This is a genomic window from Mesorhizobium sp. M1307, from assembly GCF_040318155.1.
GTDB lineage: Bacteria > Pseudomonadota > Alphaproteobacteria > Rhizobiales > Rhizobiaceae > Mesorhizobium.
Window position 1 is genome coordinate 1 of the sequence record NZ_JAMYLR010000014.1, and the last position, 57,671, is coordinate 57,671.

50 protein-coding genes and 1 pseudogene (1 of these 51 running past the window's edge) are annotated in these 57,671 nt (G+C 63.3%); 19 read left to right on the forward strand and 32 right to left on the reverse strand.

The window, feature by feature from the left end; all coding sequences use genetic code 11:
• Positions 1–142: 142 nt before the first annotated feature.
• The 8 genes from NKH16_RS17525 to hutI form a co-directional block, all read right to left on the reverse strand.
• On the reverse strand, positions 143–895 hold the full coding sequence (locus NKH16_RS17525; protein WP_352749463.1) for a heme ABC transporter permease: 753 nt from the start codon (positions 893–895) through the stop codon (positions 143–145).
• A 260-nt stretch (positions 896–1,155) separates the two neighbouring features.
• Positions 1,156–2,925: a glucan ABC transporter ATP-binding protein/ permease gene (locus NKH16_RS17530; protein WP_352749466.1), complete on the reverse strand. Its 1,770-nt coding sequence runs from the start codon at positions 2,923–2,925 to the stop codon at positions 1,156–1,158.
• 363 nt (positions 2,926–3,288) lie between these two features.
• Complete coding sequence (locus tag NKH16_RS17535; protein ID WP_352900762.1) at positions 3,289–11,862, reverse strand: glycoside hydrolase family 94 protein; 8,574 nt, start codon at positions 11,860–11,862, stop codon at positions 3,289–3,291.
• A gap of 267 nt (positions 11,863–12,129) precedes the next feature.
• Positions 12,130–12,717 carry a HutD/Ves family protein gene (locus NKH16_RS17540; protein WP_352449237.1) on the reverse strand — a complete coding sequence of 196 codons (588 nt, stop codon included), beginning with the start codon at positions 12,715–12,717 and terminating at the stop codon, positions 12,130–12,132.
• Positions 12,718–12,725: 8 nt separating this feature from the next.
• Entirely contained in the window at positions 12,726–14,396 is a 1,671-nt protein-coding gene (hutU, locus tag NKH16_RS17545; protein ID WP_352837030.1) for a urocanate hydratase, read from the reverse strand.
• A 32-nt stretch (positions 14,397–14,428) separates the two neighbouring features.
• Positions 14,429–15,247: an N-formylglutamate deformylase gene (gene hutG / locus NKH16_RS17550; RefSeq protein WP_352683436.1), complete on the reverse strand. Its 819-nt coding sequence runs from the start codon at positions 15,245–15,247 to the stop codon at positions 14,429–14,431.
• Between the two features lie 598 nt (positions 15,248–15,845).
• Positions 15,846–17,381 (reverse strand): histidine ammonia-lyase, encoded by a 1,536-nt coding sequence (hutH, locus tag NKH16_RS17555; protein ID WP_352900767.1) that lies wholly within the window; start codon positions 17,379–17,381, stop codon positions 15,846–15,848.
• Complete coding sequence (gene hutI, locus NKH16_RS17560; RefSeq protein WP_352900770.1) at positions 17,378–18,613, reverse strand: imidazolonepropionase; 1,236 nt, start codon at positions 18,611–18,613, stop codon at positions 17,378–17,380. The genes hutH and hutI overlap by 4 nt, the downstream gene beginning before the upstream one ends.
• Before the next feature lie 98 nt (positions 18,614–18,711).
• Here hutI and NKH16_RS17565 point away from each other — a divergent pair, with 98 nt between their 5' ends.
• Both NKH16_RS17565 and hutC read left to right on the forward strand, forming a co-directional pair.
• Complete coding sequence (locus NKH16_RS17565; protein WP_352900772.1) at positions 18,712–20,064, forward strand: formimidoylglutamate deiminase; 1,353 nt, start codon at positions 18,712–18,714, stop codon at positions 20,062–20,064.
• Positions 20,061–20,822: a histidine utilization transcriptional repressor HutC gene (gene hutC, locus NKH16_RS17570; protein ID WP_352900774.1), complete on the forward strand. Its 762-nt coding sequence runs from the start codon at positions 20,061–20,063 to the stop codon at positions 20,820–20,822. Before NKH16_RS17565 ends, hutC begins: the two co-directional genes overlap by 4 nt.
• 170 nt (positions 20,823–20,992) lie before the next feature.
• On the opposite strand, the gene NKH16_RS17575 is transcribed toward hutC, so the two are convergent.
• Positions 20,993–21,337: a RidA family protein gene (locus NKH16_RS17575; RefSeq protein WP_023674415.1), complete on the reverse strand. Its 345-nt coding sequence runs from the start codon at positions 21,335–21,337 to the stop codon at positions 20,993–20,995.
• Positions 21,338–21,549: 212 nt separating this feature from the next.
• On the opposite strand from NKH16_RS17575, the gene aztA reads away from it, so the two are divergent.
• From aztA to NKH16_RS17595, 4 genes are all read left to right on the forward strand, one after another.
• Positions 21,550–22,362 carry a zinc ABC transporter ATP-binding protein AztA gene (gene aztA, locus NKH16_RS17580; protein ID WP_352900776.1) on the forward strand — a complete coding sequence of 271 codons (813 nt, stop codon included), beginning with the start codon at positions 21,550–21,552 and terminating at the stop codon, positions 22,360–22,362.
• A complete protein-coding gene (gene aztB / locus NKH16_RS17585) occupies positions 22,362–23,237 on the forward strand; it encodes a zinc ABC transporter permease AztB (protein WP_352457155.1) in 876 nt (291 codons plus the stop codon). The genes aztA and aztB overlap by 1 nt, the downstream gene beginning before the upstream one ends.
• Before the next feature lie 24 nt (positions 23,238–23,261).
• On the forward strand, positions 23,262–24,203 hold the full coding sequence (aztC, locus tag NKH16_RS17590; RefSeq protein WP_352501460.1) for a zinc ABC transporter substrate-binding protein AztC: 942 nt from the start codon (positions 23,262–23,264) through the stop codon (positions 24,201–24,203).
• 122 nt (positions 24,204–24,325) lie between these two features.
• Positions 24,326–24,664: a protein tyrosine phosphatase family protein gene (locus NKH16_RS17595; protein WP_352452259.1), complete on the forward strand. Its 339-nt coding sequence runs from the start codon at positions 24,326–24,328 to the stop codon at positions 24,662–24,664.
• A 15-nt stretch (positions 24,665–24,679) separates the two neighbouring features.
• Here NKH16_RS17595 and NKH16_RS17600 read toward each other — a convergent pair whose 3' ends face one another.
• Both NKH16_RS17600 and NKH16_RS17605 read right to left on the reverse strand, forming a co-directional pair.
• The gene (locus NKH16_RS17600; RefSeq protein WP_352452260.1) at positions 24,680–25,006 is read right to left on the reverse strand and encodes a hypothetical protein; all 327 of its coding nucleotides are present in this window, start codon (positions 25,004–25,006) and stop codon (positions 24,680–24,682) included.
• A gap of 9 nt (positions 25,007–25,015) precedes the next feature.
• A complete protein-coding gene (locus NKH16_RS17605) occupies positions 25,016–25,483 on the reverse strand; it encodes an Lrp/AsnC family transcriptional regulator (protein ID WP_023674409.1) in 468 nt (155 codons plus the stop codon).
• A 139-nt stretch (positions 25,484–25,622) separates the two neighbouring features.
• On the opposite strand from NKH16_RS17605, the gene hppD reads away from it, so the two are divergent.
• The 3 genes from hppD to NKH16_RS17620 all read left to right on the forward strand — a co-directional run bounded on the left by hppD (position 25,623) and on the right by NKH16_RS17620 (position 27,406).
• Complete coding sequence (gene hppD, locus NKH16_RS17610; protein ID WP_352452261.1) at positions 25,623–26,738, forward strand: 4-hydroxyphenylpyruvate dioxygenase; 1,116 nt, start codon at positions 25,623–25,625, stop codon at positions 26,736–26,738.
• A gap of 69 nt (positions 26,739–26,807) precedes the next feature.
• Positions 26,808–27,035: a type II toxin-antitoxin system Phd/YefM family antitoxin gene (locus tag NKH16_RS17615; protein WP_023674407.1), complete on the forward strand. Its 228-nt coding sequence runs from the start codon at positions 26,808–26,810 to the stop codon at positions 27,033–27,035.
• Complete coding sequence (locus NKH16_RS17620; protein ID WP_023674406.1) at positions 27,032–27,406, forward strand: type II toxin-antitoxin system VapC family toxin; 375 nt, start codon at positions 27,032–27,034, stop codon at positions 27,404–27,406. The genes NKH16_RS17615 and NKH16_RS17620 overlap by 4 nt, the downstream gene beginning before the upstream one ends.
• Here NKH16_RS17620 and NKH16_RS17625 read toward each other — a convergent pair.
• From NKH16_RS17625 to hmgA, 6 genes are read right to left on the reverse strand one after another with little or no spacing between them, the layout of a single operon-like run.
• Entirely contained in the window at positions 27,385–27,945 is a 561-nt protein-coding gene (locus tag NKH16_RS17625; RefSeq protein ID WP_352747060.1) for a DinB family protein, read from the reverse strand. The two genes, NKH16_RS17620 and NKH16_RS17625, sit on opposite strands and share 22 nt — an antisense overlap.
• 4 nt (positions 27,946–27,949) lie before the next feature.
• Positions 27,950–28,243, reverse strand: coding sequence for a hypothetical protein (locus NKH16_RS17630; protein WP_352542354.1), 294 nt, complete (start codon positions 28,241–28,243; stop codon positions 27,950–27,952).
• Positions 28,240–29,262 carry a fumarylacetoacetate hydrolase family protein gene (locus tag NKH16_RS17635; RefSeq protein ID WP_352452264.1) on the reverse strand — a complete coding sequence of 341 codons (1,023 nt, stop codon included), beginning with the start codon at positions 29,260–29,262 and terminating at the stop codon, positions 28,240–28,242. Before NKH16_RS17635 ends, NKH16_RS17630 begins: the two co-directional genes overlap by 4 nt.
• Positions 29,263–29,279: 17 nt before the next feature.
• Complete coding sequence (locus NKH16_RS17640; RefSeq protein ID WP_352452265.1) at positions 29,280–29,621, reverse strand: DUF7660 family protein; 342 nt, start codon at positions 29,619–29,621, stop codon at positions 29,280–29,282.
• Positions 29,618–30,481, reverse strand: a complete 864-nt coding sequence (locus NKH16_RS17645; protein ID WP_352747056.1) for an MBL fold metallo-hydrolase — start codon at positions 30,479–30,481, stop codon at positions 29,618–29,620. The genes NKH16_RS17640 and NKH16_RS17645 overlap by 4 nt, the downstream gene beginning before the upstream one ends.
• Positions 30,482–30,491: 10 nt before the next feature.
• Positions 30,492–31,805 (reverse strand): homogentisate 1,2-dioxygenase, encoded by a 1,314-nt coding sequence (gene hmgA, locus NKH16_RS17650; protein WP_352747053.1) that lies wholly within the window; start codon positions 31,803–31,805, stop codon positions 30,492–30,494.
• 153 nt (positions 31,806–31,958) lie between these two features.
• Between hmgA and NKH16_RS17655 the strand changes: the two genes are divergently transcribed.
• On the forward strand, positions 31,959–32,396 hold the full coding sequence (locus NKH16_RS17655) for a MarR family winged helix-turn-helix transcriptional regulator (protein WP_352747050.1): 438 nt from the start codon (positions 31,959–31,961) through the stop codon (positions 32,394–32,396).
• Positions 32,397–32,428: 32 nt separating this feature from the next.
• On the opposite strand, the gene NKH16_RS17660 is transcribed toward NKH16_RS17655, so the two are convergent.
• The 3 genes from NKH16_RS17660 to NKH16_RS17670 form a co-directional block, all read right to left on the reverse strand.
• Positions 32,429–33,052 (reverse strand): DUF4304 domain-containing protein, encoded by a 624-nt coding sequence (locus NKH16_RS17660; RefSeq protein WP_352747047.1) that lies wholly within the window; start codon positions 33,050–33,052, stop codon positions 32,429–32,431.
• A 33-nt stretch (positions 33,053–33,085) separates the two neighbouring features.
• Complete coding sequence (gene tdh, locus NKH16_RS17665) at positions 33,086–34,120, reverse strand: L-threonine 3-dehydrogenase (RefSeq protein ID WP_352747044.1); 1,035 nt, start codon at positions 34,118–34,120, stop codon at positions 33,086–33,088.
• 67 nt (positions 34,121–34,187) lie between these two features.
• Positions 34,188–35,375: a glycine C-acetyltransferase gene (locus NKH16_RS17670; RefSeq protein ID WP_352747041.1), complete on the reverse strand. Its 1,188-nt coding sequence runs from the start codon at positions 35,373–35,375 to the stop codon at positions 34,188–34,190.
• Positions 35,376–36,372: 997 nt separating this feature from the next.
• On the opposite strand from NKH16_RS17670, the pseudogene NKH16_RS17675 reads away from it, so the two are divergent.
• Together NKH16_RS17675 and NKH16_RS17680 are read left to right on the forward strand one after the other, a co-directional pair.
• Positions 36,373–36,999: pseudogene (locus NKH16_RS17675) on the forward strand (diguanylate cyclase domain-containing protein); the annotation flags it as partial.
• 91 nt (positions 37,000–37,090) lie between these two features.
• A complete protein-coding gene (locus NKH16_RS17680; protein ID WP_352747038.1) occupies positions 37,091–37,714 on the forward strand; it encodes an EAL domain-containing protein in 624 nt (207 codons plus the stop codon).
• A 21-nt stretch (positions 37,715–37,735) separates the two neighbouring features.
• On the opposite strand, the gene NKH16_RS17685 is transcribed toward NKH16_RS17680, so the two are convergent.
• Positions 37,736–38,164 (reverse strand): MarR family winged helix-turn-helix transcriptional regulator, encoded by a 429-nt coding sequence (locus NKH16_RS17685; protein WP_023674397.1) that lies wholly within the window; start codon positions 38,162–38,164, stop codon positions 37,736–37,738.
• A gap of 117 nt (positions 38,165–38,281) precedes the next feature.
• Between NKH16_RS17685 and NKH16_RS17690 the strand changes: the two genes are divergently transcribed.
• Positions 38,282–38,689, forward strand: a complete 408-nt coding sequence (locus NKH16_RS17690; RefSeq protein ID WP_352747035.1) for a hypothetical protein — start codon at positions 38,282–38,284, stop codon at positions 38,687–38,689.
• 140 nt (positions 38,690–38,829) lie between these two features.
• On the opposite strand, the gene NKH16_RS17695 is transcribed toward NKH16_RS17690, so the two are convergent.
• Positions 38,830–40,875 carry an oxidoreductase gene (locus NKH16_RS17695; protein WP_352747034.1) on the reverse strand — a complete coding sequence of 682 codons (2,046 nt, stop codon included), beginning with the start codon at positions 40,873–40,875 and terminating at the stop codon, positions 38,830–38,832.
• A 114-nt stretch (positions 40,876–40,989) separates the two neighbouring features.
• Between NKH16_RS17695 and queF the strand changes: the two genes are divergently transcribed.
• Positions 40,990–41,451 (forward strand): preQ(1) synthase, encoded by a 462-nt coding sequence (queF, locus tag NKH16_RS17700; protein WP_352452275.1) that lies wholly within the window; start codon positions 40,990–40,992, stop codon positions 41,449–41,451.
• A 14-nt stretch (positions 41,452–41,465) separates the two neighbouring features.
• Here the strand turns inward: queF and NKH16_RS17705 are convergent, their stop codons facing one another.
• The 6 genes from NKH16_RS17705 to NKH16_RS17730 form a co-directional block, all read right to left on the reverse strand.
• Positions 41,466–42,251 carry an alpha/beta hydrolase gene (locus NKH16_RS17705; RefSeq protein ID WP_352747032.1) on the reverse strand — a complete coding sequence of 262 codons (786 nt, stop codon included), beginning with the start codon at positions 42,249–42,251 and terminating at the stop codon, positions 41,466–41,468.
• A 110-nt stretch (positions 42,252–42,361) separates the two neighbouring features.
• Positions 42,362–43,546, reverse strand: a complete 1,185-nt coding sequence (locus tag NKH16_RS17710) for a mandelate racemase/muconate lactonizing enzyme family protein (protein ID WP_352747030.1) — start codon at positions 43,544–43,546, stop codon at positions 42,362–42,364.
• Positions 43,547–43,557: 11 nt separating this feature from the next.
• Entirely contained in the window at positions 43,558–44,115 is a 558-nt protein-coding gene (locus NKH16_RS17715; protein ID WP_352747027.1) for a hypothetical protein, read from the reverse strand.
• A 4-nt stretch (positions 44,116–44,119) separates the two neighbouring features.
• Positions 44,120–44,599, reverse strand: a complete 480-nt coding sequence (locus NKH16_RS17720) for a DUF3828 domain-containing protein (RefSeq protein WP_352747026.1) — start codon at positions 44,597–44,599, stop codon at positions 44,120–44,122.
• A gap of 105 nt (positions 44,600–44,704) precedes the next feature.
• Positions 44,705–46,354 carry an ABC transporter substrate-binding protein gene (locus NKH16_RS17725; RefSeq protein ID WP_352747024.1) on the reverse strand — a complete coding sequence of 550 codons (1,650 nt, stop codon included), beginning with the start codon at positions 46,352–46,354 and terminating at the stop codon, positions 44,705–44,707.
• Positions 46,355–46,395: 41 nt separating this feature from the next.
• A complete protein-coding gene (locus NKH16_RS17730) occupies positions 46,396–47,946 on the reverse strand; it encodes a trimethylamine methyltransferase family protein (protein ID WP_352747021.1) in 1,551 nt (516 codons plus the stop codon).
• A 92-nt stretch (positions 47,947–48,038) separates the two neighbouring features.
• Here NKH16_RS17730 and NKH16_RS17735 point away from each other — a divergent pair, with 92 nt between their 5' ends.
• Positions 48,039–48,941, forward strand: coding sequence for a LysR substrate-binding domain-containing protein (locus NKH16_RS17735; RefSeq protein WP_023674388.1), 903 nt, complete (start codon positions 48,039–48,041; stop codon positions 48,939–48,941).
• A 17-nt stretch (positions 48,942–48,958) separates the two neighbouring features.
• Here NKH16_RS17735 and NKH16_RS17740 read toward each other — a convergent pair whose 3' ends face one another.
• Positions 48,959–49,948, reverse strand: a complete 990-nt coding sequence (locus NKH16_RS17740) for a zinc-dependent alcohol dehydrogenase family protein (protein WP_352747018.1) — start codon at positions 49,946–49,948, stop codon at positions 48,959–48,961.
• A gap of 103 nt (positions 49,949–50,051) precedes the next feature.
• Between NKH16_RS17740 and NKH16_RS17745 the strand changes: the two genes are divergently transcribed.
• Entirely contained in the window at positions 50,052–50,954 is a 903-nt protein-coding gene (locus NKH16_RS17745) for a LysR family transcriptional regulator (protein WP_352747016.1), read from the forward strand.
• A gap of 615 nt (positions 50,955–51,569) precedes the next feature.
• Positions 51,570–53,420, forward strand: coding sequence for a DNA mismatch repair endonuclease MutL (gene mutL, locus NKH16_RS17750; RefSeq protein ID WP_352747014.1), 1,851 nt, complete (start codon positions 51,570–51,572; stop codon positions 53,418–53,420).
• A gap of 205 nt (positions 53,421–53,625) precedes the next feature.
• Here the strand turns inward: mutL and NKH16_RS17755 are convergent, their stop codons facing one another.
• Positions 53,626–54,519 carry a DMT family transporter gene (locus NKH16_RS17755; protein ID WP_352452286.1) on the reverse strand — a complete coding sequence of 298 codons (894 nt, stop codon included), beginning with the start codon at positions 54,517–54,519 and terminating at the stop codon, positions 53,626–53,628.
• Between the two features lie 90 nt (positions 54,520–54,609).
• Between NKH16_RS17755 and NKH16_RS17760 the strand changes: the two genes are divergently transcribed.
• A complete protein-coding gene (locus NKH16_RS17760; RefSeq protein ID WP_352452287.1) occupies positions 54,610–55,536 on the forward strand; it encodes a LysR family transcriptional regulator in 927 nt (308 codons plus the stop codon).
• 79 nt (positions 55,537–55,615) lie between these two features.
• Positions 55,616–55,849, forward strand: a complete 234-nt coding sequence (locus tag NKH16_RS17765; protein WP_031211156.1) for a DUF2093 domain-containing protein — start codon at positions 55,616–55,618, stop codon at positions 55,847–55,849.
• 252 nt (positions 55,850–56,101) lie between these two features.
• Here NKH16_RS17765 and lpxK read toward each other — a convergent pair whose 3' ends face one another.
• Positions 56,102–57,130 (reverse strand): tetraacyldisaccharide 4'-kinase, encoded by a 1,029-nt coding sequence (gene lpxK / locus NKH16_RS17770; RefSeq protein WP_352747008.1) that lies wholly within the window; start codon positions 57,128–57,130, stop codon positions 56,102–56,104.
• Position 57,131: 1 nt separating this feature from the next.
• Positions 57,132–57,671, reverse strand: partial view of a lipid IV(A) 3-deoxy-D-manno-octulosonic acid transferase gene (gene waaA / locus NKH16_RS17775; protein ID WP_352747005.1) — the 3' portion only. It continues 777 nt past the right edge of the window; only the last 540 of its 1,317 coding nucleotides appear in the window; the start codon falls outside the window, past its right edge — the gene reads right to left on this strand; its stop codon occupies positions 57,132–57,134.

Sequence of the window (57,671 nt, forward strand, 5' to 3'; positions counted from 1 at the left end):
TTCCCATCAGCCATCGCATCAAGAAATGCGCCTGGAACGACGACTATCTCATCAATGCCATCACTCATATGCGATAGCCCTGCCCCTTGAGGGGGGAGATGTCCGGCAGGACAGAGGGGGGCGCGAAGGAACTCGACGAAGATCAGCTAGCCTGTCTCGCGGCAACCCGGCGCATCGAAATGACGCGGCGGCGGAGGATTTCCGTGCGCATCGCCGTTAGGTGCAGCGCGAAGAAAAGCACGGTGAAGCCGAGTGCCATCACCAGCAATGGCCACAACAGGCTTGGGTCGATGGTCGGGCCGCCGAGCCGGAACACCGACGCCGGCTGATGCAGCGTGTTCCACCAGTCGACCGAAAATTTGATGATCGGAATGTTGATGAAGCCGACCAGGGTGATGATGGCGGCGGCCCACGCGGCGCGCCCGGCATCGTCGAGCGCGCGGGTCAGCGCGATGATGCCGAGATACATCAGGAACAGGATGAAGACCGAGGTCAGCCGCGCGTCCCACACCCACCAGGTGCCCCACATCGGCTTGCCCCAGATCGAACCGGTGATCAGCGCAAGGGCGGTGAAGACGGCGCCGATGGGTGCCGCCGATTTCAGCGCCACGTCAGCCAGCGGATGGCGCCAGACCAGCGTGCCCAGTGCCGAGACCGCCATCAGCGTGTAGCACATCATGGCAAGCCAAGCGAAAGGCACGTGGATATACATGATGCGAACGGTGATGCCCTGCTGGAAGTCCTCAGGCGCCGTGAAGCTCATATAGAGACCCACGCCGAGGACGATGGCGGCGACGCTCGCCAACCACGGCACGACCTTGTCGGCCAGCCCGACGAACCGCGTCGGGTTGGCAAGGTCCATCCAGCCGGAGAGTCGTGAAGTCGTATCGCTCATGCGGCTTTACATAGACCGCCGGCGGAGTTGCGGCAACCGCAGCGGCGGTACGTCTTCCCTTCTCCCCTTGCGGGAGAAGGTGGATCGGCGCCTAGCGTCGAGCCGGATGAGGGGTGCTGGACGGAGTGAGGCGCCAATGATCGCCGTGCGCCGAAGTCTGGATTTTGGATGAAGATTTGCGCCAAGCCGGAGCACCCCTCATCCGACCTCGCTTCGCGAGGCCACCTCCTCCCGCAAGGGGAGAAGGCAAGCCGCGCTGCTCAGGCGGCTTCGTTCACCGGACGGCTGAGGCGGCGGACCTCCTCGTCGTTGAGCAGGCCGCCGGCGCGCAGCAGGCTGGCGAAGCGACCGTTGCGCAGCGACAGTTCGGTGAACCCGCCCATCTCGACCACCCGGCCCTTGTCCATGAACACGACCAGATCGGCGTCGCGAACGGTGGTCAGGCGGTGGGCGATGATGAAGGTGGTGCGGCCGCGCCGCAGTTCGTCGATGGCGTCCTTGACGCGGTCTTCCGTCTCGACGTCGAGCGCGCTGGTCGCCTCGTCGAGAACCAGGATGGGCGCGTCCTTCAGCACGGCGCGGGCGATCGCGATGCGCTGGCGCTCGCCACCGGACAGCTGTCCGCCGCGTTCGCCGACGACCGTGTCGTAGCCCTCGCACTTTGACAGGATGAAATCCTGCGCGGCGGCGGCATTGGCCGCGGCATGGACCTCGTCATAGGTCGCCTCCGCACGGCCGACGCGGATGTTGTCCTCGATCGAGCGGTTGAGCAGGCCAGCATCCTGGAACACGGTGGCGATCGAATGGCGCAGCGACTTGCGGGTCACCGTGCGGGTATCGATGCCGTCGATCAGGATGCGTCCGCCGGACGGCGTGAAGACGCGCTGCAGAAGGTTGATGAGCGTGGTCTTGCCGGCGCCCGTCGGGCCGACGATGGCGACGGTCTGGCCGGCCTGGACCTCGAACGACGCGTCGTCGACGCCCTGCCCGGAATTGCCGAACTCGAAGCAGACATTCTCGAAACGCACATGACCCGTGACGTTGACGAGATCGCGCAGCCCATCGGGCTCGGCGGCGTCGGATGCAGAGTCCTCGAGATGATAGAATTCCTCGAGCTTGGCGCGCGCCTCGGAAATCTGGTTGGCGAAGGCCGACATCTGGTCGAGCCGGGCAATCAGCAGCGTGGCAAAGCCGGTAAAGGCGATAACGTCGCCGATGCGCAACTGGCCGTGCGTCACCAGATAGGCGCCAATCAAGAGCACCACCATCATCGAAATCGTCGACGACAGGCGGTGCAGCGCGTTGGCCATTGCCCACCAGTCGAGCACGGGGTTCTGCACATCGAGCAGATTCTTGACGTAGCGCTTCAGCGCCTCGGTCTCGTGGCCGATGCGGTTGTAGCTTTGCAGGACGGCGACGTTGCTGACCGAGTCGGTCACATGCGCAAACACCTTGTGGTAGTGACGCTCCACGGCCGCCTGGCCTTCCTTGGTGCGCCGCATCACCAGCCGTCCGATGCCGACATAGAGCGCGCCAAGCGCCAGCAGCACCATCGACATGCGGATATCCATGCTGAGCGCCGTGGGCACCAGCAGAACCAACGCGACCGCTGTCGACAGGTGCTGCCGCATGAATTCGAGCCAGAGGCTGAACAGGGTCTCGACCGCGCGCAGAAGCGTGTGCAGGGAATTGGAGGTGCCGCGCTGATGATGCCAGGCAAGCGGCATGGTGATGACGCGCTCGAACGACTGGCAAAGAACCTCGCTGCGCCGCTGGTGGGCAAAGCGGTCGGCGCCGCGCGCCACCAGCACGAAGGCGATGATGTTGAACGCGCCGAGGCCGGCCCACATTGCGAGCGTCGCGAATACCGAGCCGCGGTCCGAAATGGCATCGATCACCCGGCCGAACATGATCGGCTCGAGAATGGCGATAATGGCAAGCGCGACATTCGCCCCGCAGATAAACGCAACGCGTTTCCTGTCGGCAGCGAGATAACCAAGGGCTCGCCAGTAGATTTGCAGAAGTGACACTTCAGCTACTCCGCCAATTATTTATGGTGCAGTGCGTCATTTTTTGACTCGTATCGGTTGACGCGTCGCAAAACAATGCTCGTCTAGCTCTTCCGTTCCCATTCCGCGAACAAAAGATGACGACGCTTCGAAATTTGCCGTGATCGTCTAACAGTTTGAGATAAAAGGTGAAATGTCAGCGTTGCGGCAAAATCATGGCAGCTGGAAAGCACTGCCACAATTTTAATCAGCAAGGCCCTGGGCACGACGTCTAAAGTCGTGTGCAGGCATTCAGCAAGGTCAAACGCAAATATAACCGATAGAGGCACTTGGAGCGCCCGTGCGTGCCCTGGGAACGCTAAGCGACGCTCCAAGCCCTTGAATCTAGGCCGGTATTCTGACGACCACCTCGGCACTATCTCCGGCTTTTGGCTCGAAGGACGAAGATTTGGTCTTCGTGCCATTCACTTCAAGTGAGATGGCCCGGGCCTTTTTGTCGCGGACGACGCGTACTTTGATCTCGGCGCCCAGCATCTTCAGAGTTGCCGAATAGCCGTCCCAATGGCTAGGAAGTCTCGGCGTGAACTGGAGGCGCTGTCCGCGGCGCTCTATGCCGAGAATGCTCTCGACCGCGGCGCGATAAAGCCAGCCCGCCGACCCGGTATACCAGGTCCAGCCGCCGCGGCCGCCCTTGTCTTGCCCGGAATAAACGTCGGCCGCGACGACATAAGGTTCCACCCGGTAGCGCTCTGCCGCGGCTTCGTCGAGCGCATGGTTGACCGGATTGAGCATTGAAAGGCAACGGTAGGCATCGTCGGTGCGACCCATCTCGGCGAGCGCAATGACGAACCATGTTGCGGCGTGCGTGTATTGGCCGCCGTTTTCACGGACCCCCGGCGGATAGCTCTTGATGTAGCCCGGGTCCTTTTCCGTCTTCGAGAAGGGCGGGGTGAACAGTTTGACGATCTTGAGGTCGTCGTCGACGAGCGCTTTCATCGCCTGCGCCATTGCCGTGGTCGACCGCGCCGGGTCGCCCTCGCCCGAAAGCACGCTCCAGGACTGGGCGATCGAGTCGATCTTGCACTCGTCCGACTTGCGCGAGCCGAGCGGCGTGCCGTCGTCGAAGCTGCCGCGCCGATACCACTCGCCATCCCAGGCGGTGCTTTCCAGCGCCCGCTTCAGCACCTCGGCGTGCTTCGTCCAGGCCTGCACGCGCTTGGCATCGCGCTCCGCCTTGGCGACAGCGGCAAAGTCGCCCAGCGTCTTCAGCAGGAACCAGCCCAGCCACACGCTCTCGCCCTTGCCGTGCTCGCCGACGCGGTTCATGCCGTCGTTCCAGTCGCCGCCGAGGATCAGCGGCAGCCCGGCTGGGCTGCTGCGCTTGACGGCAAGATCGAGCGCCCGCGCGCAATGGTCATAGAGCGAGGCTGTCTTCTTCGAGATTTCCGGGATGAAGAAAGCATCGTGCTCGCCTTCGCCCAGCGCCTGCCCTTCGATGAACGGCAGTTGCTCCTTCAGGATCGCGGTGTCGCCGGTCACCAGCAGGTAGCGGGCCGTGGCGTGAGCCAGCCAGACCACGTCGTCCGAGATCATGGTGCGGACGCCGGCCTCGGTGCGCGGCAGCCACCAATGCTGCACGTCGCCTTCGGGGAATTGCCGCCGCGCCGCATTGAGGATCTGATCACGCGCCAGCTTGGGGTCATGCGCCAGCAAGGCCAAGGTATCCTGCAGCTGATCGCGGAAACCGAAGGCACCGCTCGCCTGATAGAACGCAGAGCGGGCACGGATGCGGCAGGCCAGGCTCTGATAGGGCAGCCAGTGATTGACCATGGCGTCGAGTGCCTTGTCCGGCGTCTCGACCTGGATGGTGTCGAGAAAGCCGCGCCATGTGCGCTCGTTGTCGGCCAGCCGCTGATCGAAATCCCTGGAGCGATGGGTCTGCACCAGCGCGCTGGCCGCCTCGGGCGTGGCCGCGTCGCCGAGCAGCCAGAGCAGCGTGACGTCGCCGCCGGCAGCGATGTCGATGTCGCGTGCGATGGCCGCGCAGGGATCGTCGCCGGCCTCGACACGGCCGGACAGGCCGGCGCCGCTCAGCACGGCATGCGGAAACTCGCTCGTGCCTTGCCTGCCGATGAACTCGCCGCGATCGGCGGTGACCGAATGCACAGCACCGTCGGCGGCCAGAAAGGCGATCCGCTCGCCGAAATCGAGCCCATAGGGATTTTGCGCCAGCAATGCACCGGTTGCGGCATCCCTCGACGGAACGATGCTTGCAGCGGTGCGCGAGCGATGGCCGCCAAGAACCCATTCCGCATAGGCGTAGACGCGCAGCCGCATCGGCACCGAACCCGAATTCTGGATGCGCAGCCGCGATATCTTCACCGGATCGACGGGATCGACGACATGGGTCAGGTCCATCGACAGCGGCCCGCGTTTTGAGCGGAGCGTCGAAAAACCCTGCCCGTGCCAGGTTTCGTAGGTCATTGTCGGATCACGCACCACGGCAGCCATTGGCGAGAACGCCCTGCCACTGGCGTGATCGTAGATGTAGATGCCCTCGCCCGGCCGGTTGGTGACCGGATCGTTCGACCATGGCGTCAACTGATAGTCGCGGCTGTTGCGGCTCCAGGTGAAGGCAGCGCCTTCAGCCGAAATATGGAACCCGAACGATGGGTTGGAGATGACGTTGATCCACGGCTGCGGCGTCGTGCGCCGGCCGGCAAGACGCACGACGTAGTGGCGTCCGTCGCCGTCGAAGCCGCCGAAACCGTTCCATTGCTCGAGCCCGCTGCCGTCGACGCGGCCCTCGATCAGTGCCTGGGCGGCCGATGCTTGCGACGTCGGCACAGGCAAGGACGGCTCGCGAAGCGCTGCAAGGTCTGCCGGCTGGAGGGCGGCGTCCCGCGCCTGCAGTGCCGCGGCCTCGGCGCGCTCGATCTGGTCGAAGATGGTGCCGTTGCGCGTATGCAGCACCACCCGAGCGACGGCGAGCAAGGTCCGGTAGGTCGTTTCCTCCATCAGATCGCGGCGCACTGCGAAGATGTGCTGGCGGGGTCCGAGCTCCTTGCCGCGCAACCGGCTGTTTTCGCACAGCGTCTCCACCGCGCGCTGCAGGTCCTGCACGTAGGATGACGCCTGCTCGTTGACGACGACAAAATCAATCATCATGCCGCGGGCGCGCATGTATTCCTGGAAGCGAAGCGCCTGGGCGACGATCTCCAGATCGGCGACATCGGCGATCCTGACCAGGAAAATCGGAAAATCGCCGGATATGCTGGTCGGCCACAGGCTGGACTGCCTGCCGAGCCCGGAGACGATGGATTCGCCCGGAAGGCGCAGGAACGGATCGGGATAGATCAGATAGCGCGCCAGCTTCTGCACATTGGCGGCGTCGGACAGGCTGAGGCCAAGGTGCCGGGTCTGCACCTGCGAGCGCGTCCAGGCGAGCATCGCCTGGCGGGCAAAGCTTTCGGGATGGTCGAGCCGTGCGATGGCGGCATCCAATTCGGCGCGATGAGTACCGACGACGGTCCAGAACGTCAGCGAAATCTTCTTGTTGGCCGGCACGCGCACCTGCCGGCGAAGCGATGCGATCGGATCCAGGGTGAAGCCGGAATGGCCGCCAAGCTTGGCGCCGGGATCAAGGGCAGCCGCTTCGGTGATGGTGCGGCCGCGGCCGATGAAGGCGCGCCTGTCGGTTTCCGCCTCGGCGTCTCGCGCCGATCCAGACGGGTCGGTGACGAAATGCACCATGGTGACGTCGGGCTCGTCCTTTTCGCGCTTGCGCCTGGTGGCGAAGATCGCGCCGTTGTTCGGCGCGATCTCGGTTTCCACGAACATCTTCGAAAAAGCCGGATGGGCATTATCCGAGGGCTCGGAGCCCAGCACCAGTTCGGCAAACGAGGTCACTTCGATATGCCGGTCGGCGGGGCCATCATTGTGGAGCGTCACCCGTCGGCCCTCACCATTGCCTTCCGAGATGACTATGCACTCGACTTCCGAACGCAGCGATCCAATCGATTTGACGAAGCTCGCCTTGTCGTCGGAGAACAGCGTCTGCGCACGCTCGCCGGCGGCGCGCTTCGGCTCGGCGGTGGCCGACCACCAGTCGCCGCTGCTGGCGTCGCGCAGGAAAATATAGGAACCAAGGCGGTCCTCGGTCGGATCCGGCTGCCAGCGCGTGACGGCAAGTTCGCCCCAGCGGCTGTAGCCGGAGCCGGTGGCGGTGACCATGACCGAATAGCGGCCATTGGACATGACACTGGTCGAGCGGAGCGCCCTGAGCGGATCGAGCACGATGCGGGTATCCGGGCTTTCCAGCTCGGTCTCGTCCTTCGAGCGCTCGTCGGCCTCGGTCCTGACGGTCGCAGTCGGGATGTCGCGCGGCGCCCGTTCCTGCAGCAGCAATTCGGCCGACTCGATCACCGGATCGCTGTGGAAGCGGTCGCGCAGGCGCCCTTCGAAGATCGCATCGGCAACTGCGGCAATCGACATGCCGGAGTGGTGGGCCATGTAGTTGAGCACAACGGCGTGGTCGGTGCCCTCGGGGACGCGTTGCGGCGTGAAATCCACCGCATCGTAGAAACCATGCCGGCCCAGTGCGCCCAGCCGCCTCAGCCTGGCCAGGTTCTGGACGGATTCATGCGGCGTGAACTGCGCTGCCAGCACGGTCGCGTAAGGCGCGATCACCGTGTTTTGGCCAAGGCCGCGCTTCAGGCCGAGCCCGGGCACGCCGAAATTGGTGTACTGATAGGTCAGCTCGCGGTCGCGGGCATTGTAGGCCGCTTCCGAAATTCCCCAGGGAACGTTCTTCGAACGGCCATACTGGATCTGGCGCTTGATGATGAGCTTGCTGGTCTGGTTGAGAATGCTGCCTTGCGGCTCCTTCATCACCAGTGGCGGCATCAGATATTCGAACATCGAGCCGGACCAGGACATCAGTGCGCCCTGGAAGCCGATCTCGACGATCGGGCGGCCGAGCCGGAACCAGTGCTCGGTCGGCAAATCGCCCTTGGCGATGGCGAACAGGCTGGTCAGCCGCGCCTCGGAGGCCAAAAGGTCGTAGCAGCTTTCGTCGAGCTGATGCTCCTCGACCCGGTAACCGATCGACAAGAGCTTGCGCTCGGGCCGCATCAGGAACGAGAAATCCATCTCGAAGGCGAAGCGGCGCGTGCGCTCGCGCAAGGTCAGAAGCTTGGCCCGCAATGCCGCGACCGCGTTTTCGTCGCTGTGCGCGTCGTGCACATGCGCCTCGCAGGTGGCTTCGAGCCTGGCCGCCCAATCGGCGATGGTGTCGCTCTGGGTCGACGCGGCCTCGGTGTGGATGGCTGTCGCGAGCTTGCGTATCTCGCCGGCCAGGACGGCCAGGTTGATGGTACGGATCGACGCCATCTCCGGCTGCGCCTTGATCAATTCGACCGCCCGCCGCATGCCGTCGAGACGGTCGGCGAGCCGCTGGCGCAAGGGCCGCAATTGACGCCGGTCGTCGGGCAGTTCCTCAAGGCTTTCATCGAGGATGGTGACAGTATCGAGGATGCCTTCGAAGTCGCCCTGCACATGCACCGACGGCGCTTCCGCCCATTCGGCGCAGGCAGCGGCCACGGCCACCAGATGGCCGGCGAGATTGCCGCTGTCGACCGCCGAAATGTACAGCGGGTAGAGCGGCTTCAGGGTCGTCGTGTCATACCAGTTGAAGAGATGGCCGCGATCGCGCGGCATGCTCTCGATGGTCGACATGGTCGCGTCGATGCGGTTGACGGCGTCGGAGAGGCTGATCCAGCCGAAATCGCGTGCCGAAATCACCGACAGCAGGTAGACGCCGATATTGGTCGGCGAGGTACGGGGCGCCACCACGGGGGCCGGGCTTTCCTGGAAATTATCCGGCGGCAGATTGTGATGCTCGGCCGTCACGAAGGTCTCGAAATAGTGCCATGTACGCCGCGCCACGGTGCGCAGCGCGTGGATGTCGGCGGCCGATATGCGCAGGCGGTCCTCGGTTTCGGCCGAACGGCTGATCCAGCAGGCGATGGCGGGCGAGCCGATCCAGAACAAGGCAAAGAAGAAGGCGACGAAGGCGCCGGTGGAATCGGCCAGCACCGGGACAGCGAGGCCGACGACGCCGATGATCACCGCGCCGTACATGATGCTGTAGTAGGAGCCGAGATCGTTGTCGCCGCCTCCCTTGTGTGCCTGCGAGGCGGTGCGCCATTCGAGCAGGTTCTGGCGGCTGACGAACAGGCGGTAGAGCGTGCGGATGATCGCGTCGCCCATCATCCAGGCAAGATGCGCCATCAGCACGATCTTCAGCGCCACCAGGGCAGTGCCGAAGGCAACGTCGCGTGCCAGTGCCGAGAAATGGCCGCGCGGCGTCTGGTCGCCGCTCTTCGGCAGGATGGCGTCGACGATGTCGAAAGTGGGCGCCATGAACAGCGTGAGGATCAGCAGCGCCTGCCATTGGGCGGCCTGCGTGAAGGGCAGCAGCGTCCAGCCGGCGATCGCGGCCATCACCCAGAAGATCGGCGTCACCGAGCGGCGCAGATTGTCCACCATCTTCCAGCGCGACAGCGCCGGCACGTTTGAGCGCGGGCCAAGAATGAAGCCCAGAAGCTGCCAGTCGCCGCGTGCCCAGCGATGGTGGCGCGACGCGTCGACCGAATAGCGGGTCGGATAGTCCTCGACCAGTTCGACGTCGGTGACCAAGGCCGAGCGCGCCAGGGCGCCTTCGAGCAGATCATGGCTGAGGATGGTGTTTTCCTCGATGCGGCCCTTCAACGCCGCCTCGAAGGCGTCGACATGGTAAAGACCCTTGCCGGTGAAGGAACCGTCGCCGAAGATGTCCTGGTAGAGGTCCGACACGGCAAAGACGTACGGATCGAGCCCGCGATTGGCGGAAAAGACACGCTGAAAGAACGATGCCTCGTCGCCACTGGTCAGCGACGCGGTGATACGCGGCTGCAGGATGGAATAACCTGCCGTAACCTGGCGCCGTGCGACATCGAAATGCGGACGGTTGAGCGGGTGGCAAAGCTTGCCGGCCAGCGCAGCGACGGCGTCGCGGGTGGTGCGGGTGTCGGCGTCCAGCGTCATCACGTGGACGACGCTCTCCGGCAATGGCACTTCCAGCGGCAGGAAGGTAGTGTCGCTGTCGCCGCGCAGCAGAAGGTTCAATTCGTGCAGCTTGCCGCGCTTGCGCTCCCAGCCCATCCAGACGCCTTGCGATGCGTTGTAGAGCCGGCGCCGATGCAGCAGATAAAAGCGCGGCGCCCCTTCCGAGGGATAGCGGGCGTTCAGCCTGGCGATTTCGGCGCGGGCGAATTCGAGGATTTCGACATCCGCCGTATCGATCTCGGTCTTCGAGTCCGGCCAGTCGGAAAGCAGCGCGAAATAGACTTCGCCCGCCGTGTTGGCGAGGTGATGCACCTCGATGTTGCGGATGTTCTCCTCGACATCGTCGCGCGAGCCGATCAGCGACGGCACCACCACCAGCGTGCGCGCCTCGGGCGGCACACCGTGCCTGAAATCATAGCCGATGAGACGCGTCGGCTTCAAAAACAGCGAGACGACGGTGTTGAAGAATGCGAGCGCGCCTTCGCTGGCCGGCACCGCGAACAGGGCCAGCATCAGGACGATCGACGGCACCGACAGGCCGAGATTGGCAAGCGCATTGCCGGAAACGACCAGAAGCAGGACCGTCAGCGCAAACACCGGCACGACGATGCCCAGCCATCCGGTCTTGCGGAAGGTCCGGTTGAGCGTCTTGCCGATGGTCGGCCGGTAGCCGATCGACCGCTCGAGCTCCTGCCGGCGCGGGCCGACCAGAAAGAAGCCGACGTCGGTGTGAGCGATCGGACCGCTTTCGGAGCCCGGCGCATCGGCAGCATGGCCGGCGAGCTCGATCGCCCTTTCGGCAACGCGAAATTCGGAGAGATCGGAACGGCGCGCCAGCTCCTCGATCGCAGTCCGGTATTGGTCGCGCGAAAAGAAATCGAGCGCGGCGAAATCGGTGCGTTCGCGCAGCAAGGTGTCGATGCGGCTGACGCCCTCGAACCACACCGTCCAGTCGATGTCGTTGATCAGGCGCAGGCCGCGGATGATGTTGCCGGTGGTCACGTTGCCGCTGGACAGCGTGTGGTGCTCGCTGAGGATGATCTCCTCGGCGTCGGAGCCGGTCCTTTCCAGCTCGCCCTCCAACCATTCCAGCGCCCTGCCGGCATTTTGCGAGCCGTCACGCAGCCGGTAGAGCAACTGGGTGGCGAAGGTGGTGTCCTGCGCATGGGCGCTGTAGTGGGAAAGTATCGCCTGCCGGTCGGCGCTGTCGTCCGTCGCCAGCACACGGTCGGCGACCTCGTTGGCGATCTGGCGCAGTTCCCGCGTGCGATTGACGCGGACCGCGATCCGGCGAAGGTTCTCGATCAGGACGAAGCGCAGCAGCGACGGCAGCGCCCATAATTCGCCAATCTTCAGCGGCTCGACGGACTGGAAGCCTTCGACGATCGCCTTGAACATGGCCGACGAGACGGAACTGTCGGAATGCGCGACATAGGTCCACGCGACCGCCAGTGCGCGCGGCACGCTGGATCCATCCGACAGTTTCAGCGTCGGCAACTGGCGGTAGAAGCGGCGCGGCAGGTCGCGCTTGACCTGAAAAATGGTCTCCTCGACCAGGTAGTTGTTGTCGAGCAGCCACTGCGCCGCGGGCGTGATCGTTTCGCCCCTCGCCTGGGCAGCGTTGGTGGAACGGTAGACATCGAGAATTTTCCTGGCGCTGTCGCGGATGCGCGCCTGAAAATCGAAAGGCGTCAGACCGAACAAATCCTTGGCATCGCCATTGGCAAGGGCTGCGCCCAAAGCGCGCAGCCGATCTTCCGGCAGGAAATTGGAGCGTATCGGCACGTCGGTGACAGCCGGGAAGCTGGCGCTCGTCTTTTCGATCTGTGCGAGATTGGTCTGGATATTCATCTAAGGTTCCGTGTTGGGGACGCAGTGCGGCGTCACCGCCACGGCAATGTCCCTAAAACCGGTCCAAATGCAATTGGTTGCATCGCAACACTTGGCCGAAAGTTTGTTTCCGCACCACGACAAGATGCCGTCTTTCGACAACTTCCAGGCGGGCACTATAAGCATCGTTTCGGCTTCTGATCGGCGGAAGATTCAGGCTTTTTCGTGATGCAGCGACCAGCTTACGCGATATTTGGCCGGCGTCACGATCATGTTTGGAAACAGACGTTAATCGTTGCCGGCAATGCGGTCGATGCGGATCACGAACAGCATGGCCGGCCGGACCGGATCCAGGCGCAGTTCCGGCGCTTGCGCCCCGAGCAACAGCGCGTCGAGCGGCCCAAGTTGCATGGGCGCCGCGCCGGCCACGCTGAGTTCGCCGTCGACGCACAGGATGAGTGTTTCATCGGCTTCGGCCTGGATCTCCGTCGGAGCCGAAATCAGCAGGCGCTCGACCGTGTGGATCGCCCGGGCGCGGCGGGTCATGACGTTGAGGTCGGTGATCGGACCGGCTATCAGCGTGGCTTGCGTCGGCACGTCGGCCGGAAAGGCAAGCGGTGCGGAAGCCTTGATGATTTCGACCGGTAGCCGGCCGGCGATGTCGAGGATCATGCCCTCGCCTTCCAGCAACGCCAAGGTTCGGTCGACGCCGGCAAATCCGGAAAATGGGCCGCCGCCCTCGACCAGCGCCATCGAGACGCGCCAGTCGAAATCGTCGAGCCCGGCACCTGGCGGCGAGACGGCAATCTCCGTCGTCACCCCGCCGCCGTTCTTCCACGGCATCGACCGGTATTCGGCTGCCCGAAGGATGCGCAAGGCGCTGCTCAGCCCAAAATGCCGGGCAGGTTGAGCTGGTTCTCCCGGGCGCACTCGATCGCGATGTCATAGCCGGCATCGGCGTGCCGCATGACGCCGGTCGCCGGATCGTTCCACAGAACCCGCTCCAGGCGCTTGGCCGCCTCGGGCGTGCCGTCGGCGACGATGACCATGCCGGCATGCTGCGAAAAGCCCATGCCGACGCCGCCGCCATGGTGCAGCGACACCCAGGTGGCGCCGGACGCCGTGTTGAGCAAGGCATTGAGCAACGGCCAGTCGGAGACGGCATCGGAGCCGTCCTTCATCGCCTCCGTCTCGCGGTTCGGCGAGGCGACCGAGCCGGAATCGAGGTGATCGCGGCCGATGACCACCGGCGCCTTCAGTTCGCCCCTGGCGACCATCTCGTTGAAGGCGAGGCCGAGCCGGTGGCGATCGCCAAGCCCAACCCAGCAGATGCGCGCCGGCAGGCCCTGGAAGGCGATGCGCTCACGCGCCATGTCGAGCCAGTTGTGCAGATGGGTGTTGCCGGGGGTCAGCTCGCGCACCTTGGCGTCGGTCTTGTAGATATCCTCGGGATCGCCGGAAAGCGCTGCCCAGCGGAACGGGCCGATGCCGCGGCAAAACAGCGGACGGATATAGGCCGGCACGAAACCCGGGAAGGCAAAAGCATTCTCGAACCCCTCCTCCTTCGCCACCTGGCGGATGTTGTTGCCGTAGTCGAGCGTCGGCACGCCGGCGTTCCAGAACGCCACCATCGCCTCGACATGCTCGCGCATCGACGCGCGGGCAGCTTTTTCGACGGCCTTCGGATCGGAGGTGCGCTTCTCGCGCCACTCGGCCAGCGACCAGCCCTTGGGCAGATAGCCATTGAGCGGGTCATGCGCCGAGGTCTGGTCGGTGACGATGTCGGGGCGCACGCCGCGCCGCACCAGTTCCGGCAGGATGTCGGCGGCGTTGCCGACAAGACCGACCGATTTCGCCTCACCGGCTTTGGTCCAGCGCTCGATCTTTTCCAGAGCCTCGTCGAGCGTGTCGGCGCGCTCATCGACATAGCGGGTGCGCAGCCGGAAATCGATGCGGTCGGGATCGCATTCGACGGCCAGGCAGCAGGCGCCGGCCATGACCGCGGCGAGCGGCTGGGCACCGCCCATGCCGCCGAGGCCGCCGGTCAGGATCCACTTGCCCCTGAGATTGCCGCCATAATGCTGGCGGCCGGCCTCGACGAAGGTCTCGTAGGTGCCCTGCACGATGCCTTGCGTGCCGATGTAGATCCACGAGCCGGCCGTCATCTGGCCGTACATCATCAGGCCCTTTCTATCGAGCTCGTTGAATTTCTCCCATGTCGCCCAGTGCGGCACCAGGTTGGAATTGGCGATCAGCACGCGCGGGGCGTCAGGATGAGTGCGGAACACGCCGACCGGCTTGCCCGATTGCACCAATAAGGTCTCGTCGTCGCCAAGCGTCTTCAGCGAGGCAACGATGCGGTCGAAATCGTTCCAGGTGCGCGCCGCCCGGCCGATGCCGCCATAGACGACCAACTCGTTGGGGTTTTCGGCGACGTCTGGGTCGAGATTGTTCATCAGCATGCGCAACGGCGCTTCCGTCAGCCAGGTGCGGGCGTTGAGCTCGCTGCCGCGCGGGCTGCGCACTTCACGGATGTTGTGGCGAGGATCGGTCATGATTGTCCCTTTCGAGTGAGGTCCACCGCGCGTCAGCGTTCGGCCCAGGCGATCGCGGTTTCCAGGATCTTCTTCAGCGTGACGCGGATCGGCGCCGCGAATTCGGCCTCGTAAGGCACCGGCCAGTTAGCCGGTTCGCCCTTGCCTTCGGGCTCGCGCATATAGCCGCGGTTGGAGAGTTCCATCTGCAGCGCGTGGACGCCGGCTTGCGGCTGGCCGAAATGGCGCGTGATCCAGCCGCCCTTGAAGCGGCCGTTGACGACGTAGCTCTCGCCGGTTTCGGCGAGGATCTGGCCAACCGTCGCTTGCAGCGTCGGATCGGCGCTCTTGCCGTCATTGGTGCCGAGATTGAAGACCGGCAATTTGCCTTCGAAAAGGCGCGGCAGCACCGAGCGGATCGAATGGCAGTCATAGACGACGACCTTCCCATGCAAAGCGCGCAGCCTGTCGATCTCGGCCTGCAGGGCGGCATGATAGGGTACGAAGAACTTCTCGCGGCGTTCGTCGATCTCCGACGGTCCCGGCTCTTCACCCTTGCGGTAGAGCTGATCGCCGTCAAAGGTCTCTGTCGGGCAAAGACCGGTCGTCGTCTGGCCGGGATAGAGCGAAACGCCGGACGGATCGCGGTTGACGTCGATAACGGTGCGCGAAATCGCCGTATGCACGACCGTCGCGCCGAGGCTCTCGGCGAAGTCATAAAGCTTGTCGATCCACCAGTCGGCGTCACGGCGGCCGAGCCAGGGCGAGACCAGCCGGCTGTCGAGGCCGGCGAGATCGATGCCGGTATGCGGGATCGAAACCAGCAGGGGTGCTGTGCCTTGGGTGACGGTGAGCCAGGAGGGTGAGGTCATAGAAGATTCTCCCGCGTTGGAGCTCTACGGCGCCCCCCTCTGTCCTGCCCTCTTTTCCACCACTTGGCATCTCCCCCTCTAGTGGGGAGATTGGCGGCCACGACTGCTTTCGCCAATGTCCAACGTTGCGGGATTGAGCAAGGCGCCGCAGCTGCCAATCTCCCCCCAAGTGGGGGAGATGTCCGGCAGGACAGAGGGGGGCGCGAAGGAACGCGACTTTGCAATCGTCCGGGAACACCGACCTCGCTTTTTGCCGGTCGGAATGCATTTTGTTCTTGCTTTGTGCCGGCAGCTATGCTACTAATTTTGGTATGGTGTTGATTCGGCCCGACGACCCGCCTTTGAGGCGGGTTTTTTGTTTCTGGATTTGAAAGTTTCGGTGTTGCCGGGCTGAGGTTGGCGGGACAGCGCCCCCCTCTCTCCTGCCGGACATCTCCCCCTCTAGTGGGGAGATTGGCAGCTTCGGCGCCTCGCTCAGTCCTGCAACGCTGGAGATTGGCGAAAGCCGAGACGACAGCCAATCTCCCCCCTGGAGGGGGAGATGTCCGGCAGGACAGAGGGGGGCGCGACAGAACGCGACCTGTCACGGTACACCGCCTCATGACGCAACGCCCGGCAGTTTCACCGCACCCGCGGCCTTCACCGCCGCGCCGCTGCGTATCATGGCGATGGCCTTCTCAATGTCGGGGTGGAAGTGCCGGTCGTTGTCGAGATGCGGCACCTCTGCCCTGACCAGCCGGCGCACCGCCTCCAGTGCCGCGCTCGAGGCCAGCGGTGCGTGGAAATCGCAGCCTTGCGCGGCGGCCAGCAATTCGATGCCGATGACGGCCGTCGCATTCTCGACCATGCCGATGAGGCGGCGCGCGCCATGCGCCGCCATCGAGACGTGGTCTTCCTGGTTGGCCGAGGTCGGGATCGAATCGACGCTGGCCGGATAGGCCTTTTGCTTGTTTTCAGAAACCAGTGCTGCCGCCGTGACCTGAGGGATCATGAAACCGGAATTCAGACCCGGCTTGGGCGTGAGAAAGGCCGGCATGCCGGACAGCGCCGGATCGACCAGCATGGCGATGCGCCGCTCCGACAGCGAGCCGATCTCGCAGACGGCGAGTGCGATCATGTCGGCAGCGAAGGCGACTGGCTCGGCATGGAAATTGCCGCCCGAAAGTGCGGAGTCGTCCTCGGCAAAGATCAGCGGATTGTCGGTGACGCCGTTGGCCTCGGTGCCGAGCGTCTCGGCGGCCTTGCGGAGCACGTCGAGTGCTGCGCCCATCACCTGCGGCTGGCAGCGCAGGCAATACGGATCCTGCACGCGCTCGTCGCCGACGCGGTGCGATTCACGGATGGCGCTGCCGGCCATCAAATTGCGCAACGCCTCGGCCGTCTCGATCTGGCCGCGATGTTTCCTGAGCAGATGGATGCGTGGATCGAACGGAGCGTCGGAGCCCTTGGCGGCATCGGTCGACAGCGCGCCGGCGACCAGTGCCGACTGGTAGAGCACTTCCGCCTCGAACAAAGCGGCAAGCGCATAGGCGGTCGAAAACTGGGTACCGTTGAGCAGCGCCAGGCCTTCCTTGGCGCCCAGTGTCACCGGCTCCAGGCCGTGCGAAACGAAGGCGACCTTGGCGGGAAAGCGGCCATGCGGGGTAAAGCACTCGCCGACGCCGATCATCACGGCGGTCATGTGCGACAGCGGCGCAAGGTCGCCGGAAGCGCCGACCGAGCCTTGCGCCGGCACCACGGGGATAACGTCGTTGGCCAGCATCGCCTCGATCAGCTCGATCGTCCGCGGCCGCACACCGGAGGCGCCCTGTGCCAGGCTGGCCAGCTTCAGCGCCATCATCAGCCGGCAGATTGCGACGGGCATCGGCTCGCCGACGCCGGCGGCATGAGACAGCACGATGTTTCGCTGCAACGTTTCCAGATCGGCGGCGGGGATGCGGACGCTGGCCAGCTTGCCGAAGCCGGTATTGATGCCATAGACCGGCTCGCCCTTGGCAACGATCCTGGCGACGGCCTCGGCGCTGGCCTTGATCTTCGGCCGGCAGGCATCGTCGAGCCTCAGTGCGGCGCCGCGATAGATGGCACGCCAATCGGCCAGCGTGGCATTGCCCGGCCTTAGCTTGAGTTCGGTCATTGTCCCCTCCAGATGCGGGCATGCAGCGGGTTGAAGCCCATGCGGTAGACGAGTTCGGCCGGGCGCTCGACGTTCCAGATCGCCAGATCGGCGGATTTTCCGGCCTCCAGCGTGCCGGTCTGTCCAAGCAGCCCGAGCGCGCGGGCAGCCTCGCGGGTAACGCCGGCAAGGCATTCATCGACGGTCAGGCCGAACAACGTCGCGGCCATGTTCATGGTCAGCAGCAGCGAGGTCAGCGGCGACGTGCCGGGATTGTTGTCGGTGGCAACGGCCATCCTGACGCCATGCTGGCGAAACAAGGCGATCGGCGGCTTCTTGGTCTCGCGGATGAAGTAGTAGGCGCCGGGCAGGATGGTCGCCACGGTTCCGGCCTTCGCCATCGCCGCCGCACCGGCCTCGTCGGTGTATTCGAGGTGGTCGGCCGATAGCGCACCATAGCGCGCCGCAAGTTCGGCGCCGTGCAGATTGGACAGCTGGTCCGCATGGAGCTTGACCGGCAGGCCCGCCGCCTTTGCGGCATCGAACACGCGGGCGATCTGCTCCGGCCAAAAGGCAATGCCTTCGCAAAAACCGTCGACGGCATCGGCCAGGCCCTCGGCAGCGACGGCCGGCAAAATCTCGTTGGCGACAAGATCGATAAAGGCGTCCTTGTCGCCTTTTGCTTCGGGCGGCAGTGCATGAGCGCCGAGGAAAGTGGTCCTGACCGTCACCGATCGCTCACCGCCCAGCCGTTGTGCGGCGCGCAGCGACTTCTTCTCGTTTTCGAGGTCGAGACCGTAGCCGGATTTAATCTCGACGGTGGTGACGCCTTCGGCAATCAGCGCATCGAGGCGAGGCAGCGACTGGCCGACCAGTTCGTCCTCGCTCGCCGCGCGCAACGCCTTGACCGACGAGACGATGCCGCCGCCGGCCTTGGCAACCTCTTCATAGCTAGCGCCGGCCAGCCGCATCTCGAATTCATTGGCACGGTTGCCGGCGTGGACCAGATGGGTGTGGCAGTCGATCAGGCCGGGCGTAATCCAGCGGCCTTCGCAATCGGTCCCCTCGGCGCCTTTGCTAAGTGCTGCCGGCATGTCGACTTCCGGCCCGGCATAGACGATCCGGCCGTTGCGCACGGCGATTGCACCGTGGTCGACAACGCCTGACCCGGCGCTGCTTTCGGCCATGGTCGCGAGGCGCGCATTGCGCCAGAGGCGGACCTCCCCTGCCCGGCTTTTGCTCTCTGCAGCCATCATCTTTTCCGTTTCAATAGGTGACGATTATGTATATACATATGAAAAGGCACTGCAAGGGCTATCATCGCACGGCAGACCGGGATTTGGAGAAAAACGTGACAGCAATCTTTGCGGAACAGGCGCTTCTGCCCGACGGCTGGCACAGCAATGTGCGGATCGTCATGTCCGACGGCAGGATCGCCACGGTCAAGGCGAATACCTCGCTCCTGCCTGGCGACGAGCGCCGTGCCATCCTGCTATCAGGAATGCCGAACCTGCACAGCCATGCCTTCCAGCGCGGCATGGCCGGCCTTGCCGAATTGCGCGGCCCTTCCGCCGACAGTTTCTGGAGCTGGCGCGAGGTGATGTACCGATTTGCGCTGTCGATGACGCCGGACCAGGTCGAGGCGGTTGCGGCCCAGCTCTATGTCGAGATGCTGGAGGCCGGGTTCTCGCGCGTCGGCGAGTTTCACTATCTCCACCACGACCGTGACGGCCGACCCTATGCTGACATCGCCGAGATGGCGGAGCGCATTGTTGCCGCAGCGTCCGAGACAGGCATCGGGCTGACTTTGCTGCCGGTGTTCTACGCGCATTCCTCTTTCGGCGGCGCTGCGCCAAATAAAGGCCAGCGGCGGTTCATCAACAATGTGAACCAGTTCTCGCGGCTTGTTGAGAAATGCCGCGAATCCATTCGCGCGCTGAATCAAGGCGTCGTGGGCGTCGCCCCGCACAGCCTGCGTGCCGTGACACCGGAGGAATTGGAAAACATCACGGCGATGGTGCCGGAGGGGCCTATCCACATCCACATCGCCGAGCAGATGAAGGAGGTCGAGGATTGCCTTGCCTGGTCCGGCGCGCGGCCGGTCGAATGGCTGCTTGCCAACGCCAAGGTCGACCGGCGCTGGTGTCTCATCCACGCCACCCACATGACCGACACCGAGACGACCGATTTGGCGAAAAGCGGTGCCGTTGCCGGTCTCTGCCCGATCACCGAGGCCAATCTCGGCGACGGCACCTTTGCCGCGTCCTTGTTCATGCAGCATGGCGGCCGCTTCGGCATCGGTTCGGATTCAAACGTACTGATCGGCCTGCCGGACGAGTTGCGGCAGCTCGAATATTCGCAGCGCCTCGCCCACCGCGCCCGCAACGTGCTGGCGGTGGCCGGTGGCTCGACCGGCCGTGCTTTGTTCGATGCAGCGCTCGATGGTGGCAGTGCCGCGTTGGGCGCCGGCCTCTCGCAGATCGCAGCAGGTGCCTCGGCCGATTTCGTCTCGCTCGACGGCAAGCATCCATCGCTGGCCGGCAAGACGGGCGATGCAATCCTTGATGCCTGGATTTTTGCCAACGGCACCAAGGTCGATTGCGTCTGGGTGCATGGCAAGAAACTGGTCAGCGGCGGCATGCATGCCAGGCGCGATGCCATCGCCGAGCGCTTCCGCAAGGTGATGACAGCGCTTTCGGCATGAGCATGATCGGGACAATAAGCGCGGATTCTGGAAGCGCGGACGGCGGCGAGGTTCTTTCGCTGCACCAGCGCATCCTGTCGGACATCAGCGACCGGATCCTGTCGGGTGCCTGGGCGCCCGGCCACCGCATTCCGTTCGAGCATGAACTGACGGCCGAATACAATTGTTCGCGCATGACAGTGAACAAGGCGCTGTCGCAACTGGCCAAGGCCGGGCTGATCGAGCGCCGGCGTCGCTCCGGCAGTTTTGTCCGCCGGCCGCAGTCGCACGCAGCCGTTCTCGAAATCCACGACATCCGGATCGAGGTCGAGGCACTTGGCCTGCCCTACCGCTATGAGCGCATGGCGCGAAACAGAAGGCGCAGCAGCGCCGACGACCGCGCCCTGCTGGAACTCGACGTCGCCGGGCCGGTGCTGGCGCTGGAATGCCGGCATTTCGCCGGCAAGCGGCCGTTTGCCCACGAGCAGCGGCTGATCAACCTGGCTGCCGTGCCGGAGGCCGCCGACGAGGCGTTTTTCGAGACCGCGCCCGGTCCGTGGCTGATCGGCCGCGTGCCGTGGAGTGCGGCCGAGCATCGCATTCGCGCCGTTGCCGCCGAAAAGCACGTCGCGGCGGCGCTCGACATCGAGACGGGTGCGCCGTGCCTGGTGATCGAGCGGCGGACATGGAGTGCCGAGCACCCCGTCACCCATGTCCGCTTCACCTATGCGGCAGAGAACCACACGCTGGTGGCGCGGTTCACGCCGTCGCAGGGGTAAACCCTCCCCCTTGAGGGGAGGGTCGCGGAGCAAATTGCCGCATGGCGGCATTTTGTGACGCGGGGTGGGGTCGGTGCGACCTGGCCGACCCCACCCCGTCTCGCAGTCTCCGCTTCGCTTCGACTACTCGCCGACCCTCCCCTCGAGGGGGAGGGTAAAGAGCCGCATTCTCAAATCGCCGCGGTAACAATAATCTCGACCAGATATTCCGGTCCGGCAAGCTTGGCTTCGCCGGTGGCGCGGGCCGGCGTGTTGCCTTGCGGTACCCATTTGTCCCACTCCGCGTTCATCTCGGCAAAGGTGCTCATGTCGGCCAGCCAGATGATCGCCTGCAGGATCTTGGTTTTGTCGGTGCCGGCCTTGGCCAGCAATTCGTCGATCGCCGCCAGAATGTCCCTGGTCTGGGCACCGACGTTTCCGCCCGGCTTGCCGACCTGACCGGCCAGATAGACGGTGTTGCCGTGGATGACGATCTGGCTCATGCGCGGGCCTACATCGATACGACGAATGCTCATTGGATATTCCTTCTCCTCTTGTCGGTGCGCCTGTTTAGGGGCCGGGTTCGCCGGGGGCAAGGCCGCTCGAGCGGAACTTCTTGAGCCAAGCCAAAGCACACAACAAGACGGCCCGGCCGCAATTCCGCCCGATTGGCTTGTTGACTAATGTAATAACATCACATATCGAATCCGCCCCTGCAGCACCGATCATCGCCCCCATGGATCGTCACATGAGCCAAACCTGCCTGACCTTCCGCGACCTGACGCTGGGCTACAATAGCCATCCTGCGGTCCACCACCTAAATGGTACGATCCGCAAGGGATCGCTGACGGCGGTCGTCGGCGCCAACGGCTCCGGCAAGTCGACGCTGATGAAGGGCATTGTCGGCGTTCTGAAGCCGATGGCCGGCGCGGTGATCCGGGCGCCCGGCGTACGCGCCGCCTATCTGCCGCAGCAATCGGAACTCGACCGCTCCTTTCCGGCCCGGGTCGTCGACCTGGTTTCGCTTGGCCTGTGGCCGCGGCGCGGCATGCTCGGCCGTTATACGAGGGAAGATCGCGACTCGGTCAGCAAGGCGCTGATGGCCGTCGGCCTCGGCGGCTTCGAGAAGCGGCCGATCGACACACTGTCGGGCGGCCAGCTGCAGCGCACGCTGTTTGCCCGCGTGCTGTTGCAGGATGCCGAGCTCATCCTGCTCGACGAGCCGTTCAACGCCGTCGATGCCAAGACGGTCGGCGACCTGATCGCGCTGATCAAGCGCTGGCATGGCGAGGAACGCACGATCATGGTTGTGGTCCACGATCTCGATCTGGTGCGGCAGAATTTCCCCGAAACACTGCTCCTGGCGCGCCAGCCGATCGCCTGGGGCGAGACCAGGGAGACGCTGCAGCCGGAGAATCTGTTGCGCGCGCGCCGCTTCCACGAAGCCTGGGAGGACAACGCGCCATGGTGTGAGCCCGGCGAGCATGATCACGAGCACAGTGGCCACGAGCACGGCCATGACCACGACCATTATCACGGCTCCGGGCCGAGGGCGGCATGATGGAGGTGCTTTACGGTCTGTTCGTCGCTCCTTTCGCCGACTACGCCTTCATGCAGCGGGCGCTTGCCGGTTCGATGATGCTGTCGCTCGGCGCCTGCCCGGTCGGCGTGTTCCTGATGCTGCGGCGCATGAGCCTGTCCGGCGATGCCATGGCGCATGCCATCCTGCCGGGTGCCGCCGCCGGCTTCCTGTTCTATGGCCTGGAGATCCTGCCGATGACCATCGGCGGACTGATCGCCGGCATCATCGTGGCGCTCGGCGCCGGCGCCGTCTCGCGCTTCACCATCCAGCGCGAGGACGCCTCGATGGCGGCCTTCTATCTGATTTCGCTGGCCATCGGCGTGCTCATGGTGTCGATCCGCGGCTCCAGCGTCGATCTCATGCATGTGCTCTTCGGCACCGTGCTGGCGCTCAACAACGAGGCGCTGACGCTGATTGGCGGCATCGTCGTGGTGACGCTGGTCAGCCTCGCCATCTTCTGGCGGGCGCTGGTCGCCGAATGCCTCGACCCTTTGTTCCTGCGCTCGGTCAGCCGGATGGGCAGCCCGGTGCATTTCATCTTTCTCGGCCTCGTCGTGCTCAACCTCGTCGGCGGCTTCCAGGCGCTCGGCACCTTGCTGTCGGTCGGGCTGATGATGCTGCCGGCAGCGGCGGCCCGCTTCTGGACCTCGCGCGTCGAGCCGATGTGCGTGCTGGCCACAGTAATCGGCTTTGCCTCCTGCATTGCCGGGCTGCTGTTGTCCTACCATGCGTCATTGCCGTCCGGCCCGGCCATCATCCTGTCCGCCGGCGTCGTCTATTTCGCCTCGATCCTGTTCGGCACGCGCGGCATCCTGCGCGCCCGCATCGTCCATCACCGCCACAGAACTGCCTGATCCCAACAAAGGAGAACCTAGTCCATGCTGAAATCGATCCGCGCCGCTTTGGCCGTGAGCGTTATAACATTAACCGCCTTTGGCGCATCTTCGGCCTTTGCTGAGCCTTTGAAGGTGGTGGCCAGCTTCACGATCATCGCCGATTTCGCCAAGAATGTCGGCGGCGACCGCATCGATCTGACCACCATCGTCGGGCCGGACGGCGACGCCCACGTCTACGAGCCGAGCCCCGCCGATGCTGTGGCGATGGCCAAGGCCGACATCGTGCTGGTCAACGGCCTGCATTTCGAAGGTTTTCTGCAGCGCCTGGTCGACGCCAGCGCCACCAAGGCTTCGATTGCCGTGCTGACCAAGGGGGTCACGCCGATCAATTTCAAACCCGAATTCGCCGAGGCCGATGCCGCCGAAGGCGCGGAAACCGATGGCGGCAAGACGGTCACCGATCCGCATGCCTTCCAGTCGATCGCCAATGCCAAGATCTATGTGAAGAACATCGCCGACGCCTTTTGCACGGCCGACGCTGCGGGTTGCGACAGCTACAAGGCCAATGCAGCCGCCTATACGCAAAAGCTCGAGGCGCTTGAGGGCGAAGTGCAGGCGGCGATCCAGTCGATCCCGCAGGAGAAGCGCGTCGTCATCACCTCGCATGACGCCTTCGGCTATTTCGAGCAGGCCTACGGCTTGACGTTCCTGGCCCCGGAAGGCGTGTCGACCGAGTCGGAGCCCTCCGCCGCCGACGTCGCCAAGCTGGTCAGCCAGGTGAAGCAGGACAAGGCGGCGGCGATCTTCGTCGAGAACATCACCAACCCGCGGCTGATCGAGCAGATCGCCAGCGAGACCGGCATCAAGGTGGGCGGCACGCTCTATTCCGATGCGTTGTCGCAGCCCGACGGCCCGGCCGCGACCTATATCGACCTGATGCACAACAACATCGCCCAGATCAAAGGCGCGATCCTAGGAAGCTGAGCTGTCTAGTCACTCCATCCGGTCGGGCTGAAATTGCCCGGCCGGATTTCTATCTAATGGCGGTTGCCGACCGGGTCCGGGAGTGGCAAGACTGCCGCTAGCCAGATTGTGAGGACACCGCCATGGAATACCGTCAGATCAGCGAGGACTATTCGGTCTCGGGCCAGATCCAGCCCGAGGATGTCGCGACCATCAAGGCCGCCGGCTTCAAAAGCGTGATCTGCAACCGGCCGGACGATGAGCAGCCCGGCCAGCCATCGGCCGACACCGTCAAGGCGGCGGTCGAGGGCGCCGGGCTCGCCTTCCGCTACATCCCTGTCGTCAGCGGCCAGATCACGGCCGAAAATGTCGAGGACCAGGCCGAGGCGCTTGACGAACTCGAAGGCCCGGTCTTCGCCTATTGCCGCTCCGGCGCCCGCTGCACCAATCTCTATGGGCTGATCAAGCAGTCGAAGAGGTGAGAGGCGTTCCGATGATTAGTGATGCCGCCGTCTGGCTATGACCCGCCGCAGCCAGAAGAAAGCGACAAGCAAAGCGACATATGGCGCAAGATCGACGAGCGGAATCGTAGCGACCAACATTACGACGAAGCCCACGAGACAAATCGGAAAGCCGACACCGCACCACCAGCGCGACTTCGGATGAGTGAGTTCGACCCAGCCATACGGCCACGAAGGCCAGGGATTGATGATGCGCAACTCCCAAGCCTTCGGTTCATGCGCGGCGTGGATCAGACTACCAATCGTGAACGGCACAATCCCCACTAGAAACAGCACGATGCCGGCGATCTGAAAGTTCGACATGATTTACACTCAAATCGGCAGCGCGCCGGTTTCCTTCAGCGTCTCCAGCACGATCGCCGTCTTCACATGCTGCACGGATTCGTGCGGCAGCAGCACGCCGTTGACGAATTCCGACAGCGACTTCAGGTCCGGCGTCACGACCTTCAATATATAATCCATCTCGCCGGTCAGCGCGTGCGCTTCCTGCACTTGCGGCAGCCGCGCCACCAATTCGCCGAAACGCCGCGCATTGTCGCGGTTGTGGGTGGCGAGCGTAACCGAGATGACGTTGACCAGGGAAAAGCCGAGCTTGTCGCGGTCGAGCACCGCCCGGTAACCCTTGATATAGCCGTCCTCCTCCAGCCGCTGGCGACGACGCGAGCACTGCGACGCGGACAGGTTCACCCGTTCCGACAGATCGTTGTTGGTCAGCCGTGCATCGCCCTGCAACAGAGCCATTATCTTGCGGTCAAACTGGTCGATGCGCGCCTCATCCATGTATTTCGGGTCCGCAGTGCACAACTCGCGCATGATCAGACCATTTCAAGCGTTTGAATGCAAGCAATTTGCACTCGCTCCGCGCTATAATTGGGTTTAGATGGCCGACGCGGCCAGTTCCAGATTTCGGAGCAATGCCATGGGTCCCTTCCCGCACGACGCACCGCCCGCCAAGATCAGCAAAACCAATCCCGCCGGCACCGACGGCTTCGAGTTCGTCGAATTCGCGCATGCCGAGCCGGAAAAGCTCGCCGAACTGTTCACCCGCATGGGCTATGTGCCGGTGGCCAAGCACCGCAGCAAGGACATCACCGTCTGGCGGCAGGGCGACATCAACTATGTCGTCAATGCCGAACCGGGCTCGCATGCCATGAAATTCGTCGACAAGCACGGCCCCTGCGCCGCCTCGATGGCGTGGCGGGTGATCGATGCAAGGCATGCCTTCGATCACGCTGTGGCCAAGGGCGCGACGCCCTATGAAGGCAACGACAAGACGCTCGATGTGCCGGCGATCGTCGGTATCGGCGGATCGCTGCTCTATTTCATCGAAACTTACGGCGAGAAGGGCTCGGCTTACGACGCCGAGTTCGACTGGCTGGGCGAGCGCGACCCCAGGCCGGAAGGCGTCGGCTTCTATTATCTCGACCACCTGACCCACAATGTCTATCGCGGCCAGATGGACAAATGGTGGGATTTCTACCGAGACCTGTTCGGCTTCAAGCAGATCCATTTCTTCGACATCGACGGCAAGATCACCGGCCTGGTCAGCCGCGCCATCACCTCGCCCTGCGGCAAGATCCGCATCCCGCTGAACGAGTCCAAGGACGAGACCAGCCAGATCGCCGAATATCTGAAGAAGTATAATGGCGAGGGCATCCAGCACATCGCCGTCGGCACCGACGACATCTACGGCGCCACCGACAGGCTGGCCGCCAACGGCCTGAAGTTCATGCCGGGACCGCCGGAGACCTATTACGACATGTCTTATGCCCGCGTGAACGGCCATGAAGAGCCGATCGAACGTATGAAGAAGCACGGCATCCTGATCGATGGCGAGGGCGTCGTCGACGGCGGCACGACCAAGATCCTGCTGCAGATCTTTTCGAAAACCGTGATCGGCCCGATCTTCTTCGAGTTCATCCAGAGAAAGGGCGACGAAGGCTTTGGCGAGGGCAATTTCCGCGCCTTGTTCGAATCGATCGAGCAGGACCAGATCAAGCGCGGCGTGCTGAAGGTGGACGGCAAGGCAGCGTAGCCAACTCGGCCGAGGTGCCTTGTGGTTTGATCAATTATGACCTAAATTCTGGTCATAAGAGGTCTGACCATGAATGTTCCGATGGCAAAAGCGAAGGCCCAACTCTCTGAGTTGGTGAAACGTGCCCAGGCCGGCGAAGAGATCCATCTGACGCGGCATGGAGAGGTGGTGGCGACCTTAAGCGCGCCCACCCGGGCCGGCGGGAGCAAAGGCCTTTTTGGGGCCCTGAAAGGCCAAATTCGGATACCGGATGATTTTGATGAACTCGGTCCCGAATGGGACGAGTACATTAAATGAGCCGCCAATATCTGGTGGATACTCATATTCTGCTTTGGGTACTCAACGCGGATTCACGCCTTTCGGATCACCATCGCGACATCTTTCTTGCGGGCGAGGATGTGGTCGTCAGCGCCGTCTCGGTAGCAGAGATCGCCATTAAGAAATCGCTCGGCAAAGTCACGCTCACAGGCAACATCGTGGAAATCCTGCGATCGAACGGCATTCCGATCCTCAGTGTGAATGAACTACACGCAGCGAGGCTTGAGCATCTGCCGTTCCATCATCGCGATCCCTTCGACCGTCTGCTCATCGCACAGGCTCAAATTGAAGGTCTGACGGTGGTCACTGCGGATCGACATTTCTCAGCCTACGACGTCGCGTTGGCCTGATCATCCAGCTCCAGCCGCTCGACTTCGGCTTTCCTCAACTTCACATCGTAATCGAGCAAGCACTCGTCGAGTTGCGGCGGTTTCACCGAGGTGCCGGACAGCATCGCGTGCACCTGGCCGCGACGATGGATGTCGTGGATGAAGAGATGGGCGAGCACGTCGCCGATCCGTTCCGGTACCATGCCGTCCTCGCGCCGGTCGGTGACGACGCGGCGCTCGAGATCGTCCGCCGACAGGCGGTCGCAAAAGGCGATCAGCCGCCGGTCGGCCTCCGCCTGTGCAACAAAAAGCGCCTTGGCATCATTGAACGGCACAAAATCGTCATGGGCGGCGGCGCCGACGCCGCCCTCTTCGAGAAAATCGAGATAGAGGTGATCGACCGCCAGGATGTGATTGAGCGTTGCCTTGATCGAGGGGAAGAAGCTTATCCTTTCAACCTCGAATTCGCCGGGCTCAAGCTGCAGCACGGCACGATAGAGCCGGTCGTTCGACCAGAGATTGTTGGCTGCCATGCGCCGAAAATGGTTCAGCAGGTCCATGACTTCACGGCGCGACCCGGAATAGCGACACACCCGCCCATAGAAGCGCAAACCCAGCCAAAACAGTCAGCAGCAGCCCGATCATGCGCCGCCGCATGGCTTGCGTTTCCTGGTCCAGCGCGACATTCGTGTTGGTGACGGTGTGAAACATCATCGCCTTGCGCGGAAAGCCGCTGCGGTTGGTCAGGCCGGGCGAGCGCGCCTCGATGCGATAGCTCAGGCGGATCGCCAGGATGAAGATCGCCAGCATGACAAGGGCCCAGACACCGCACAGCAGATAGAATGTCTCGCCCGTCATGCTCTTGCCCCCTCGTACTTCTCGACCTTCTGCTCGATGGCGCCGAAGATCGAATGCCCGCCCCTGTCCTTCATCTCGATGCGCACGCTATCGCCAAAGCGCAGGAACGGCGTTTTCGGTTCGCCGGTTTCGATGGTCTCGATCATGCGCAACTCGGCGATGCAGGAGTAGCCGGCGCCCCCCGCCGAGACAGGCTTGCCCGGCCCGCCGTCGAGCTTGTTGGAGACGGTGCCCGAACCGATAATGGTGCCGGCGGCCAGCGGCCGCGTTTTTGCGGCATGAACAATCAACGCCGGAAAATCGAAGGTCATGTCGATGCCGGCGTTTGCCCGGCCGAACGGCTTGCCGTTGAGATCGACCAGCAGCGGCAGGGCGACCTTGCCGCCGTCCCAGGCATCGCCCAGCTCGTCCGGCGTCACCGCAACCGGCGAAAAGGCCGATGACGGTTTCGACTGGTAGAAGCCGAACCCCTTGGCGAGCTCGGGTCCGGTCAGGCCGCGCAGCGTTACATCGTTGACCAGCATGACCAGCCGGATCGCCGCCCGCGCCTCATCGAGGCTTGCGCCCATCGGCACGTCGTCAGTGATGATGGCGACCTCGCCTTCCATGTCGATGCCGAAGGCCTCGTCGGCCATGCGGATCGGGTCGCGCGGCGCGAGGAAGGAGTCCGAGCCGCCCTGGTAGATCAGCGGATCGGTCCAGAAGCTTGCCGGCATCTCGGCGCCGCGCGCCTTTCGCACCAGCTCGACGTGGTTCACATAGGCCGAGCCGTCGGCCCATTGGTAGGCGCGCGGCAGCGGCGAAAGGGCGTCATGTTCGTGAAAGCGGGCAGACGGCACCGCATTATTCTCAAGCGATTCGGCCATCGCAGCGAGATGCGGCGCGATGCGATGCCAGTCGTCGAGCGCGGCCTGCAGCGTCCGCACCAGGAACGAAGCATCGGTAAACCGCGTCAGGTCGCGCGAGACGACGACGAGCTTTCCGTCGCGCGTCCCATCCTTCAATGTGGCAAGCTTCATGCGTCCTCCCAATGCGTTTATTCGTAGTATTTGCCGGCGTAGATAATTCTGGCCGCGGCTTTCCAAGGATTTTCATCCGCTAGAAACGCCGGATTGCCCTGCCCATGGGCTTCGAACCAGGCGACCGCCGATTCGAGAAAGGTGCTGATCGAGCCATTTTGCCACCCATTCCAGCCGGGATCGGATGGTCCGGGCTTCGCAATCTCCCTGCGGTCGGCGTCTTCCCGATCCCTCCTCAACGCATCGACGAACCGGACGAAAGACGGCAAGTCTTCCACCCGATCGAGAAACAAGGAGAGCTGCGCCCAGGATGTCTCCTCGGATTTCCGCACCTCTTCCCAAAGCTTGTCGTTGGTCACGTCTCACTCCCAAGCCCCACAACAAGGCCGTCGCGGGCGATCGTCAAGTCGCCGGCCCATGTTTTCCTGACGGCGGCAATCCAGTCGGCCTCGCCGATCTCGGGATCGTCGGCGGGAATGAGGTGGTTGAGGACCAGTCTTTTGACGCCTGCATCACAGGCGATGCGGCCCGCTTCCTCGGCAAAGCTGTGGCTGGCAAGCAGGTGTTCCCTCAGCCTTGCGCCGTTGCCGGTCTTCGCGACCAGCCGCTCGATACCCTTTTCCAGCATGGCCTCGTGGACCAGGACGTCGGCGCCCTCGGCGAAATCCGCCAATGGCGGAAAGAACGCCGTATCCGATGAAAAGACGATGCCTTGCCCCGCATGATCGAAGCGCAGCGCAAAGCAATCCGTCACCGGCGGGTGGTCGACGCGCAGCGCCGATATTTTGAGACCGCGCTCTTCCGCCACCTGGCCTTCACCAAACTCGACGATCGAAACCAGGTCGCGGATATCCGGCCGGCCTTCGTCGGCGATGCGGATCTCGATGTCGAATTCCATCGCCTGGCAAAAGCGCTGCCAATAATGGCCGATGCCGGGCGGGCCGAACAAAGTGACGGGCGCCGCCAGGCCGGCGGTCCAGGCGGTGTGGATCAACGGTCCGAGTTCCAGAACATGGTCGGAGTGCAAATGCGTGATGAAGATCAGGTCGAGCGCCTTCAGGCTGATGCCGGCATCGGTCAGCCCGCGCGTTACGCCCAGCCCGCAATCGACGACGATGGTGCGGCCGCCAATCTCCAGCAGCGACGAACTCGGCCACGGGCCGCCCGGCCGCAGCGCCGGGCCACCCTTCGAACCCAGAAGCACCAGACGATCCGTCATGCGACGGCGCTCAAGACCAGTCGCCCTCTGGCGTGCCGTTGAAGCGCTTCTTCAGGCCGGCCCAGCAGTCGATGTAATTGTCCTGTCGGGTTTCGAGCTCGGCGCCATAGCGGGTCACCATTTGCGGAAAGCGTGTCTCGAACATGAAGGCCATGGTGTTGTCGAGCTTGACCGGTTTTAGCTCCGCTCGCGAGGCTTTTTCGAAGCCAGACGCGTCGGGTCCGTGAGCCAGCATCATGTTGTGCAGGCTGATGCCGCCGGGCACGAAGCCCTCTTCCTTGGCATCGTACTGACCATGAATCAGGCCCATGAACTCGCTCATGATGTTGCGGTGATACCAGGGCGGGCGGAAAGTGTTTTCCGCCACAAGCCAGCGCGGCGGGAAGATGACGAAATCGATATTGGCGGTGCCTTCCTCGCCGCTCGGCGCGGTCAGCACGGTGAAGATCGACGGATCGGGGTGGTCGAACAGGATTGCGCCGACCGGCGAAAAGGTCGCAAGATCATATTTGTAGGGCGAATAATTGCCGTGCCACGCCACCACATCCAGCGGCGAATGGTCGATTTCGGTGACATGGAACTGGCCACACCATTTCGCGATCAGCCGACAGGGCGTGTCCTTGTCCTCGAACCAGGCGCAGGGCGTCTTGAAATCGCGCGGATTGGCCAGGCAGTTGGCGCCGATCGGGCCGCGATCCGGCAGCGTCAGCTTGGCGCCGTAATTCTCGCAGACATAGCCGCGCACTTGCGGATCCACCAGTTCGACCTTGAACACCAGACCACGCGGCAGCACGGCGATCTCCCCCGGCCTGAGTTGGATGACACCCATCTCGGTGACGAAGCGCAAGGCTCCAATCTGGGGCACGACCAGCAACTCGCCGTCGGCGTTGAAGAAATGATCGTCGACCATCGAACGGTTGGCGACATAGACATGTGCCGCCATGCCGGTCTGGCCGAGCACGTCGCCGGCGGTGGTGATCGAGCGCATGCCGGCAATGAAATCGGTCGGCTCCTTCGGCGTCGGCACCGGGCTCCAGCGATACTGGCCGAGTGCGAGCCGATGGTCGCCGACGTTCGGCGCGCTTTTCCAAAGCGGATAATTCGCCGCTTTGAAGCGACCGGTGTGCCTCACGCTCGGCCTTATCCGATAAAGCCAGGAGCGCTCATTGGTGCCGCGCGGCGCAGTGAAAGGAGAGCCCGAAAGCTGCTCGGCATAGAGGCCGTAGGCCGGCCGCTGCGGCGAGTTTCGGCCTTGCGGCAGCGAGCCCGGCAAAGTCTCGGTCTCGAAGTCATTCCCGAAACCCGGCATGTAGGAATAGGCCATGGAATCCTCCCGAATTCATGGTCTCGGAGCATCGTTTGCGCATCCGCAAAGATGCTCCAAGTTGACCATATCGGTTTCATTTGTAACCATTGAAAATGTAACCATCAACGGTGATTTCGGCATGAGCCGCCAGCATGCCAGTCAGGGCCAACCATGGAAATCCTCGAACTGGAATCCTTCCTGCCTTACCGGCTCTATCGGCTCGCCGATGCCGTCAGCCGCGAATTCTCAAGGATATACAAGGACCGCCACGGCCTGACGCGGCCCGAATGGCGCACGCTCGCCGGGCTTGGACAGCACGGCACGATGACGGCGACGGCGCTCGGCGAGCAATCGGCCATGCACAAGACCAAGGTTTCGCGCGCGGTCGCCGAACTCGAACGGCGGCGCTGGCTCAGCCGGACGCCGGACGAAAAGGACCGCCGTGTCGAGCATCTGGCGCTGACCAAGGCTGGCGTTACTGCCTATCGCGAGATGGTGCCGCTGGCGAAGGAGTTCGAGCGGGAGCTGCTGGAGAGGCTTGGTGCGGAAGAGCGGGCGGCGATTGTCGGTGGGGTAGCGGCGCTGGAGGCAAAACTCACCTTGGGTTGAAAATCCTCCCTCAGCTTCGACCGTCGCAGAAATCAGATGGCTTGGGCGGCAGGCGACGCTCCTAAACCGTAATAGGCGCGTTCGGCTTCAATGATGCCTCTGACATAGCTTCGAAATGCTACAGGATCATCGATGTAAGTCAGGAGCACCTGCGCTTGCGAAGCCGCGTGTCTTCGAACGCTTTCAAACAGCCGCCTCGCTGTTTCAAAATCACCAGCCAAGCCGGCCGCCACCCCGGCATTGAGAGCTGCCCATTCGCCGTATGCACGGGGCTGCAATTCATTCACGAGGATCGTCGCCGCCGCCTGAACGGAAGGGAACATCGATCGGTGAACCTGATCGATTTCGACTGCCTCCCTGGCCATTTGACCTACCAAGGGGAGAAACTGCTCTGGGCTCTCGAACTCAACAAAGGAGCCAACGCGCTCAACGCGATCGAACGTCAATGTGAATGGCGGCAAACCCCAAAGCCAGTGAACCGCTAAATTCAGGTAAGAGCCTTTCGACCAAGAGCTGGGTTGGAACTCGACAACACTTAGCCAGAAGCCACGGTCGGCAATCCAGGTTCGCGACTGACCCTTCCGCCGAAATCCAGCAGGCTGCAATGCGATCCTTGCCTGCGAAGCAATGATACGTCCGTGCTCGTTATCCGCCATCTCGGTCCCTACATGACAGCAATGGGCGTGGCGCTACCAATCCATCACCACCTTGCCGGAATTGCCGCTCTTCATCGCCTCGAAGCCGGAAATATAGTCGTCAATGCCGATGCGATGCGTGATCAGGCCGCTGACATCGAGCGGGCCTTGCACCAGCGCGATCATCTTGTACCAGGTCTCGAACATCTCGCGGCCGTAGATGCCTTTCAGATGCAGCATCTTGAAGATGACCTTGTTCCAGTCGATCTCGAAGCCGGTCGGCGCGATGCCGAGAATGGCAATCTTGCCGCCATTGTTCATGGTGTCGATCATGTCGCGGAAGGCCGGCGCGGCACCCGACATTTCGAGGCCGACGTCAAAACCCTCGGCCATGCCGAGCGCCGGCATCACGTCGCGCAGCTTTTCCTTCGACGCATCGACGACATGCTGGACGCCGAGCTTTTTCGCCAGTGCCAGGCGCACCGGGTTGATGTCGGTGATGACCACTTTTCGCGCGCCGACGCACTGCGCCACCAGTGCGCCCATGATGCCGATCGGCCCAGCGCCGGTGACCAGCACGTCCTCGCCAACCAAGTCAAAGGACAATGCCGTGTGAACGGCATTGCCTAAGGGATCGAAGATTGCCGCGATCTCGTCCGGCACGTCGTCGGGGATCGGCACGACGTTGTGCTGTGGAATCGCAAGGTATTCGCCAAAGGCGCCCGGCCGGTTGACGCCGACGCCGAGCGTGTTGCGGCACAGATGCCCCCTGCCCGCCCGGCAGTTGCGGCAATGGCCGCAGACTATATGGCCCTCGCCCGAAACACGCTGACCGATCTTGTACTCGGTCACCGCCGCGCCGAAATCGGCGACGGTGCCGACAAACTCGTGACCGGTCACCATCGGCACCGGCACGGTCTTCTGCGCCCACTGGTCCCAATTATAAATGTGGACGTCGGTGCCGCAGATCGCGGTCTTCCTGATCTTGATCAGAACATCGTTTGGGCCGATTTCCGGCACCGGCACTTCTTCCATCCAGATGCCCGGCTCGGCCTTGGCCTTGACCAGCGCCTTCATCATGTTTGACATTCTTTTGTCCCCAGAACCTTAGTCGCTTGAATCTCTTGATCCGGAATCGCTTTTCGGTCCCGGCCGCTCAGGAAATCACGCCGAGTTCGCGACCGACTGCGGCGAACGCCTCAACCGCACGATCGATGTCAGCGCCGGAATGGGCGGCCGACATCTGCGTGCGGATGCGCGCCTGGCCCTTCGGCACCACCGGGAAAGAGAAGCCGATGACATAGATACCGCGCTTCAGCATCCGCGCCGCCATTTCCTGCGCCAGCGTCGCGTCGCCCAGCATCACCGGGATGATCGGATGGTCGGCGCCGGCCAGTGTAAAGCCGAGCCTGCCCATCTCGGAGCGAAACCGCGCTGCGTTGGCATATAGGCGCTGACGCAACGCATCGCCATTGCGGACCAGTTCGAACACCCGAATCGAGGCGCCGGCGATCGCCGGCATCAGCGTGTTGGAGAACAGATAGGGGCGCGAGCGCTGGCGCAGCCAGTCGACTACCTGCTTCCTGCCCGAAGTGTAGCCGCCCGACGCGCCACCCAACGCCTTGCCAAGTGTGCCGGTGATGATGTCCACCCTGCCCTCGACGCCGCAATGTTCGGCCGAGCCGCGGCCATTCCTGCCGACGAAACCAACTGCATGGCTGTCGTCGACCATCACCATCGCATCGTATTTGTCGGCGAGGTCGCAGACGCCCTTCAGATTGGCGATGATGCCATCCATAGAGAACACGCCGTCGGTGGCGATCAGCCGGAACCGGCAGTCGCGCGCCTCTTTCAACCGCGCCTCCAGATCGGCCATGTCGTTGTTGGCGTAGCGGAAGCGCTTTGCCTTCGACAGCCGCACGCCGTCGATGATCGAAGCGTGGTTCAGCGCATCGGAGATGACCGCATCCTCCTCGCCGAGCAGCGTCTCGAACAGGCCGCCATTGGCGTCGAAGCAGGAGCCGTAGAGGATCGTATCCTCCATGCCGAGGAAGCCAGAAATCGTCGCCTCGAGCTGCTTGTGTTCTTCCTGCGTGCCGCAGATAAAGCGCACCGACGCCATACCGTAGCCGTAGCGGTCAAGCGCCTGCTTGGCCGCTTTCCGCAGTTCGGCGCTGTCGGCGAGGCCGAGATAATTATTGGCGCAGAAATTCAGCACCTTCTCGCCGCCGACCTCGATCTCGGCCGATTGGGTCGAGGTTATCACCCGTTCGGATTTGTAAAGGCCGGCCGATTTCAGTCCTTCAAGCTCGCTGTCGATGTGGGAAAGGAATGCTTCGGTCATGATCAGGCCCTGTTGAGATCGACGAGGACTGTCGCGCCGCGCGGACGAAAAATCCATCGCAAAAGCGACCGCTTCGGTGGCGGCAATGGCACGGCAGAGGCCACGATGTTCAAATGCGGAGGCGCCGCGAAAGATTGCAATAACCACTTTGCGGGTTTCCCGCCGCGGTCGCCGCCGCCGGCCTGCTGCCGTCCCAAACCTGTTAACACTTTGAAGCCAAAGGTTGTCGCACAAGAATTCGTTGGCGAGAGGGCCGCCTCAGAAAATGTCGCAGCAGCCGGTGCACGCCGTTTCAGGCAGGCTCATACTCCTGATCAAATCCGGCTACTGGCTGGCTCTGTTGATCATAGCCGCCATGGTCGTGGCCTCCTTCATCCTGCTGCAACAGGTGATGTCTACCCAACGGCACAATCAGGCGCTGCTCGATATCGTCAGCACACAGAAAGCCCTGTCGCAGCGCATCGTCTTCCTCGCCGGCGCGACAGGCAGCGCTTCACGCGACCAGCAGCCGGCCCTGGTTAGCGCGCTCAAGCAAGCGACGGTGGAGTTCGAGAAGAACTACGATCTGCTGCTCGAACGGACCGCCGCCGATCCGGCGTCGCCGGCAAGGTTCGATCCGAAATCGATCGAGAGCGTGCTTTTCGCCAAGCCGTACCATCTCGACTATTTCTCGGTCGGGCTTATCGCCAACGGCGAACGCCTGATCTCGTCATTCGAATCGCGGCTCAACATGGCCGGCAATGGTGGCTACAAAGGCGGAGAGGAGCGCGTCAACCTGAACGCTTCCGTTGCCAACGCAACATTGTCGGGCTATGCCGCACTTGGCCAGCGCATCAGCGCCTTTGCAGACCAGCGATCCGAAACACTTCTCGATCTTAACCGCACATTGTTCTACTCGACCATCGGCGTCATCGTGCTGGTGGCGCTTTTCATTTTCAGGCCAATGTCGAATGCCATCCTGCGCAGGACGCGCGAGCTGGTCGATGCGCGCAATTCCATGGCCTTTATCGCCGTGCATGACGGGCTGACCGGCCTGCACAACCGCACCTTCCTGACCGAGCATTTCGATACGCTGATCAATGCCGCGCAGCGACGGCGTGAACGGGTTGCCGTGGTGCAGTTCGATCTCGACCGGTTCAAGCAGATCAACGACACGTTCGGCCACGCCGCCGGCGATTATGTGCTGGTGGCGGCTGCGCAGCGCATGCGTGATTCGTGCCGTACGTCGGATCTCAACGTGCGGCTCGGCGGCGATGAATTCGTCATGATTCTCAACGGTGCCGGCAGCACCGAGGACATAGATACCGTCGCCTGGCGCATCCTGACCAAGCTCAACAAGCCGATCGTCTTTCGAGGCACGACGATCCATCCGGGCGTAAGTGCCGGGATTGCGGTCTACCCGATCGATGCCGACAATGCTCAGGACCTGCTCGTCCATGCCGATCTGGCGCTGTATTCCGCCAAGAAGCAGGGCGGCGGCAGCTTGTCGTTCTTCTCCGAGGAGCTGAGACGCGAACTCGATTATCGCAAGCAGCTCGAGCTCGACATCAGGACCGCCATCTCCGAGAAGGCGTTCGAAGTCTATTTCCAGCCGCAGGTGTCGCTGTCGAACGGCGCCATCAGCGGCATCGAGGCTCTGGTTCGCTGGAGACACGCCGAGCGCGGCATGATCGCGCCGGGCGAGTTCATTTCCGATCGCGGAAAAATGCGGCTTGATGTCCGAGATCGGCCGCATCGTCATTGCCAAGGCGATCAACGAAGCAGCCGAATGGAACCGCGCAGGCATCGCCTTCGGACGGATCGCCGTCAATGTATCCGGCTCGGAGCTGCGCGAGACAGATTTCGAAGTCTTCCTGTTAGACATGCTGGAGAGGGCTGGCCTGCCAGCGCACAAACTATCGCTGGAGATCGTCGAATCCGTCATTCTCGACGACGAGAAGACCGGTATCGCGGCAAAGCTGCGGCACATCCGCGCCGCCGGCATCCATCTTGAGCTCGATGATTTCGGCACCGGCTACGCATCGCTCAGCCATGTCAATCCAAACGAGATCGATCGGCTCAAGATCGACCGCCGTTTCGTCCAGAACATCAACGAGAACAGCGGCAACACCAAGATCGTGCGTGCCCTCACCGAGCTCGCCCGCGGTCTCGGCATCTCGATCGTCGCCGAGGGCGCCGAAACCGAAGCCGAGCTCGACTCGCTGATGAAGATCGGCTGCGACCAGGTGCAAGGCTATTCCATCGCTTTCCCGATGCCGCCGGACAGCGTGCGCGAATGGCTGGTGGCGCGAACGCCCAAGAAGGCCAGGCTGACAGTGCTGCAGGGCTGCCGGGCGTAGATCCGTTTCCTAGCCTAATTTCTAACCCTCGACATTGGCCCGCAACGCGGCCAGCACCTGTGCAAACTCCGCCAGCCTGTCGTCGGACAGTCCTTTCCGCAGCCGCTTGTCGAAGGCTAACGCGGCGGTGCGCAATTTCAGGAACAGCGCTTCTCCGGCTTGGGTCAGCTCCACCTGGTGAACCCGGCGGTTCTCGGGATCGCGGCGGCGCATCAGCAGGCCTTGCGTCTCCATGGCGTTGAGGTGGTGGGTCAGCGTTGCGCCCCGGATGCCGATCATGCCGGCGAGCTCGCGTTGGTTGGCCAGCTCCCGCGACTTGACCGACAGCAACGTGACCCAGACCGGCAGCGTGCCGCCTGCCTCGACCAAGGCAGCGTCGAAAGCCTGCGCAACCAGCTTGGCGGTGCGCGCGAGATTCATCCCGATCGGCGGGCGGTCAAAGGGCGTCATGATCCGACACTAGAACAAGGGCAAAGCCTATGGAACCGGCTCGAGCTTATGCGTTGACATCTAATCATTTGATATCTATCAATATGCCTAGCGGTGGGCAAGAGAGGAAATGCGGTCATGCAATATGTCTACATCATCGTCCTCGGCCTTCACGTCATGGCGGGCGTGTTCTGGGCCGGCACCACCATCGCGGTCGCCCGCGAACCGGAGATCAGGGCGGAACGTTTCTTCCGGCCGCAAATGGGCGCAGCCGGCGTGGTTTTCCTCACGGGCTTGCTGCTGTGGTATTTCTTCCACAACGACTCTTTCGGCTCGATGGAGAAGGTCTTGGCGCTGGGCATCTTGACGGCGTTAATCGCCGCCGGGGTTCAGGGCGCGCTGGTGGGTTCCGCCAGCAGGCAGTTGGCCGGCGCTGATGCGGTGAAGCAAACCCAATTGCGCGCCAAGATGACAAAAGGCGAACGCATCGCTGGCGGCCTGCTGGTTATCACCGTGTTCTGCATGGCCACCGCCAGGATGTTTTGAACGTCCTGCCGCAATCGCAAGATCGTACGGTGCCCGGCGATAGGCGGCGGCGTGCGCGGCGCGCAGACCGGACCAAAGTACCGTGGTGGCTCTCCGTACGGAGGTTCGGCTGCGCGCCACCAATCAATCCAAAATATTCCTCAGATCCGCAAGCCGAACCTGATGCCGTCATAGATTGCGGCGTGGATGTTGCGCGAGGCTACTGCATCGCCGATGCGAAAGACGACGAAACCGCCTTGCGGATTGCGCACCGGAAAGATGTCGCCGCCATTGACCAGTTTTTCGTAATCGATCGCGCCGGCGTTCTTCGACAGCGGCTTCAGCGCCAGGTAGAGATCGTCGAGCGGCAGCGTGCCGTGCTCGACCACCACCTGGTCGACGCGCCGCTCGCCGCGCCAGCCATCGGCGAAGTCGGAGGCGAGCTCGGCGATCAGCTGGTTGCCTTCGCGCCGCACAGAACGTAGCCGTGTGTTGATGGTCACCGTGACCCCCTTTTCCTGGAAGGCGCGCATGTAGGGCACATGATTCATGCCGCCCATTTCCGGGGCGAAGAAGCGCTCTGGTGAAACCAGCTCCAGCCTGGCGCCGCTATTGGCGATCAGTTCGGCGGCACCCATGCCCTGGTGGCCGCCGTTGTCGTCATAGAGCAGCACGTTCTCGGCCGGCTTGACGCTGCCGGCCATGATGTCCCAGCTCGAGGTGACGAGATCGTCGCCCGCCGTCAGAGGCGGGTTCTGCGGCAGGCCGCCGGTGGCGACCACCACCACGTCCGGCGACAGCGCCAGCACGTCGTCCGTCTCCGCCCATTTGTCGTAGCGGATCTCGACGCCCAGCCGGTCGAGTTCGGCCAGGCGCCAGTCGATGATGCCGATCAATTCCTTGCGGCGCGGGTTTTGCGTTGCCAGCCGCACCTGGCCGCCGGCCTGGCTCGATGCTTCCAGCACCGTCACCTGGTGCCCGCGCTCGGCGGCGACGCGCGCTGCCTCCAGCCCGCCGGCGCCGGCGCCGACGACGACCACCTTCCGCTTCGGTCCCTCGGTTTTCGGAATAATATGCGGGATATCAGCCTCGCGGCCCGTCGCCGCATTGTGGATACACAGCGCCTCGCCGCCCTCATAAATGCGGTCGAGGCAATAGGTGGCGCCGACGCAAGGGCGGATCTCGTGCTCGCGGCCTTCCATCACTTTTTTGACGATATGCGGGTCGGCAATGTGGGCGCGCGTCATGCCGACCATGTCGAGCTTGCCGGTGGCGATGGCGTGACGCGCGGTGGCGACGTCGGAAATCCGCGCCGCATGGAAGGTCGGGAATTTCGTCGCCGCTCTCACCTCCCCTGCGAAGTCGAGATGCGGTGACGAGCGCATGCCGGTCACCGGGATGACCTTGGTCAGCGCCGCATCGGTCTCGATCGAGCCACGGATGATGTTGAGGAAATCGACCTTGCCGGAGCCGGCCAGCCGCCTGGCGATTTCGACGCCCTCCTGTTTCGACAGGCCTTTCTCGAAATCCTCGTCGGCGACCATGCGGATGCCGACGACGAACTTTTCGCCGACCGCGGCACGCACTGCGTCGAGCACCATTCCGGTGAAGCGCAGCCGGTTGTCGAGCGAGCCGCCGAAATCGTCGTCGCGCTGGTTGGTGGCCGGCGACCAGAAACCGTCCATCAGATGGCCGTAGGCTTCGAACTCGATGCCGTCGAGGCCGGCAGCCTGGCAGCGCTGCGCGGCCGCCGCATAGTCGGCGACGATGCGCTCGATATCCCAGTCCTCGATAGTCTTGGGAAAGGCGCGATGGGCCGGTTCGCGCACCGGCGAAGCCGACAGGACGGGCAGCCAGTCGGCCTTGTTCCAACCGGTGCGGCGGCCGAGATGGGTGATCTGTATCATCACCTTGCAATCGTGCTCGTGGCAGGCATCGGTAAGCTCGGCGAGCCACGGCACGATGCGGTCGTCATAGACATGCAGATTGCCAAAAGCGGCCGGGCTGTCGCGCGAGACGATCGCCGAACCGGCGGTCATGGTCAGCGCCATGCCGCCCTTGGCCTTTTCGGCATGGTAGAGCCGATAGCGTTCCTTCGGCATGCCGTCCTCGGAATAGGCCGGCTCATGGCTGGTCGACATCACCCGGTTCTTCAGCGTCAGATGCTTGAGCTGATAGGGCTGGAGGAGCGGGTCGTTGCTAGTCATCATCTTCCTGCTGTTTCAAATTGTGCTAATGAGCGGCAAATTTCTGTTTTTACGCATGTCGCTGTCCCAAAATCGCTGCGCAGTTTTGGGCGACATGCAGCAAGGAACCTGCTCATGACCGATACGAAAAACCTCACCCAGCTCGGCACCAACGTCGAGGCGCCACAGAGCCCTGAAGCGGCAGTCCTGGAAACCGTGCCGTTTTCGCGCGGCGACGGCCCGCCGGCCATCGTTCGCTTCACCTGCCCGGAATTCACTTCGCTCTGCCCGGTCACCGGCCAGCCGGACTTCGCCCATATCGTCATCGAGTACGCACCCGATGCGCTGCTGGTGGAATCGAAGTCGCTCAAGCTGTTCATGACCTCGTTTCGCAACCATGGCGCCTTCCACGAAGAATGCACCGTCATGATCGGGCGCCGCATCATCGCCGCGACCAAGCCATTGTGGTTGCGCATCGGCGGCTATTGGTATCCGCGCGGCGGCATTCCGATCGACGTGTTCTGGCAAACCGGCGCGCCGCCGGAAGGTGTGTGGCTGCCCGACACCGGCGTCGCCCCCTATCGCGGGCGCGGCTAATCGGACGGAGCGGCTCACCTGATCCCGGTCCGGCACAGGTTGGTCCCCAGGAAAGGCATCACGGCGTCGCGGTACCGCTGTTGGTCATAGCGATAGAGATCAACGTGCCGCGCGCCGTCGAACCAGACCAGCTTTGCGTCAGCGCCTGCCGCATCTTTCAACGCCAGTGTCTGGCTGCGAGCGACAAACGGATCCGAATTGCCTGCTAGCAGCAATATCGGCCGATGAATCTCGCCGATGCGATCGACCGGCCTGACATCATCTACCCCGAAGCCAAGGCGGAGCTGCATCTGCGCCAAGAGGATGGTCGCCTGTACGTCGCGCAACATAGGCAAGGGCGCTCGCAACGCCGTGGTTTCCAGCAAAGTCGCGTAGATCTGCTCCAGGACATAGGCATCGGCATGCTCCTGCTGAGCGCCAAATACAAAAGCAGCCGCACCGAGCGACGAGCCGATGGCCGCCACCTTGCGACCGGCGAAGCGTTGCCGCGCAAAGGCGAGGATGCGGCTGGCGTCCTGCCGTTCGATGTAACCAAAGCCTCTGATATCGCCGCCGCTTTCGCCATGTCCCGACAGATCGAACAGCACGATCGAGTAGCCGCTTTCGAAAAGCAGCTTCGCTCTTGGAACCATGGCCAGCTTGTTTGAACCGCGTCCGTGTAACAGCACGATTGTTCCGCAACTGTCCTGCCGATCCGCCACCCAACCGGCAAGGTCGGGCGCGCCCTCCTGCTTCAGAACGATGCGCTCCACCGGTAACCCCACAGGCAGCGTGAAGCTTTGCTGAGGCACGCGGGCCACCGCGCGGCTTCCTGCCTCCCAGGTGACAGCGCAGGCCAGGACGCAAACCGCCGCGAATAAAGCAACCACGACAGGACCTCTTCTCATCGATCGGTCACGTGCACTTCGCATCAGTTGAGCGGCAGCCGCCGGTAGCGGCTGGGGTTGTTCGGGTCGCTGAAATGGTGCATCGGCCCGTGTTCGGCAAAGTGCGCTGACCAGCGTTTCATTGCCGCCGGATCGAGTTCGACGCCCAGCCCGTCACCCTCCGGCACACGCACCGTGTTGGCGATCTGACGGAATGGGCCATCCTTGATGACGTCGCCGATCTGCCAGCGAAACAGCGACTGCGACGCTTCCGTGATCCACGGCGTCGCCGCTACGACGTGCAGATAAGCCGATGTCATGATGCCGAGATCGTTCGAATAGCACCAGAACCCCTTGCCCATCGCCTCACAGGCGGCGATGAATTTCAGAGTTTTGGACAATCCGCCGAGTGCTGCGAAATTGCAGACGAAGTAATCCGGCGCACCGAGCGCGACTGCCCGTCTGATATCCGGGATGTGGGTGGAGAACGGAATGCGCGAATGCTGGCGCAGCGCAGCCATCTCGTCGAAGGTCGCGACCGGATCCTCGTAATTGCGGATGTTGAACGGCTCGATCTCGCGCAGCACCCAGCGCGCTGTGGTCAGCGACCACTGCATGTTGGAATCGAGTTTGATCTGCGCTTTATCGCCAAGCGCCTCGCGCAGCATGCGCACTGTCCTGATCTCGAGCTCGGGATCGCCCATGATCAGCTTGCCCTCGAAGATCGTCGAGCCGTGCTGTTCTCGCATGCCGAGACAGTAGTCGACGATCGCTTCGGCGGTCATCTCGCCGCCGGCTCCGCCTTTAGCGGGGCGAAAGGCGAAATATTCCGAAAACGGAATGTCCTTGCGCACCGCGCCGCCGAGCAGCTTGTAGAGCGGCATGCCGAAGACCTTGCCTCTTATATCCCACAGCGCCAGTTCGACGGCGCCGAACGCCACCGTGGCTGCGTTCTCGCCGGTGTTGGCGGTGATCTGCCAGGGCGGCACACAGCGCGCCTCGCAGTCGGCGATGTCGAGCGGATCGGCGCCAATCAGCGCCGGCGCGATCTCGGCCTTGATCACCTCGCCGAAATGCCACCATGGCGCCTCGCCCAGTCCGACCACGCCTTCGTCCGTCTCGACCTCGATGATCGATTTCGAGGCGCCGCCGTAGAGACCAGCCGTCCACCAGAACGGAGCATCGAGCGGGACGTTGACGTGGGTGACGCGGATGTTGGTGATCTTCATCGGTTCCGTTCTCACTCGCACTGGTATTGGCTGAGCGCCCATTCGCCGGTCACCGAGAGAAGGTCGGATATCTTCCAGTCGCCATCGACTTTCCTGAATTTCCACTCCAGCCGGTGCGGGTTGCCGGCGACGACGAAGGCGACGACGACCTTGGCCTCGTCGCCTTTGATCGCTTCGATGGTCTTCAGGCTGTTGTCGATCTCCGCCTTGTCGTATTCGGAATTGTCGAGTGCCATGTTGGGATCGAGGCACTCGCCCTGCCCCGACTTGCGGAGCGCATCGCTCTTGTCGAGCACCGACTTTGCCGGGTCGGTGAAATGGCCCCGCTGAGCCGGATCGACCTCGAGCCCGGCATGCTCGTAGAACGGCTTCACCACCGCGGTCGGCGAGCCCGGCTGCACGGCTGCGGCCGGCGCGTCTTCTGCCGGCGGCGAAACTGCCGGCGGAGGTGCCGCACTGTCGGCCGGCGCGTTTGCGGGCGGCGCGCCGAACAGGCCCTGAGCGGCGGCGCTGCTCAATCCGGCCAGCAGGCACGCAGTCGCCAGAACCCAGGGACGGCAGCGGAGCACGGCATCACTCCGGCGACTGCCCGGCAAGGCATTCGAGCGCACTCAGGGTCCAGCCGCTGGTCTTCGAGGTGATGTCGGCGATCTTCCAATGGCCGTCGATCTTCTTCAACGACCAGACCATTTCGCGTTTGGAATCATCGCCTTCCGGAAAAAGGTTGAACGTCGCCGTCACCTCGGCGCTGTCGCCATCCAGCGTTTCGGCCAGCGTCAGCGTCTTGGCCACGGTCTTCTCGTCATAGTCCTGCGCATCGAGACCAGGGGCGAAGTCGATGCAGGGAACTTCATCCGGATGGTTCTTTGCGGCATTGTCGTTCAGTTCGAACAGTTTCGTCACCGGTGCGGTGAAGCGGTCGCGATATTGCGCATCGGCCTCGAATTTGACCGACGGGACATAAAAGAACTTCACGGCGTTGGCAGCAGGGCCGGCAAACGCGGCCGCCGGCACGGCCATCGAAAGCGCGGCAACAAAAAGTGGCAGTTTCATGGGTGTCCCCGATTGTTCACTGACGGAAGCTATCAGTACCACGCATCTTGCCCGTCGGCTTTCTTGCGGTCCATGAAATCCTGCAACGTCTCGTCTGCTGGCAACTCAGGCGTTCAGCCAGACATCCTGGAGATCCATCTCGAAGGTTTGGTGGACACCGTAGTTCTTCACCTTCTCATTCATGTGGCTGAACAGCTTCTGCCAAAACGGCTGAATGATGACGCCCGAATCCTGCAGGATCTGCTCGATGTCCTTCATGACCTCGCGGCGCTTTTCCACGTCGATGAGCGAAAGAGCCTGCTTGAGCTTGGCGTCGAAATCAGGGTTCGAGTAGCCGGTTTCGTTCCAGGCCTCGCCGGTGCGATAGCCGAGCGCCAACACCTGTACGCCAAGCGGGCGCATGTACCAGATGGTCATCGAATAGGGGTATTTCGTCCAGTCGTTCCAGAAGGTCGACCCCGGCAGCACGGTGCGCTTCACCTTGATCCCGGCATCGCGCAACTGGCCGGCAATAGCGTCGCCGGTGTTCTTTTGCCAATCGTCCTCGACGGTGATCAGTTCATGCTCGAAGTCGTCCTGCCCGGCATCGGCCATAAGCTTCCTGGCGCCCGCGGCGTCGCGTGTCTTCTTGGGCAGCGCGTAGTATTCCGGATGAATCGGGCTGACGTGGTGGTTTTCACCAACAGTGCCTCGCCCGGCGTAGCCAAGTTCGAGCACCGCTTTGTTGTCGACGGCCATCTGGAGGGCGTTGCGAACCCGCTTGTCGTCATAGGGCTTGTTCGTGATGTTGGTCCGGGCGACGAGCGTGGTCGCTGTCGCGACCTCCGATTTGACCAGCCCCATCTTGTCGAGGATGTCTATGAAGTCGGCCGGCGTCTCGAAGTTGAGGTCGATTTCGCCGGAGTCGAATGCATTTATCGAGGCGTTGAAATCGGTTCCGTAGTCGATGAATTCGACGCCGTCGAGAAGCGCTTCACCGCCCCACCATTTGCCATTCTCACGACGCTTGACGACCGCTTTCTGGCCGACCGCATAAGACACCAGTTCGAACGGCCCGGTGCCAATCGGCTTCTCAATCGGATTGGCGCCGTCGGCGTCGAAGTTGCGATGGACCACCAGCGCCGGATAGTCGGTGAAGTTCGGGATCAGCGAGATGTCCGGTTCGTTCAGCTTCAGCTTCACCGTGTTGTCGTCGACCTTGGTGATCGCCCCTTCCCTGGCCTTGCCGGTCTTTGCATCGATCAGCGCACCGACGCGCGCGGCCATCGAATTGCCGGCGGCAGCCTTCTCGCACCAGCGCGTCAGATTGTAGGCCACGTCATCGGCGTTGAAAGCATCGCCGTTGTTCCAGGCGATGCCCTTGCGCACATGCAGCACGTATTCGGTGGCGTCGTCGTTGACCTCCCAGCCTTCGAGCAGAACCGGCTCGAATGTGAACTGGCGAGTGTAGCGGACAAGCGGCTCGAGCCAGCAGCGTGAAATGTTCGCAAGTTCCACCCAGTCGTAGGTGCGCGTGTCCTTTTGCGCCTTCACCGACATCGAAACGTGCAGCGTTCCGCCTTTCTTCGGCTCTTCAGCCAAAGCCCGCTCCGGCACGGCAAGTCCAATCATGCCGTAGGCAAGGGCCGTCGATGCGCCGAAAGCGCTTGCCAGGGCCAGAAACTCCCGCCGGTCGACGCGACCGGCGCGCGCCTCGCTGGCCATTGCTTCGATGGCGCTCGGTACGCGATCGCCGTTGCTTCTGAAGAGTGTCATTTTTTCCTCCCTTATGGTTCGCATCGGGTCTTCGCCCGTGATCAACTAACGCTGTCCGGCAGTTTCTCCTCGCGCCGCGCAATCAAATCTTTGAGACCATCGGCGATGTCCTCATCGAGCTTCGGCTCCTCATAATCGGCGAGCATGTTGCGCGCTTTCTCGCGGCCGCGGGTGTCGTGGTCCTTTGCTCCTTCCGCCTTCCACTGTTCGAACGAATTGAAGTCCATGATGCTCGGTATGAAGAAGGCGGACTCGAAATGTTCAAGCGTGTGCTGGGTGCCGAGGAAATGGCCCTGTGGTCCGACCTCGCGGATAGCCGCCATAGCCTCCTTGAAATCGTCGAATGGCAGCCCGCCAGCATATTTGTACCAGCCGACAAGCTGCTCGCAGTCGGTGGCAAATTTCGAATAGCCGCAGGTCAGGCCGGCCTCGAGCCAACCGGCAGAGTGCCAGATGTAGTTGGCGCCGGCAAGGATGGCGGCATGCATCAGCATGTTCGCCTCGTAGCCCGCCTGGGCGTCGTTCAGCTTCGAGCCGACATGGAAACCGGACGTGCGCCACGGCAGACGATACTTCCGCGCCAGCGCGCCCATGAGATACATCATCTGGGCCGCCTCCGGCGTGCCGCCCATGGGAGCGCCGGTCTTCATGTCGACCGTCACCATGAACTGTCCGTAGATCTGCGGCGAACCCGGACGCAGGAGCTGTGTGAACGCGACGCCCGCCAGCGCTTCGGCATTGACCTGCGCGACCGCACCGACGGCAGAGGCCGAAGTCGAGGCGCCGCAAAGGGCGAAGGGGGCGAGGATCAGCGGCTGGTTGTGGCGCGCATAGACTTTCATCGCGTCCAGCATGGTGGCGTCCCACACCAGCGGCGAATTGCAGTTGGTGATCGACACCAGGACCGGGTTGTCGCGGACATAGTCCTCGCCGAACACGATGCCTGCCATCGCCATCGTGTCTTCGGCTCGATCCTTGGAGGTCACGATGCCCATGAACGGCTTGTCGGAGTGCTTCAGCGCCGAATGGATGATGTGGAGGTGACGTTTCGGCACCGCGATTTCCATCGGCTCGCAGATGATCGAGCTCGACGAATGCAGCGCCGGCGCCATGTAGGCGAGCTTGTGGAAATTGTTGAGGTCGGCGAGTGTGCCGTAGCGCCTGTTGTTGTCGAGGTCGCGCACGTAAGGCGCCCCGTACATCGGCACGAAGACGGAGTTGTTTCCACCCACACGTACGGAACGCTGGGGATTCCTCGCATTGAGCGTGAACTCCGACGGGACCTTCGAGATGAGCTCCATCAGCAGGGCGCGGTCGATCCGGACCCTTGTCTCCGAGACATCGGCGCCCGCCGCCTTCCACATTGCGATCGCCTCATCGTCGCGGAACTCGCATCCCACTTCTTCGAGGATGGAGAGCGACTCCTGGTGGATCAGCTCAACCGCCTCGTCCGGAACCATCTGATAGACGGGAATCTGGCGGACCAGGGTTGGAAACGACGCTATGGGCGCGCCCCGCAGCGCCTTGCGCCCCAGGCGGCCACCGCTGCGGCGGTTGGTGTGTTCGCTCACTTCAACGGCCGGTGCGTTCATGAAGGCTCCATATTCCTGTTGGTGACCAATCTAGCCAGACAAAATGCGGCTGTGACGCTGGAAAATCCTGATCTCTTGTATAAGCTCAGCTTATGCGAAGCTTGCGCCACCTGCTGCCGTCAGCCGGCAGCCTGATCGTTTTCGAGGCCGCCGGGCGGCTGTCGAGCTTTACCGCCGCCGGGCGCGAGCTCGGCATGACGCAGGCTGCCGTCTCCTATGCGATCCGCGGGCTCGAAGAGCAGCTCGGCGCGAAACTCTTCCAGCGCCGCCACCGGCAAGTCAGCCTGACCGAGGCCGGCGACCGCTTCCATGCCGACGTCTCGCTCGGCCTGTCGCACATTCGCAAGTCGGCGGAGGATCTGCGCCAGATCGCCGTCGGTGCGCATGTGACGCTCGCCGCCTCGACCGCCTTCGCCTCGTTCTGGATGATGCCGCGCCTGCAGCAGTTTCGCGACGAATTGCCGGGCATCGACCTGCGCATCCAGACCGCCGACCGCGATCTCGACATCATCGCCGAAGACATCCCGCTCGGCGTGCGCGGCGGCGAGCCCAAGGAATGGCCGGATTATCATTCGCTGCCGCTGGCCGATGAGGTGATATTCCCCGTTGCCGGCGTTAGTTATGTGGCACGGTTCGGGCTGCCGGAGCGTGTCGCGGACCTTCAATCGCACCGCCTTATCCATCTTGAAGAGCCGTTTCGCGAGGCCGCGAGCTGGGACGAATGGTTCGCCTCGGCCGGTGTCGACATCGCCGATGCCGGACGCGGCTTGCGCATCAACGACTATGCGCTGGTGATCCAGGCAGTCATGGAAGGGCAAGGCATCGCGCTCGGCTGGGGTCACCTCGCCGAGCGGCTGCTGGCATCAGGGCTGCTGGTGCGCGTCACCGGCCACACGATGACGACCGGCAAGGGCTTTCATGTCATCTGGTCGAAGAACCGCGAACTCAGCGACAACGCCCGCAAGGTGCGGGACTGGCTGGCGGCGCAGGCGTGAGGCCGATAAATGCCCGGTCAAACGGTCACGACGATCTTGCCGAATTGCTCGTTCGATTCGAGATAGCGGTGCGCCTCGACGATCTGGTCGAACGGAAAGGTTCTGGCGATTGCCGGCTTCAGCGAACCCGAGCTCAGTCCGTCAAGGATGAACGCCTTGGCGGCCTGCAGCCGGACCGGATCGCGCACGATCTCATGGACGAGATAACCGCGCATCGTCAGTGTCTTTGCCAGCACTGCAGGTAGTGGAAAGGGTGTCGGGTCGAGGCTCAAGCCGCCATATTCGATGAGAATGCCACCCGGTGCCATCGCCGCCGTCAGAGGCTTGAAAATCGGGCCGCCGACGGCATCGAACACCACGCGCACGCCGTCCGGGCCGGCGATTCGCTTCAGCCTGGCTTCCAGGTCCTCCTCTGCCGAGGCGATGACGTGGGCCGCGCCGAACTCAAGCAAAGCCCGCTTCTTGGCGGACGTCCGTGTGACCGCGATCGTGGTCGCGCCAACCATGTTGGCGATCTGGATCGCCGCCAGTCCGACGCTGCTCGATGCCGCAGTGATGACAACAAAGTCCTCCCTGCCGAGTTTGGCAATGTCGATCAGCGCACCGTAGGCGGTGAGATATTGCATCCACGCTGCGGCGGCTTCTTCCCAACTCAGCGATGGTGGATGCTTGACGACGAGCTCGGCGGGATATGTGGCAATCTCACCATAGGCAGGCCAGCGGGCCATCGATAATGGCGGCACGATGCTGACGGCATCGCCAGGCGCAAACCCGTCCACGCCTTCGCCGACCATCTCGACGATACCCGCCGCCTCGAGCCCAAGACCGGAAGGCAACGGCGCGGTCTGGATGTAGGTCCCCGAACGCAGCAGCGCCTCGGCGCGGTTTATACCCAACGCCTTGACGCGGATCTGAATCTCACCGCTCGCGGGCGCAGGCGTGTCAACATTCTCGATGCGCAGGACCTCGGGACCACCGAGCTCATGAAAGCGAACGACACGTGCCATCGGTCACAACTCCAAAATATTTGAACTGAATCAGCTATGCCAGCGCTCATCAGGCGGATAAATAGCCGCTTGAGTAGAGCAGCAGAAACTGTGGGTTTTGAATATGGATCGCCTTACGAGCATGGCCGTGTTCGTCAAAGCCGTCGACCTGGGCTCGTTCGCAGCCGCGGCGGCGGCTCTCGATCTGTCCGGGCCGATGGTCGGCAAGCATGTCCGGTTTCTCGAGGAGCGCCTGAGCGTGCGCCTCATCAACCGGACCACGCGCCGCCAAAGCCTGACCGATTTCGGGCGCGCCTATTATGAACGCTGCCGGTTGGTGCTTGCCGAAGCGGAGGCCGCGGATGCACTCGCCGCCGACCAGCTTGCCGAACCGCGCGGAAAACTGCGTGTCCTCATGCCGGTGCATTTCGGCCGGCGCTGCGTTGCCCCGATCCTGTTCGGGCTTGCGCAGCAATATCCGGCGCTGGAACTTGACCTGTCGTTCAGCGACACCATCGCCGATCTGGCAGAGGACGGCTGCGATCTTGCCATTAGAACGGGCGACCTGGAGGACCAGGCCGGGGTAATGGCGCGTCGCATCGCGCGCCAGCACATGGTCGTCTGCGCGTCGCCGTCCTATCTCGACCGGCACGGCGAGCCACATGAAATCGATGACCTCGGCAGCCATCACGCGATCATCTACCGCCGTTCCGGGCGTGCCGTTCAGCCGTGGCTGTTTCCGCGCAACGGCCAGCCCGCGGCAGAGGTCAGGCCCGTCAGCAGATTACGGCTCGACGATCTCGATGCCATCGCCGATGCCGCGGCCGCCGGCATGGGGCTCGCCTGGCTGCCATACTGGCTGGTTCGCCAGCGCATCCAGGTGGGCGCGCTTGTCCTGCTATTGCCGGAACAATCCCGGTTTCTCTACGACGTTCATGCCCTGTGGTTGCAGACGCGTCATCTGCCGATGAAAGTCCGCCTTGCCGCCGATGCACTGTCGGCAGCGCTGCCCAAGCTCATGACTTGAAGTGCACGGCCGCGGTCGGCTGCGTGGATTTCCTCGAGAACGACTCGACGCAAGCGCAAGCCGTTCGAGGCGAGGCTTCGTCGATCGGCTCGGCAGCGCCGCTATCGATCCGCTCGCGCCCCGCATTGGGCGACAGTGCCCCCGAGATCCGCATCGAGGGTGTCCGCGATCAAGCCTGCGGCGGCACCTGCGGCGCAGTGGTAGAAACACGAAACTATATGGTCAGGTTTCGAATATACAGGAGATAAAATAGAAAAACTGTTAGCAATATCGAAATAACCGTCCAAATAGTAAACCAAATTATTCTCGCAATACGACTCTTTCGACGCTGTATCCATCGAGCGAAATTTACCATCAAGTAATCTAGGATGACGTCCAAATGTCGCCTCCAACGGCCATTCGCTTCGGATTTTGGCCTTCGTCCGACTAATTCTAATAAGTCAATTGGGGGCCAAGCCCATTCACTTCAACAATATTCCTATCTCTATATCGTGGCGGGACAGCACCCGGACAGCACCCCCCTCTGGCGGAGCAACGGAGCAGTCTCACTGCCTTGCAACGGTCAACGCTATTCTCCCTCTCCCGCATCGACCACGAATCCGCCTATAGTGCCCCATGCCCATCCGCCAGCTTTCCGAAACGATGATCAACCAGATCGCCGCCGGCGAAGTCATCGAGCGTCCGGCAAGCGTGGTCAAGGAACTGGTCGAGAACGCGCTGGATGCAGGCGCTACCAGAGTCGAGATCGTCACCGCCGGCGGCGGGCTGAACCTGATCCGCGTCAGCGACGACGGCTCGGGCATTCCGGAAAAGGAACTGGCGCTGGCGATTGCGCGCCATTGCACCTCCAAGCTCGCCGACGACATTCACGACATCCGCTCGCTCGGCTTCCGCGGCGAGGCCTTGCCGTCGATCGGCTCGGTGGCGCGGCTGTCGATCCGCTCGCGCACCGCGTCCAGTGAAAACGCCGCCGAGATCGGCATCGACGGCGGCCGCGTCTCCGCGGTCAGGCCGGCGGCGGCCAATCGCGGCACCACGGTCGAGGTGCGCGACCTGTTCTTCGCCACGCCCGCAAGGCTCAAATTCATGAAGGGCGAGCGCGCCGAAAGCTCGGCCATCGGCGACGTGGTCAAGCGCATCGCCATCGCCTTCCCCGCCGTGCGCTTCACCTTGGCCGGCCCGGACCGCTCGACGCTGGAACTGCCGGCGACCGACGACAGCCCGGAAGGCCGGCTGCGCCGGGTGGCACAGGTGATGGGCGCCGACTTTCCCGACAATGCGATCGCCATCGACGCGATGCGGGACGGCGTGCATCTCGCCGGCCATGTCTCGGTCCCCTCCTTCACCCGCGCCAACGCGCTGCAGCAATACGCTTATGTCAACGGCCGCCCGGTGCGTGACAAACTGATCGCCGGCGCCATTCGCGGCGCCTTCGCTGACGTGCTGCCGCGCGACCGCCATGCCGTCACCGTGCTGTTCCTGACGCTCGATCCGGTGATCGTCGATGTCAATGTCCATCCGGCCAAGGCAGACGTGCGCTTCCGCGACCCGGGGCTGGTGCGCGGGCTGATCGTCGGCGCTATCCACGAAGCGCTGGCCAATGCCGGCATCCGCGCCGCCACCACCGGGGCCGCCGGCATGATGGCGGCGTTCCGGCCAGGCGCCGCATCCTATGCGCATGGTGGCCCGGCCAACGGTCACCGCAGCTACGAGGCCGCCTATCGGGCATCGGGCTTTTCCGGGTTCGATCCTGCCCATTCGCCGCAGCGGCCGCTCGACATGGGCGACGGCTTCGGCGAGGACGAGCAGGCGGCCTTCGACGCCGGGCCGCTGCACAGCGCCGATGCGCGCGCCGGGCAAAACGAAGCGGCGGAAACGCTGCTCGGCACGGCGCTGGGCGCGGCGCGCGCACAAGTGCACGAGAATTATATCGTCGCCCAGACCAGGGATTCGCTTGTCATTGTCGACCAGCATGCGGCGCATGAGCGGCTGGTCTACGAGGCCTTGAAGAACGCCCTCCACTCACGTGCGGTGCCGTCGCAGATGCTGCTGTTGCCCGAGATTGTCGATCTGCCGGAAGAGGATGCCGAGCGGCTTGCCATACACTCCGAGACGCTGGCCCGCTTCGGCCTCGGCATCGAGCGCTTCGGCCCCGGCGCCGTCGCGGTGCGCGAGACGCCGTCGATGCTCGGCGAGACCAACGTCCAGCAGCTGGTGCGCGATCTCGCCGACGAGATCGCCGACAACGACACGGTCGACACGCTGAAGGAGCGGCTGGACAAAATAGCCGCGACCATGGCCTGCCACGGCTCGGTACGTTCCGGCCGCCTGCTCAAACCGGAAGAGATGAACGCGCTGCTGCGCCAGATGGAGGCGACGCCGGGCTCCGGCACCTGCAACCACGGCCGCCCGACCTATATCGAACTCAAGCTGGCGGATATTGAGCGGTTGTTCGGGCGGCGGTGAGAAACTCGCAGGGCGCAGCCCCCACCCGGACCTTCGGTCCGACCTCCCCACAAGGGGGAGGTAGGGAGCCTATCCGCCGACGCCTCGCGAGGAGCTTACCCTCGCCCTTGTGGGGAGGGTCGCTGCGAAGCAGCGGGGTGGGGGTACGAAAAGAGCCGCTGTACAGCGGCTCTTTTCGAGTCAGGCACAGCCCCAAACCCTTTGCTCATCTCTTCAAATTCACCACAATGACGCCGCCCAGCGCCAGCGCGCCGCCGAAGATGCCGAGCAGCGTCGGCACCTCGCCCAGCCAGAAGAAGCCGATCAGCGTCGCCATCGGCGACACCAGATAGAGGAAGTTCGAGGCACGCGCCGCGGGCAGCCGGGAAAGCGCTGTTGCCCATGCGGCATAGGCGATCAGGCTGGGCACGATGCCGAGAAAGATGACGGCGCCGAGCCCGGCCGCATCGGCGACCGCCGCCTGCGCCAGACCGCTCGGCAGGAACGGCGACAGGCAGAGCGCGCCAAGCACCATGTTCGAGGCCGAGATCGTCAGCGGGTGATGGCGGGCAAACAGCGGCTTCTGGACGATGGTGTTGACGGCCGAGCACAGCGCCGAGCCGAGGACAAGCAGCGCACCATTGTTGAAATGCAGCCCTTGCCCCTCGCCCATGGCGATGATGCCGATACCGGCGAAGGACAGGAATGTGCCGGCCCAGGCCAGGCCCGAGAAGCGTTCGCCGAGCAGCGCCATGGCCATGATGGCGGTGAAGATCGGGCTGACGTTGATGATGAAGCCGGCCGCACCGGCCGAAACGGTCAGCTCGCCGAAATTGAGCATCACCGTGTAGAGTGCGACGAAGACGGCACCACCGAAGACAAAGCGCCAGAGTTCATCGAGCCTGGGCAGTGCCGGCCGCTTGACCGCGAGGAAGATCGCCGCCGGAACCGCGGCGATGGCAAAGCGCAGCGCGCCAAGCTCCAGCGGCCCGAAAGCGGCAAGGCCGGCGCGGATCGCCGGAAAGGCGGAGGCCCAGCCGACGACCGTCAGCGCCACCGCGATGGCAGCCGTGGCATCCATGCGCTGTGTCGTATTCAACGTGCCGGTGTAAGCGCTCATTTGGGTGTCCTCGCGATCCAATGCCATGAAGTAGAGAAACGCTATTGCGGGTCGGTTGACAAACGAACAAATCGAGGATCACCTGTGACTATGGATCACAGCTTAGACCCGATGCTGCCGCTCGAAACGCTGCGCGCCTTCGACGCCGCGGCTCGGACCGGCAGCTTTTCGGCGGCCGCCGAGAAGCTCAACATCACCCACGGCGCCGTCAGCCGGCAGATCGCCAAGCTCGAGGGTTGGCTCGGGCTGAAAGTCTTCGATCGCGGCGCGCGCGGCGTCTCGCTGACCATCGAGGGCAACCGGCTGCATCTGCGCACCACCGAAGCCTTTGCCCTGATCGCCAGCAATTCGGACCGTTGGGTCGAGCCGCGCGGCACGGCGGTGGTGCGGCTGACCTCGATCCCCTCGGTCAGCGGGCTGTGGCTGATGCCGCGCATGGCGGCGCTGGAGAACCACCCGTCCAAGCTGCGTATCGTGCTCGACGTCGACATCCGCCAGGGCGATCTTGCCGACGAGGGCATCGACCTGTCGATCCGCTGCGGGCGCGGTCGCATTCCGGGCCGGATCTCGGTGCAGCTTTTCGAAGAATATGTGTTCCCTGTCGCCTCGCCGGAATTGGCCAGAGAGATCGGTCGCGGAGACCCCGCCCGACTGCTCGAATTTCCGGTGATCAATGATTCCGACGCTTCGGCCTGGCGCGCCTGGTTTGCCGCGCAGGAGATGGACTATCGGCCGCGGCCGCACGACCGCCGTTTCGAGGACTACAACCTCGTGCTCGACGCCGCCGCGCACGGGCTCGGTATTGCGCTGGCACGTCCGCCGTTGACGGTGGACCAATTGAAATCGGGCCGCATCGTCGCCGTAGACGAGCGCAGTGCGCTAAGCCCGATATCCTACTGGCTCGACCGGCCGCTGGGGCGCCCGCGCGCCGCCGCCGCCGAACTCGCCCGGCGCATCGCCGTCCAGGCCGGGCTGGCAGCGGAGAAGATCGAGCAGTTTATCACGGCCGAGGAATGAGATGCCGGCATCCAGTTTGCCGGCTTGACCTCGCCGCAATTTGTGGCGATGACATCGTCATGAATTTCGGCACCACCCCATGATGAACCGTTTCGAAGGACCCGGCGGCAAGGAAGCCCGCATCCGCTATCTCGACGGCGACTTCCAGGTGACCAGCCCCGGCGCCTTCGTGCGCTGCGCGGTGACCGGCGAGAGCATCCCGCTCGACGAGCTCAAATATTGGAGTGTCGCCAGGCAGGAACCCTATGTGAACGCCGCTGCCTCGCTGCGCCGCGAGATCGAAGCGCATCCGGAACTGCGCCGCCGACGCTAGTCCAGCGCAAATGGAAGCCGCCCCGTTGCGATCCTGCGCCGTCTGCCGCGATGTCAGGCCGGCAACACCGAAACCTTAGAGGCTATCTTGAAATAAAAAACCCGCCTCAGGCTCGAGGGCGGGTCACCGGCGAATCATCACCATATTTAAATTACTAGCATAGCTGCCGGCACAAAGCAAGAACAAAATACGTTCGACCGGCGGAAAGCTGCAAATTCCGGTCCCGCATTGCCTCGGTGCTCAAGCTTCTGGTCAGCCTTTAAGCCGGCGCTGCCGCCAGGTATCCAGCGTCTCGTCGATGATGCGTTGCGGCACATGGTCGAGCTCGAAGACGGTGTCGATCTCCAGCACATCGAGCCCGTCGAGGAATTCCGGCGGCGCCGCGCCGTGACGCAGGCGGGCAGCGTCCTTGGCGGTGGTAATGAGGCCAAGCCCGGCTTTACGCGCTGTCACCGCCAATTCGGCAAGCTCGTCCGCACTGTAGAAATGATGGTCAGGAAACGATTTGGTCAGCGCAAGCTCGCCGCCGGCCTCGCGGACAGTGTCGAAAAACCTGTCGGGATGGCCAATGCCGGCGAACGCCAGGAAACGCCTGCCGGCCAGCGTCACTTTGCTGCTCGGGGCAGTGTGCGCCTCGAAGATCGGCCTGCCGGCGCGCGCTGCCTGGCGCACGACCGTGTCGGCCGCGGTGCCCTCGCCCATCTTCAGCAAGGCGCTGGTGAAGACCAGTTGGTCGACGATGTTTGCCCGCAGGGGCCCGCCGGGGATGACGCGGCCATTGCCGATGCCATGGCGCGCATCGACAACGACCAGCGCATAGTCGATGTGGATGCGCGCGCTCTGAAAACCGTCATCCATGATCAGGAAATCGCAGCCGAGCTTCTCCAGCAGAAGCCTGGCGCCGGCGGCCCGGTTCGGCGTCACCGCGACCGGCGCATGTTCGGCCAGAAGCAGCGGCTCGTCGCCGACATGCTTGGCGGCGTCATGGTGCGGATCGACGATATGCGGCTGCGCAAACGAGCCGCCATGGCCGCGCGACAGGAAACCCGGATTGAGCTGCATGCGCCGGGCCTGCTCGGCCAATGCGATCGCCACCGGCGTCTTGCCGGTGCCGCCGACGGTGAAGTTGCCGACGCAAAGCACCGGCGCCTCGACCTTTTCGCGCGGCGCGTGCCGCATGCGGCGACCGGCGACAAGCGCATAGATGGCGGAGAGCGGCGACAGCGCCGTGACCCGCCAGTCCGGCTCTTCCCACCAGAAGGGTGGCGCTTCCGAGGTCACGTCAGCGCCCGTTCGCGCCCTTCAGGCGCGACTTGACGACCAGCGGCTGGATATAGGGCTCGAGCGACCTGAGCGTATGCGCCAGCGCACCGCGCATCTCGTCGACCGTCGCCGCACCCGCCGCCATCATCTCATGGCGGGCCGCCTCGTTGGTCAAAAGGAAATTAACGGCGCCGGCCAGCATATCGCGGTCGCGCACCAGCTTGGCGCCGCCGCTATCGAGCAGGCGCTGATAGGCCTCGCGAAAATTCTGGACGTTGCGGCCGGCAAGCACCGCTGTCTCCAGCATGGCTGGCTCCAGCGGGTTCTGGCCGCCCTCGGAAGTCAGCGAACGGCCGACAAAGGCGATTTCCGTCAGCCTCAGATAAAGCCCCATCTCGCCGATCGTGTCGCCGAGCAGAATATCGGTGTCGGAGGTGATCCTGTCGCCCTTGCTGCGCTGCGCCAGCTTCAGGCCCATGCCGGAAATCTGGGCGGCCAGCTGCCCGGCGCGATCGGGATGGCGCGGCACGATGATCGTCAAAAGCCCGTGGTGGCGCTT

Coding starts and splice junctions, on each gene's coding strand:
- NKH16_RS17525 (WP_352749463.1), bottom strand. CDS start 895: ATGAGCGATACGACTTCACGACTCTCCGGCTGGATGGACCTTGCCAAC.
- NKH16_RS17535 (WP_352900762.1), bottom strand. CDS start 11,862: ATGAATATCCAGACCAATCTCGCACAGATCGAAAAGACGAGCGCCAGC.
- hutU (WP_352837030.1), bottom strand. CDS start 14,396: ATGACCGATCCTCGCCACAACATCCGTGAAGTGCGCAGCCCGCGCGGC.
- hutG (WP_352683436.1), bottom strand. CDS start 15,247: ATGACCTCACCCTCCTGGCTCACCGTCACCCAAGGCACAGCACCCCTG.
- hutH (WP_352900767.1), bottom strand. CDS start 17,381: ATGACCGAACTCAAGCTAAGGCCGGGCAATGCCACGCTGGCCGATTGG.
- hutI (WP_352900770.1), bottom strand. CDS start 18,613: ATGGCTGCAGAGAGCAAAAGCCGGGCAGGGGAGGTCCGCCTCTGGCGC.
- hutC (WP_352900774.1), top strand. CDS start 20,061: ATGAGCATGATCGGGACAATAAGCGCGGATTCTGGAAGCGCGGACGGC.
- NKH16_RS17575 (WP_023674415.1), bottom strand. CDS start 21,337: ATGAGCATTCGTCGTATCGATGTAGGCCCGCGCATGAGCCAGATCGTC.
- aztA (WP_352900776.1), top strand. CDS start 21,550: ATGAGCCAAACCTGCCTGACCTTCCGCGACCTGACGCTGGGCTACAAT.
- aztB (WP_352457155.1), top strand. CDS start 22,362: ATGGAGGTGCTTTACGGTCTGTTCGTCGCTCCTTTCGCCGACTACGCC.
- aztC (WP_352501460.1), top strand. CDS start 23,262: ATGCTGAAATCGATCCGCGCCGCTTTGGCCGTGAGCGTTATAACATTA.
- NKH16_RS17595 (WP_352452259.1), top strand. CDS start 24,326: ATGGAATACCGTCAGATCAGCGAGGACTATTCGGTCTCGGGCCAGATC.
- NKH16_RS17600 (WP_352452260.1), bottom strand. CDS start 25,006: ATGTCGAACTTTCAGATCGCCGGCATCGTGCTGTTTCTAGTGGGGATT.
- NKH16_RS17605 (WP_023674409.1), bottom strand. CDS start 25,483: ATGGATGAGGCGCGCATCGACCAGTTTGACCGCAAGATAATGGCTCTG.
- hppD (WP_352452261.1), top strand. CDS start 25,623: ATGGGTCCCTTCCCGCACGACGCACCGCCCGCCAAGATCAGCAAAACC.
- NKH16_RS17615 (WP_023674407.1), top strand. CDS start 26,808: ATGAATGTTCCGATGGCAAAAGCGAAGGCCCAACTCTCTGAGTTGGTG.
- NKH16_RS17620 (WP_023674406.1), top strand. CDS start 27,032: ATGAGCCGCCAATATCTGGTGGATACTCATATTCTGCTTTGGGTACTC.
- NKH16_RS17625 (WP_352747060.1), bottom strand. CDS start 27,945: ATGGACCTGCTGAACCATTTTCGGCGCATGGCAGCCAACAATCTCTGG.
- NKH16_RS17630 (WP_352542354.1), bottom strand. CDS start 28,243: ATGACGGGCGAGACATTCTATCTGCTGTGCGGTGTCTGGGCCCTTGTC.
- NKH16_RS17635 (WP_352452264.1), bottom strand. CDS start 29,262: ATGAAGCTTGCCACATTGAAGGATGGGACGCGCGACGGAAAGCTCGTC.
- NKH16_RS17645 (WP_352747056.1), bottom strand. CDS start 30,481: ATGACGGATCGTCTGGTGCTTCTGGGTTCGAAGGGTGGCCCGGCGCTG.
- hmgA (WP_352747053.1), bottom strand. CDS start 31,805: ATGGCCTATTCCTACATGCCGGGTTTCGGGAATGACTTCGAGACCGAG.
- NKH16_RS17655 (WP_352747050.1), top strand. CDS start 31,959: ATGGAAATCCTCGAACTGGAATCCTTCCTGCCTTACCGGCTCTATCGG.
- NKH16_RS17660 (WP_352747047.1), bottom strand. CDS start 33,052: ATGGCGGATAACGAGCACGGACGTATCATTGCTTCGCAGGCAAGGATC.
- tdh (WP_352747044.1), bottom strand. CDS start 34,120: ATGTCAAACATGATGAAGGCGCTGGTCAAGGCCAAGGCCGAGCCGGGC.
- NKH16_RS17670 (WP_352747041.1), bottom strand. CDS start 35,375: ATGACCGAAGCATTCCTTTCCCACATCGACAGCGAGCTTGAAGGACTG.
- NKH16_RS17680 (WP_352747038.1), top strand. CDS start 37,091: ATGTCCGAGATCGGCCGCATCGTCATTGCCAAGGCGATCAACGAAGCA.
- NKH16_RS17685 (WP_023674397.1), bottom strand. CDS start 38,164: ATGACGCCCTTTGACCGCCCGCCGATCGGGATGAATCTCGCGCGCACC.
- NKH16_RS17690 (WP_352747035.1), top strand. CDS start 38,282: ATGCAATATGTCTACATCATCGTCCTCGGCCTTCACGTCATGGCGGGC.
- NKH16_RS17695 (WP_352747034.1), bottom strand. CDS start 40,875: ATGACTAGCAACGACCCGCTCCTCCAGCCCTATCAGCTCAAGCATCTG.
- queF (WP_352452275.1), top strand. CDS start 40,990: ATGACCGATACGAAAAACCTCACCCAGCTCGGCACCAACGTCGAGGCG.
- NKH16_RS17710 (WP_352747030.1), bottom strand. CDS start 43,546: ATGAAGATCACCAACATCCGCGTCACCCACGTCAACGTCCCGCTCGAT.
- NKH16_RS17720 (WP_352747026.1), bottom strand. CDS start 44,599: ATGAAACTGCCACTTTTTGTTGCCGCGCTTTCGATGGCCGTGCCGGCG.
- NKH16_RS17725 (WP_352747024.1), bottom strand. CDS start 46,354: ATGACACTCTTCAGAAGCAACGGCGATCGCGTACCGAGCGCCATCGAA.
- NKH16_RS17730 (WP_352747021.1), bottom strand. CDS start 47,946: ATGAACGCACCGGCCGTTGAAGTGAGCGAACACACCAACCGCCGCAGC.
- NKH16_RS17735 (WP_023674388.1), top strand. CDS start 48,039: ATGCGAAGCTTGCGCCACCTGCTGCCGTCAGCCGGCAGCCTGATCGTT.
- NKH16_RS17740 (WP_352747018.1), bottom strand. CDS start 49,948: ATGGCACGTGTCGTTCGCTTTCATGAGCTCGGTGGTCCCGAGGTCCTG.
- NKH16_RS17745 (WP_352747016.1), top strand. CDS start 50,052: ATGGATCGCCTTACGAGCATGGCCGTGTTCGTCAAAGCCGTCGACCTG.
- mutL (WP_352747014.1), top strand. CDS start 51,570: ATGCCCATCCGCCAGCTTTCCGAAACGATGATCAACCAGATCGCCGCC.
- NKH16_RS17755 (WP_352452286.1), bottom strand. CDS start 54,519: ATGAGCGCTTACACCGGCACGTTGAATACGACACAGCGCATGGATGCC.
- NKH16_RS17760 (WP_352452287.1), top strand. CDS start 54,610: ATGGATCACAGCTTAGACCCGATGCTGCCGCTCGAAACGCTGCGCGCC.
- NKH16_RS17765 (WP_031211156.1), top strand. CDS start 55,616: ATGATGAACCGTTTCGAAGGACCCGGCGGCAAGGAAGCCCGCATCCGC.